Source organism: Arthrobacter sp. 01T414 (assembly GCF_056398965.1).
This window is the reverse complement of the sequence record NZ_JBFTQK010000001.1, coordinates 509,789-566,708: the sequence shown is the minus strand read 5'-3', so window position 1 is coordinate 566,708 and position 56,920 is coordinate 509,789. Positions and strand designations below refer to the sequence as shown.

The 56,920-nt window shown below is 68.3% G+C and carries 50 protein-coding genes (2 of these 50 cut by a window edge); 13 read left to right on the top strand and 37 right to left on the bottom strand.

All coding sequences use genetic code 11. The annotated features are described in order from the left end of the window. Nucleotides 1-862 carry the 5' portion of a GAF domain-containing protein gene (locus AC1DK9_RS02620; protein ID WP_476914926.1) on the bottom strand. The gene continues 554 nt to the left of window position 1, outside the view, so 862 of the gene's 1,416 nt are visible here — the first part of the coding sequence; the start codon lies at nt 860-862; the stop codon falls past the left edge of the window. Nucleotides 863-976: 114 nt separating this feature from the next. Further along, nucleotides 977-2,437 (bottom strand): FAD-dependent oxidoreductase, encoded by a 1,461-nt coding sequence (locus tag AC1DK9_RS02615; protein WP_476914925.1) that lies wholly within the window; start codon nt 2,435-2,437, stop codon nt 977-979. Between the two features lie 164 nt (nt 2,438-2,601). On the opposite strand from AC1DK9_RS02615, the gene rarD reads away from it, so the two are divergent. After that, complete coding sequence (gene rarD, locus AC1DK9_RS02610; protein ID WP_476915234.1) at nt 2,602-3,672, top strand: EamA family transporter RarD; 1,071 nt, start codon at nt 2,602-2,604, stop codon at nt 3,670-3,672. A 40-nt stretch (nt 3,673-3,712) separates the two neighbouring features. Here the strand turns inward: rarD and AC1DK9_RS02605 are convergent, their stop codons facing one another. After that, entirely contained in the window at nt 3,713-4,585 is an 873-nt protein-coding gene (locus AC1DK9_RS02605) for a universal stress protein (protein ID WP_476914924.1), read from the bottom strand. 192 nt (nt 4,586-4,777) lie between these two features. Here AC1DK9_RS02605 and AC1DK9_RS02600 point away from each other — a divergent pair, with 192 nt between their 5' ends. Continuing rightward, nucleotides 4,778-5,608: an AMIN-like domain-containing (lipo)protein gene (locus tag AC1DK9_RS02600; protein WP_476914923.1), complete on the top strand. Its 831-nt coding sequence runs from the start codon at nt 4,778-4,780 to the stop codon at nt 5,606-5,608. Nucleotides 5,609-5,731: 123 nt separating this feature from the next. Here the strand turns inward: AC1DK9_RS02600 and gabT are convergent, their stop codons facing one another. Next, nucleotides 5,732-7,087 carry a 4-aminobutyrate--2-oxoglutarate transaminase gene (gene gabT, locus AC1DK9_RS02595; protein ID WP_476862459.1) on the bottom strand — a complete coding sequence of 452 codons (1,356 nt, stop codon included), beginning with the start codon at nt 7,085-7,087 and terminating at the stop codon, nt 5,732-5,734. Between the two features lie 59 nt (nt 7,088-7,146). Next, nucleotides 7,147-8,577 carry an aminobutyraldehyde dehydrogenase gene (locus AC1DK9_RS02590; RefSeq protein WP_476914922.1) on the bottom strand — a complete coding sequence of 477 codons (1,431 nt, stop codon included), beginning with the start codon at nt 8,575-8,577 and terminating at the stop codon, nt 7,147-7,149. A 160-nt stretch (nt 8,578-8,737) separates the two neighbouring features. On the opposite strand from AC1DK9_RS02590, the gene AC1DK9_RS02585 reads away from it, so the two are divergent. Further along, on the top strand, nt 8,738-10,180 hold the full coding sequence (locus AC1DK9_RS02585; protein ID WP_476914921.1) for a PucR family transcriptional regulator: 1,443 nt from the start codon (nt 8,738-8,740) through the stop codon (nt 10,178-10,180). Between the two features lie 119 nt (nt 10,181-10,299). Here the strand turns inward: AC1DK9_RS02585 and AC1DK9_RS02580 are convergent, their stop codons facing one another. Beyond that, on the bottom strand, nt 10,300-10,836 hold the full coding sequence (locus AC1DK9_RS02580; protein WP_476914920.1) for a hypothetical protein: 537 nt from the start codon (nt 10,834-10,836) through the stop codon (nt 10,300-10,302). A 199-nt stretch (nt 10,837-11,035) separates the two neighbouring features. Between AC1DK9_RS02580 and AC1DK9_RS02575 the strand changes: the two genes are divergently transcribed. Continuing rightward, on the top strand, nt 11,036-11,902 hold the full coding sequence (locus tag AC1DK9_RS02575) for a DUF1206 domain-containing protein (protein ID WP_476914919.1): 867 nt from the start codon (nt 11,036-11,038) through the stop codon (nt 11,900-11,902). Nucleotides 11,903-12,029: 127 nt separating this feature from the next. Further along, entirely contained in the window at nt 12,030-12,611 is a 582-nt protein-coding gene (locus AC1DK9_RS02570; RefSeq protein WP_476914918.1) for a hypothetical protein, read from the top strand. Nucleotides 12,612-12,633: 22 nt separating this feature from the next. On the opposite strand, the gene AC1DK9_RS02565 is transcribed toward AC1DK9_RS02570, so the two are convergent. The 14 genes from AC1DK9_RS02565 to AC1DK9_RS02500 form a co-directional block, all read right to left on the bottom strand. Beyond that, entirely contained in the window at nt 12,634-13,623 is a 990-nt protein-coding gene (locus tag AC1DK9_RS02565) for a DNA topoisomerase IB (protein WP_476862465.1), read from the bottom strand. A 92-nt stretch (nt 13,624-13,715) separates the two neighbouring features. After that, entirely contained in the window at nt 13,716-15,170 is a 1,455-nt protein-coding gene (locus AC1DK9_RS02560) for an FAD-dependent oxidoreductase (RefSeq protein ID WP_476914917.1), read from the bottom strand. Between the two features lie 106 nt (nt 15,171-15,276). Continuing rightward, nucleotides 15,277-16,554, bottom strand: coding sequence for a uroporphyrinogen-III C-methyltransferase (cobA, locus tag AC1DK9_RS02555; RefSeq protein WP_476914916.1), 1,278 nt, complete (start codon nt 16,552-16,554; stop codon nt 15,277-15,279). A gap of 249 nt (nt 16,555-16,803) precedes the next feature. Continuing rightward, on the bottom strand, nt 16,804-17,100 hold the full coding sequence (locus tag AC1DK9_RS02550) for a putative quinol monooxygenase (protein WP_476862468.1): 297 nt from the start codon (nt 17,098-17,100) through the stop codon (nt 16,804-16,806). A gap of 195 nt (nt 17,101-17,295) precedes the next feature. Then, a complete protein-coding gene (locus tag AC1DK9_RS02545; protein WP_476862469.1) occupies nt 17,296-18,234 on the bottom strand; it encodes an ABC transporter permease in 939 nt (312 codons plus the stop codon). Continuing rightward, nucleotides 18,224-18,949: an ABC transporter ATP-binding protein gene (locus AC1DK9_RS02540; RefSeq protein WP_476862470.1), complete on the bottom strand. Its 726-nt coding sequence runs from the start codon at nt 18,947-18,949 to the stop codon at nt 18,224-18,226. Before AC1DK9_RS02540 ends, AC1DK9_RS02545 begins: the two co-directional genes overlap by 11 nt. Before the next feature lie 38 nt (nt 18,950-18,987). Further along, nucleotides 18,988-20,157 (bottom strand): ABC transporter substrate-binding protein, encoded by a 1,170-nt coding sequence (locus AC1DK9_RS02535; RefSeq protein ID WP_476914915.1) that lies wholly within the window; start codon nt 20,155-20,157, stop codon nt 18,988-18,990. A gap of 223 nt (nt 20,158-20,380) precedes the next feature. Further along, on the bottom strand, nt 20,381-21,547 hold the full coding sequence (locus AC1DK9_RS02530; protein ID WP_476862472.1) for an RtcB family protein: 1,167 nt from the start codon (nt 21,545-21,547) through the stop codon (nt 20,381-20,383). A 4-nt stretch (nt 21,548-21,551) separates the two neighbouring features. Next, a complete protein-coding gene (locus AC1DK9_RS02525) occupies nt 21,552-22,505 on the bottom strand; it encodes a GTP pyrophosphokinase (RefSeq protein WP_476914914.1) in 954 nt (317 codons plus the stop codon). A 168-nt stretch (nt 22,506-22,673) separates the two neighbouring features. Next, nucleotides 22,674-24,113 carry a sulfate adenylyltransferase subunit 1 gene (locus AC1DK9_RS02520; RefSeq protein WP_476914913.1) on the bottom strand — a complete coding sequence of 480 codons (1,440 nt, stop codon included), beginning with the start codon at nt 24,111-24,113 and terminating at the stop codon, nt 22,674-22,676. Then, on the bottom strand, nt 24,113-25,042 hold the full coding sequence (gene cysD, locus AC1DK9_RS02515) for a sulfate adenylyltransferase subunit CysD (protein ID WP_476914912.1): 930 nt from the start codon (nt 25,040-25,042) through the stop codon (nt 24,113-24,115). Before cysD ends, AC1DK9_RS02520 begins: the two co-directional genes overlap by 1 nt. A 194-nt stretch (nt 25,043-25,236) precedes the next feature. Beyond that, nucleotides 25,237-25,971 (bottom strand): phosphoadenylyl-sulfate reductase, encoded by a 735-nt coding sequence (locus AC1DK9_RS02510; RefSeq protein WP_476914911.1) that lies wholly within the window; start codon nt 25,969-25,971, stop codon nt 25,237-25,239. Continuing rightward, on the bottom strand, nt 25,968-27,713 hold the full coding sequence (locus AC1DK9_RS02505; protein ID WP_476914910.1) for a nitrite/sulfite reductase: 1,746 nt from the start codon (nt 27,711-27,713) through the stop codon (nt 25,968-25,970). Before AC1DK9_RS02505 ends, AC1DK9_RS02510 begins: the two co-directional genes overlap by 4 nt. Nucleotides 27,714-27,787: 74 nt before the next feature. Beyond that, on the bottom strand, nt 27,788-28,525 hold the full coding sequence (locus AC1DK9_RS02500; RefSeq protein ID WP_476914909.1) for a sirohydrochlorin chelatase: 738 nt from the start codon (nt 28,523-28,525) through the stop codon (nt 27,788-27,790). A 60-nt stretch (nt 28,526-28,585) separates the two neighbouring features. Between AC1DK9_RS02500 and AC1DK9_RS02495 the strand changes: the two genes are divergently transcribed. Together AC1DK9_RS02495 and AC1DK9_RS02490 are read left to right on the top strand one after the other, a co-directional pair. Next, nucleotides 28,586-29,257, top strand: coding sequence for a trimeric intracellular cation channel family protein (locus tag AC1DK9_RS02495; protein WP_476914908.1), 672 nt, complete (start codon nt 28,586-28,588; stop codon nt 29,255-29,257). A gap of 13 nt (nt 29,258-29,270) precedes the next feature. Continuing rightward, nucleotides 29,271-29,699 carry a hypothetical protein gene (locus AC1DK9_RS02490; RefSeq protein ID WP_476914907.1) on the top strand — a complete coding sequence of 143 codons (429 nt, stop codon included), beginning with the start codon at nt 29,271-29,273 and terminating at the stop codon, nt 29,697-29,699. A gap of 122 nt (nt 29,700-29,821) precedes the next feature. Here the strand turns inward: AC1DK9_RS02490 and AC1DK9_RS02485 are convergent, their stop codons facing one another. From AC1DK9_RS02485 to AC1DK9_RS02470, 4 genes are all read right to left on the bottom strand, one after another. Next, the gene (locus AC1DK9_RS02485) at nt 29,822-30,643 is read right to left on the bottom strand and encodes an endonuclease domain-containing protein (RefSeq protein WP_476914906.1); all 822 of its coding nucleotides are present in this window, start codon (nt 30,641-30,643) and stop codon (nt 29,822-29,824) included. Nucleotides 30,644-31,037: 394 nt separating this feature from the next. Next, the gene (locus AC1DK9_RS02480; protein ID WP_476914905.1) at nt 31,038-32,138 is read right to left on the bottom strand and encodes a polyprenyl synthetase family protein; all 1,101 of its coding nucleotides are present in this window, start codon (nt 32,136-32,138) and stop codon (nt 31,038-31,040) included. Continuing rightward, nucleotides 32,135-33,475 (bottom strand): geranylgeranyl reductase family protein, encoded by a 1,341-nt coding sequence (locus tag AC1DK9_RS02475; RefSeq protein ID WP_476914904.1) that lies wholly within the window; start codon nt 33,473-33,475, stop codon nt 32,135-32,137. The genes AC1DK9_RS02480 and AC1DK9_RS02475 overlap by 4 nt, the downstream gene beginning before the upstream one ends. 12 nt (nt 33,476-33,487) lie before the next feature. Next, nucleotides 33,488-34,279 carry a demethylmenaquinone methyltransferase gene (locus AC1DK9_RS02470; protein ID WP_476862484.1) on the bottom strand — a complete coding sequence of 264 codons (792 nt, stop codon included), beginning with the start codon at nt 34,277-34,279 and terminating at the stop codon, nt 33,488-33,490. 87 nt (nt 34,280-34,366) lie between these two features. On the opposite strand from AC1DK9_RS02470, the gene AC1DK9_RS02465 reads away from it, so the two are divergent. The 4 genes from AC1DK9_RS02465 (at nt 34,367) to AC1DK9_RS02450 (ending at nt 38,648) form a co-directional block, all read left to right on the top strand. Continuing rightward, nucleotides 34,367-35,686 (top strand): isochorismate synthase, encoded by a 1,320-nt coding sequence (locus tag AC1DK9_RS02465; RefSeq protein ID WP_476862485.1) that lies wholly within the window; start codon nt 34,367-34,369, stop codon nt 35,684-35,686. Nucleotides 35,687-35,926: 240 nt separating this feature from the next. After that, complete coding sequence (locus tag AC1DK9_RS02460; protein ID WP_476862486.1) at nt 35,927-36,880, top strand: ABC transporter substrate-binding protein; 954 nt, start codon at nt 35,927-35,929, stop codon at nt 36,878-36,880. 35 nt (nt 36,881-36,915) lie between these two features. Then, nucleotides 36,916-37,875 carry an amino acid ABC transporter permease gene (locus AC1DK9_RS02455; protein WP_476914903.1) on the top strand — a complete coding sequence of 320 codons (960 nt, stop codon included), beginning with the start codon at nt 36,916-36,918 and terminating at the stop codon, nt 37,873-37,875. Continuing rightward, on the top strand, nt 37,872-38,648 hold the full coding sequence (locus AC1DK9_RS02450; RefSeq protein ID WP_476862488.1) for an amino acid ABC transporter ATP-binding protein: 777 nt from the start codon (nt 37,872-37,874) through the stop codon (nt 38,646-38,648). Before AC1DK9_RS02455 ends, AC1DK9_RS02450 begins: the two co-directional genes overlap by 4 nt. Nucleotides 38,649-38,727: 79 nt before the next feature. On the opposite strand, the gene menD is transcribed toward AC1DK9_RS02450, so the two are convergent. The 5 genes from menD to AC1DK9_RS02425 form a co-directional block, all read right to left on the bottom strand. Beyond that, nucleotides 38,728-40,389 (bottom strand): 2-succinyl-5-enolpyruvyl-6-hydroxy-3-cyclohexene-1-carboxylic-acid synthase, encoded by a 1,662-nt coding sequence (menD, locus tag AC1DK9_RS02445; protein WP_476915233.1) that lies wholly within the window; start codon nt 40,387-40,389, stop codon nt 38,728-38,730. Between the two features lie 62 nt (nt 40,390-40,451). Further along, a complete protein-coding gene (gene argS, locus AC1DK9_RS02440; RefSeq protein ID WP_476914902.1) occupies nt 40,452-42,239 on the bottom strand; it encodes an arginine--tRNA ligase in 1,788 nt (595 codons plus the stop codon). A 284-nt stretch (nt 42,240-42,523) separates the two neighbouring features. After that, nucleotides 42,524-44,617 carry a PhoX family protein gene (locus AC1DK9_RS02435; protein WP_476914901.1) on the bottom strand — a complete coding sequence of 698 codons (2,094 nt, stop codon included), beginning with the start codon at nt 44,615-44,617 and terminating at the stop codon, nt 42,524-42,526. Nucleotides 44,618-44,808: 191 nt separating this feature from the next. Further along, nucleotides 44,809-45,843: an o-succinylbenzoate synthase gene (locus tag AC1DK9_RS02430; RefSeq protein ID WP_476862492.1), complete on the bottom strand. Its 1,035-nt coding sequence runs from the start codon at nt 45,841-45,843 to the stop codon at nt 44,809-44,811. A 48-nt stretch (nt 45,844-45,891) separates the two neighbouring features. Further along, nucleotides 45,892-47,268: a glycoside hydrolase family 32 protein gene (locus AC1DK9_RS02425; protein ID WP_476914900.1), complete on the bottom strand. Its 1,377-nt coding sequence runs from the start codon at nt 47,266-47,268 to the stop codon at nt 45,892-45,894. 155 nt (nt 47,269-47,423) lie between these two features. On the opposite strand from AC1DK9_RS02425, the gene AC1DK9_RS02420 reads away from it, so the two are divergent. Next, nucleotides 47,424-48,416, top strand: coding sequence for a phosphatase PAP2 family protein (locus AC1DK9_RS02420; RefSeq protein WP_476914899.1), 993 nt, complete (start codon nt 47,424-47,426; stop codon nt 48,414-48,416). Here AC1DK9_RS02420 and AC1DK9_RS02415 read toward each other — a convergent pair. The 8 genes from AC1DK9_RS02415 to hisD form a co-directional block, all read right to left on the bottom strand. Next, nucleotides 48,410-49,624, bottom strand: a complete 1,215-nt coding sequence (locus tag AC1DK9_RS02415; RefSeq protein WP_476862495.1) for an MFS transporter — start codon at nt 49,622-49,624, stop codon at nt 48,410-48,412. The two genes, AC1DK9_RS02420 and AC1DK9_RS02415, sit on opposite strands and share 7 nt — an antisense overlap. 58 nt (nt 49,625-49,682) lie before the next feature. Beyond that, nucleotides 49,683-50,417, bottom strand: a complete 735-nt coding sequence (locus AC1DK9_RS02410; protein WP_476862496.1) for a GAF and ANTAR domain-containing protein — start codon at nt 50,415-50,417, stop codon at nt 49,683-49,685. A 16-nt stretch (nt 50,418-50,433) separates the two neighbouring features. Beyond that, the gene (locus AC1DK9_RS02405; protein WP_476914898.1) at nt 50,434-51,846 is read right to left on the bottom strand and encodes a MinD/ParA family ATP-binding protein; all 1,413 of its coding nucleotides are present in this window, start codon (nt 51,844-51,846) and stop codon (nt 50,434-50,436) included. A gap of 192 nt (nt 51,847-52,038) precedes the next feature. Then, nucleotides 52,039-52,854, bottom strand: a complete 816-nt coding sequence (locus tag AC1DK9_RS02400) for an MBL fold metallo-hydrolase (protein ID WP_476914897.1) — start codon at nt 52,852-52,854, stop codon at nt 52,039-52,041. A gap of 135 nt (nt 52,855-52,989) precedes the next feature. After that, nucleotides 52,990-53,826 (bottom strand): amino acid ABC transporter ATP-binding protein, encoded by an 837-nt coding sequence (locus AC1DK9_RS02395; RefSeq protein ID WP_476862499.1) that lies wholly within the window; start codon nt 53,824-53,826, stop codon nt 52,990-52,992. After that, nucleotides 53,819-54,472, bottom strand: coding sequence for an amino acid ABC transporter permease (locus tag AC1DK9_RS02390; protein WP_476862500.1), 654 nt, complete (start codon nt 54,470-54,472; stop codon nt 53,819-53,821). Before AC1DK9_RS02390 ends, AC1DK9_RS02395 begins: the two co-directional genes overlap by 8 nt. Nucleotides 54,473-54,560: 88 nt before the next feature. Next, nucleotides 54,561-55,376 carry an ABC transporter substrate-binding protein gene (locus AC1DK9_RS02385; RefSeq protein WP_476862501.1) on the bottom strand — a complete coding sequence of 272 codons (816 nt, stop codon included), beginning with the start codon at nt 55,374-55,376 and terminating at the stop codon, nt 54,561-54,563. Nucleotides 55,377-55,405: 29 nt separating this feature from the next. Beyond that, nucleotides 55,406-56,725: a histidinol dehydrogenase gene (gene hisD / locus AC1DK9_RS02380; protein WP_476914896.1), complete on the bottom strand. Its 1,320-nt coding sequence runs from the start codon at nt 56,723-56,725 to the stop codon at nt 55,406-55,408. Between the two features lie 170 nt (nt 56,726-56,895). Between hisD and AC1DK9_RS02375 the strand changes: the two genes are divergently transcribed. Next, nucleotides 56,896-56,920: the 5' end (the start) of a LysR family transcriptional regulator gene (locus AC1DK9_RS02375; protein ID WP_476862503.1), read on the top strand. Its footprint extends 899 nt past the window's final position; only the first 25 of its 924 coding nucleotides appear in the window; the start codon lies at nt 56,896-56,898; the stop codon falls past the right edge of the window.

Sequence of the window (56,920 nt, the reverse complement as noted above, 5' to 3'; positions counted from 1 at the left end):
GCACCGCCTGGTCCCGGCCGAGCAGCTGCAGGCTGTTGCGGTAGAGGCTGCCCGAGGCCCAGGCGCGCGTTCCCGCGGCACTGGGTCCGGCCTTCGGAGCGCTGCTGCCGCCGTTGGTGGACACGGCAGCCTGCCGGCGTCGAGCAGGCGCGGCCTGCCGGGCGGCGGCAAGCTGGAGCCGTTCCACCCGCAGGTGCGCCTGGGCGGCGGCGACCGTCGCCTCGACGAGGGACAGGGTGTGCGGCGCGACGGCGGATTCGGTGCCGGTGATGTCGACTACGCCCAGCAGCGCACCGGAATCCGGATCGTGGAACGGCACGGCCGTGCAGCTCCAGGGGTGGACCGAGCGCTTGTAGTGTTCTGCGCCGGCGATCTGGATGCCGCGGCCCAGGGCCAGCGCCGTGCCGGGGGCGCTGGTGCCCACGGTGGCCTCTGACCAGTCCGCGCCCGGGACGAACATCATTCCCTCGGCGCGGCGCTGCATGGCGGGGTCCCCTTCGACCCAGAGCAGCCGGCCCACTTCGTCTCCGACGGCCACCAGCATGCCGCTGTCGTGGCTGGGCAGGACGAGGAGTTTGTGGATCACGGGCATGATCGCGGCCAGCGGGTGCTGCCGGCGGTATTCCTCGAGTTCCTCCCGGTCCATGGCCAGCGGGGCTTCGGGGTTGTCCGGGTTGGCGTGCAGTTGCGCGGACCGCTGCCAGGACTCGCGGATCAGGCTGCGGAGCCCGGGCAGCTGCTCGCCCTTCAGCCCGAGGGAGTCCAGCTGTTCATGGCCTGCGAAGGCGTACTGCTGGCGCAACTCCGGGCTCAGGCCCCGGCCGGAGCCGTGCGGGCCCGTCTGCTCGACCGGATTCCTCATTGAACTCCCACCTGGCGGACACCTTCTTCGGCGCGCGACGGCATGCCTTAGGCAGCGTCGTTTCATCGAGTGTACGGGGCGTACGGGAGCCCCGCCAGAGGGGTAGCGCGCGGCTTAGCCGCGGGAAATCTCGATCATCTCTTCCCGCGGGACCACCTTGATCCGTTCGCGCACCACACCGCCGTCGGCGTGGTCAGCGGACCACGCCGCGCCCAGGGCGAGTTCGTGGGCGTCCAGCTTGTTCCAGCCTTCCCAGGTGGTGTACTCGATGCCGCGTTCCTCGAGCAGGTCGATGATGGCCTGAGGATCCGGGTTCTTGGCCGGCGGGAGGCTCAGCCGGTCCTCGAGCAGGAAGCCGATGGTCTCCAGCGCATCGCCCTTGGTGTGTCCGATCAGGCCGACGGGGCCGCGCTTGATCCAGCCGGTGGCGTAGATGCCGGGCACGGGTTTGCCGTCGGCATCCAGCACCCTGCCGCCCTCGTTGGGGATGACGCCGCGCCGTGCGTCGTACTCAAGCTCGTCGAGCTGGGAGCCGTGGTAGCCGATGGCGCGGTAGACGGCCTGGACCGGGTATTCGACGAACTCGCCGGTGCCCTTGACGTTGCCGGTGCCGTCCAGCTGCATGCGTTCGAACTTGATGCCCGCCACCTTGCCCGGGTGCGCGGCGTCGCCTGTTTCTTCACCGAGAATCTCGACGGGGTTGTGCAGGAAGTGCAGGTGCAGGCGTCGGGAGGACGGCTCCTCGGCTTCGGCGTGCTCTTCGACGAGCCAGTTGCCGAGGGTGTTCACCATGGTCTTGATCTGGTTGTTCGTGCGGATGGCCTCGTCGGAGGCTTCATCGAATTCGAAGTCCTCCGGGTAGAGGACGATGTCCACATCGTTGGCGTGGCTGAGTTCGCGCAGTTCCAGCGGGGTGAACTTCACCTGGGCCGGGCCGCGGCGGCCGAAGACGTGCACATCGGTCACCGGCGAGTTCTTCAGCGCCTGGTACACGTTGTCCGGAATCTCGGTGACCAGCAGGTCATCGGCGTGCTTCACCAGCATCCGGGCCACGTCCAGGGCCACGTTGCCGTTGCCGATCACGGCAATCTCCTTGGCCTCCAGCGGCCAGTCGCGCGGCACGTCCGGGTGGCCGTCGTACCAGGAGACGAAGTCCGCCCCGCCGAACGAACCCTCGAGATCGATGCCGGGGATGTCCAGGTCCGCGTCCTTGATGGCGCCCGTCGCGAAGATGACGGCGTCATAGAAAGCGCGGAAGTCGTGCAGGGTCAGGTCCCTGCCGTAGCTGACGTTGCCGAGGAACCGGATGTCGCCGCGGTCCAGCACCTTGTGCAGGGCGTTGACAATCCCCTTGATGCGCGGATGGTCGGGCGCTACGCCGTAGCGGATCAGGCCATAAGGCGCCGGGTAGGCCTCGAACAGGTCGATGCTGACCTCGAAGTCGCCGTCCTTGACCTCGTTGGACTTGGTCAGGATGTCCGCGGCGTAGACGCCGGCCGGTCCGGCGCCGACAATCGCAACGCGGAGGGGACGTTTGGACGGACTTTTAGGCGAGGTTTCGGCCGAGTTGGACACCGGGAGCCCTTCTGAGTCTTGGCGAATGCGCCGGCAGATACGGCGCACAGTTCCCCAATTCTAAATGTCCGCGCCACGGCGTGGGTCCAAGTGAGGAAGATCGCAGGTTCCGGGGCCGTCCTGCAGCGCCAGGCGGCAGGAATAGGGCCACCGGGGGTGGTGTTATTGATCTTGTGCCTATCTCCGACGGATCCCGTCCCCCCGCAACCCTGACGTCCCCGGGCGGCGCTGCCCCCGCTGCCGGAGCCGCCGGCGACGGGCCCGGCGGTGTCGCCGCCAGCGGTCCCGCCGCCAACGCCCCCGCACTCAAGGCAGTGGACAAGGACACGACGGCGGGGATCCTGTTCGGCATCGGCGCCTACGGTTTGTGGGGGCTGCTTCCGCTGTACTTCTTCGTGCTGCACCCGGCCAGCGCCGTCGAAATCGTGGCCAACCGGGTGGTGTGGTCGCTGCTGTTCTGCGTCCTGCTGATCACCGTCACCCGCTCCTGGCGGGTGATCGGCGCCGCGTTCCGGAACCGCACCGTCATGGGCCCGCTGGCCCTCGCGGCCGGCCTGATCGCAATCAACTGGCTGACCTACACCTACGGCGTGACCACCGGCCAGGCCGTGGAAACATCGCTGGGCTACTTCATCAACCCGCTCGTCTCGGTGCTGCTGGGCGTTTTCGTCCTGAAGGAGAAGCTGCGGCCGCTGCAGTGGACCGCCGTCGGCGTCGGGTTCGTTGCGGTGGGCGTGCTGACGTATTCCTACGGCAAACTGCCCTGGATCGCCCTGACCCTGGCCTTCAGTTTTGGCCTCTACGGTTTCGTCAAGAAGCGGGTGGGTCCGCGGGCCGACGCCCTCACCAGCCTCTCCGTCGAGACGATCGTGCTGGCACCCATCGCCGGGGCGGCCATGGTCGTACTGGCCGTGACCGGGGCCGCCACGCTGACCAACAACGGCGCCGGGCACTTCTGGCTGCTCGCCGCGTCCGGCGTCATTACGGCCGTCCCGCTGCTTTTCTTCGGCGCTTCCGCCCGGCGGCTGCCGATGACCACGATCGGGCTGCTCCAGTACTTCGCCCCGGTGCTGCAGTTCATCGTCGCGCTGGTGGTCTTCAGGGAGGCCATGACCCCGGAGCGCTGGGTGGGCTTCGGCGTCGTCTGGCTCGCGCTGGCGCTGCTGACCGTGGACATGCTGCGCACGGCCCGGAGGAACTCCGTGACCCGCAGGCTGGCCCGCGCCGCCGCCTGACCGGCCCCGGAGAACTCCCCTCTTTCGGCTGCGGGTGGGCCTAGTCCTCCGGGCTGGTGTCGATGCGGACGTAGTCGCGCGGCACCACGACCATGGGGACCGGCAGGGCGCGGAGCACCTTGTTGGCCGTGCTGCCGATGAAGAGCTTGTTCTTCTCGGCCAGGCGGGAGGAGCCCACGATCATGATCTCGGCGTCGTCCCATTCGAGGTCATCGATAGCCTCCTCAATGGTCCGTCCGTGCGCGACCTCCACGCTCACGTGGTGGCCTTCGGGCAGGCGAGCGGCGGCGGCTTTGAGGACCGTGTTCGCGTGGACATGCGCGGCGTTGACGTTTTCGCCGCCGTCGCCCTCGGCGTCCAGTTCGACCAGGGAGACAAGCCGCAGCGGAACTCCGCGGYGGGCGGCCGACTCGATCGCGACGTCGATTGCTGCCTCGGCGCCGGTGCGCTCGCCGACCGCGAGGGTCAGCCGGGTGATCGGATCCGTGTGCCGGTAGCCGCGGGGGGCCAGGGCAACCGGGACCGGGGAAGCATGCAGGAGTGCGTTGGCCACGCTGCCGACGCTGTACCGCTTGAACAGGCCGCTGTTGGCGGCCCCCACCACGATCAGGCCGGCGCGGTACTCCTTGGCAGCGTYGATCAGCCCGGCGGCGAACGAGTCCGCCTGCCGCACGTGGAACCTGGCCTCCAGGCCCTCCGGAACGAGGGCAAGGCCCTGCCGCTCCGCCGTGAGCACGGACTGCTCTGCGGCGCTGACACGGTTGCCCTGCGGGTTCAGCGCGACATAGGGGGTGTTCCGGTCCACTACATGGACCAGGTCCAGGTGGGCACCCTGGGCACGGGCCATGGCGGAGGCGAGGGCGACGGCGTCGGCGCCGCGGTCGTTGGGTGTGTAGCCAACTACGTATCGCATGTAAGAACCCCTTATGGGTCTGGGGCAGAATCCAGCTTGGCTCCGGGGGTTCCGGGCGACGTCGGCCGGTCTGCGTTCCTGCAGTGGTAGGAAAGACTCTAGCCCAGCGCCGCGCCGAAATGTGGGTGACTTTTGGCCCTGCGCCGCCTAAGTTTCCGAGGTCTACGCTGAACGCGTGGAGGGGAGCTCACCATGAGTCTGATCAGGAACCACGGGTTCGCGGCACGAAATAGCGGACTGGGACTGTTGATTTTCCTGCTCGCACTGACCGGTTGTACCCCGTCCCCACCCCAGCCGTCCGGGACCAGCACTGCGCCGGCGACCTCGACGGCATCCGGGACGCCGACCTCCACCGCTTCCGCCACCTCGGTTGCCCCGTCCAGCAGTTCGACGCCGTCAACTTCGGCCACCGCCACGCTGCCGCCGGATTCCGATGAGACCAAGGCACCGCAGGACGGCGACCGCGTGCTCTCCTCGACCATCACCCACGACTGGGCATGGCCAGGAGCGAAGACGCCGTTCAAGACCACGCACAGCAACCCCGTACCGTTGGCTCCGCCGCCGGCGGCACCGCTGCCCACGCTGTACGCGATCGGCGCCGGCCAGCACCCCTCCGACACCCCGCCCTATGACCAGCTGAGCTTCCGCTTCAACGGCGCCTTCCCCAGCTACGACATCTCGTTCGTCCCCGAACTGCTCGCCGACGGCAGCGGCCTGCCCGTGCCGATGCCCGGCTCGGGCGCCATCCTGAAAGTAGTGTTCCACGGCGCCCAGGCACATACCGTGGACGGGAAGGCCAGCACCATTAAGAGCAGCCCGAAACCCTCGATCGGCTACCGTGCGCTTACCCGCTACGCCCCGGCCGGCGATTTTGAGGGGGTCCTCAGTTACGGGATCGGCGTCGGCCGGCCAGGCACCGCGGTGCCGCAGACCAAGGTGCGGGTCTACGAGGTCGAGAAGATCGAGCAGGGCCGGCATCTGTACGTCGTCGCGATCCAGCTCGACGCCAGCTCCTGGCGGTAGGCGCCGGAGCAACAGCACCCGAACGTGGACGAGCCGCGGACTTCCCAGTCCGCGGCTCGTCCACGTTGCTTCTGTGCGTTGCTTCTGTGCGTTCCTTCGGGGTCTCCCCCTGCTGGGCCGTGCCTAGGCGTTGGCGCGGACCGCCGCGGCCAGGACCTCGAGTCCGTCGAGCAGCAGCTCGTCGCTGATCACCAGCGGGGGGAGCAGACGGATCACGTTGCCGTAGGTGCCGCAGGTGAGGATGATGACGCCTTCCTTGAGGCAGGCGGCGGCAACGGCCTTGGTCAGCTCCGGGTTCGGCTCCTTGGAACCGGCCTGGACCAGTTCGATCGCCAGCATCGCGCCGCGGCCGCGGACGTCGCCGACCACCGTGAGCTCGGACGCGAGCTCGCGCAGCTTGCCCAGGGCGAGTTCCTCGATGTGGCGGGCCCGGGCGTTGAGGTCGTACTGCTCCATGGAGCCGATGGAGGCCAACGCCGCGGCGCAGGCCACCGGGTTGCCGCCGTAGGTGCCGCCGAGGCCGCCCGGGTGGACGGCGTCGAGCAGCTCGGCGCGGCCGGTGATGGCGGAGAGCGGCATGCCGCCGGCAATGCCCTTGGCCATGGTGATGATGTCCGGAACAACACCTTCGTGGTTCACGGCGAACCATTCGCCGGTCCGGCAGAAGCCGGACTGGACCTCGTCGGCGATGAAGACGATGCCCTTGTCCTTCGCCCAGGCCGCGAGTGCCGGCAGGAAGCCCTCGGCCGGGACAATGAAGCCGCCCTCGCCCTGGATGGGCTCGATGATGATCGCGGCAACCTGCTCGCCGCCGATCTGCTTCTCGATCATGGTGATGGCGCGCTTGGCGGCCTCGGCACCGGTGATCTCCGGGTTTTCCTCGCGGTACGGGTAGCTCATCGGCATGCGGTAGACCTCGGGCGCGAACGGGCCGAAGTTGGTCTTGTACGGCATGGCCTTGGCGGTCAGCGCCATGGTCAGGTTGGTGCGGCCGTGGTAGGCGTGGTCGAAGGCGACGACGGCGTCCCGGCCGGTGGCGAGGCGGGCCACCTTGACGGCGTTTTCCACGGCTTCGGCACCGGAGTTGAACAGCACGGTGCGCTTCTCGTGGTCGCCCGGGGTCAGGCGGTTCAGCTGTTCCGCGACGGCGACATAGCCCTCATAGGGGGTGACCATGAAGCAGGTGTGGGTGAAGTGCTCCACGGCTTCCTTCACTGCGCCCACGACGGCGGGGTCCGAGGCGCCGACGCTGGTCACGGCGATGCCGGAACCGAGGTCGATGAAGGAGTTGCCGTCGACGTCCTGGATGATGCCGCCGTCGGCGTCGGCGACGTAGACCGGGACGCTGGACGCGACGCCGGAAGCCACGACGGACTTGCGGCGCTCGGTCAGGGCCACGGACTTGGGTCCCGGGAAGTCGGCCTGGACGCGGCGCTTCTGCTCAAGACGGTAGGTGATGTCGTTTGCTGTGGTGGTCATGGGGGAAGCCTTTCTAAACGTGGGAGGGGCGGCGAAGCCGGATCAGTTACGCGACAGCGTTATGCATCCAATGCGCTCATGACGTGCTTGATGCGGGTGTAGTCCTCGACGCCGTACATCGAGAGGTCCTTGCCGTAGCCGGACTGCTTGAACCCGCCGTGCGGCATTTCGGCGGTGAGCAGGATGTGGGTGTTGATCCAGACGGCGCCGAAGTCCAGGTCCCGGCTGAGCCGCATGGCCGTGCCGTGGTCCGTGGTCCAGACGCTGGAGGCCAGCGCGTAGTCGACGTCGTTGGCCAGCTCAACGGCCTCGGCCTCGGTGCTGAACTTCTGCACCGTGATGACGGGGCCGAAGGTTTCCTTCTGCACGATGTCATCGCTCTGCTTGGCGCCGGTGATGATGGTGGGCTCGAAGAAGAAGCCCTTCTCCCCCGCGCGGTGGCCGCCGGTCTCGATCTTGCAGTTCTCCGGCAGGTGCTCGACGACGGAGGTGACCGCGTTGAAGTGGTTGACGTTGTTCAGCGGGCCGAAGTAGTTGTCTTCGTCGTTCTGTGAGCCCGTGTGCAGCGTCTTGGTGTGTTCCACCATGGCGGCCACGACGTCGTCGTGCACGGAGTCCTCAACCAGGACCCGGGTGATCGCCGTGCAGTCCTGGCCGGCGTTGAAGAAGGCGAACTCGGCGATGGCCGCGGCGCTCTTCTTGATGTCCGCATCCTTGAACACGATCGCGGGTGCCTTGCCGCCCAGTTCCAGGTGTGCACGCTTCAGGCCCTTGGCGGCGCCGGAGGCGACAGCGATGCCGGCCCGGACGGAGCCGGTGATGGACACGAGGCCGGGGACCTTGTGCTCCACCATCAGCGCGCCGGTTTCACCGGTACCGAGGACCACGTTGAGCACGCCTGCCGGGAAAATCTCGCCGGCCAGGCGGGCCAGGACCAGGGTCGATTCCGGTGTGGTGTCCGAAGGCTTGAGCACCACGGTGTTGCCGGCCGCGAGGGCGGGGCCGATCTTCCAGATGGCCATCAGGAAGGGGTAGTTCCACGGGGCGACCTGGGCGACGACGCCGATCGGTTCGCGGCGCACGTAGGAGGTGTGGCCCTCGAAGTACTCGCCGGCGGACTTGCCTTCCAGGATCCGGGCGGCTCCGGCGAAGAAGCGCAGCTGGTCGGCTCCGGCGGCAATTTCCTCGGAGGCGATCAGGGAGCGGACCTGGCCGGTGTTGCGGTGCTGGGCCTCGACGAGTTCGTCGCTGTTGGCCTCGACGGCGTCGGCGAGCTTGAGGAGCATCAGCTGGCGCTGGCCGGGGGTGACGTGCTTCCAGCTGGCGAAGGCGTCCTTCGCGGCGGCCATGGCGGCGTCGACGTCGGCCTGCACCGAAACCGGCGACTTGGCCACGACTTCCCCGTTGGTGGGGTTGACGACGTCCAGCAGGGCGGTGCCGGCGGGGGTGACGAACTCGCCGTTGATGAAGTTCTGCAAGGTTTGAACCACGGTGTACAACCTCTTTCGTGCTGGCCTCAAAAAGGCAGGGATGAGGGGATCTGCGACTGCTCCGAGCCTATGCCAGGCGCGCAAGGCAGGGAATAGGCAGCTGCACACCGAAGTCGAAGCCCTTTAGTGCGGTTGACCAGCCCCCGGCTATCCTGATTCCATGGCAATTTCACTGGCGGCCCTGCTGGGGGTTCCGTCCCTCAAGCTGACGAAATCGGGCCTCGCCGAGACCACCTGGCACCAGGATATCCACTGGGTGGCGGTGACGGAGCAGGAGGACCCGCAGCGCTTCCTGAACGGCGGGGAACTGGTCCTGACCACGGGGATGCGGCTGCGGACCGCCCCCGATCAGCGCCGCTTTGTCCGCCAGGTCCAGCGCGCCGGGGCGGTGGGCATTGGTTTCGGGGTGGGATTGACGCACGAGTCGGTGCCGCCGGCCCTGATCGCCGAGGCCAACCGCTGGGGCCTGCCGGTGGTGGAGGTGCCCTACGAGACACCCTTCATCGCGATCGGCAAGCTTGTGGCCGACGCCCAGTCCGCGGACCACTACGCCAAACTGGAGCGCCTGATCGCCGGGCACCAGGTCCTGGCCCGCGCCCTGCTGACCGGCGGTGGCCTCGCCGAGCTGCTCAAGCACCTCGGCTCGATGCTGCGCACCGAGATTGTCCTGACGCAGTTCACCGCGCAGCTCTACAACAGCGCCGCGGGCAGCCCCTCCCCCACGGCGGACGGCTGGGCCTCCTACCCGATCCCCACCGGCCGGCGGGACGCGTGCACGCTCTGGGTGCGTCACCCATTCGAGGATTCGGGCATCGTCGGCTATGCGCAGAACCTGATCAGCGTGGAGCTCAACAACATGGTCAAGCAGCGCCAGGCCCAGCGCGCCCTGGCCGGGCAGGTGCTTGAGGACGTGATCCACGGGACGCTCGAAACCACCGAGGCCACCCGGCGTCTCGCCGGCATCGGCGTCAACAGCACCCGCAAGAACGTCGTCCTGCTGGCGGAATCGGCGGCCCACGCGAAGCAGTTGGGCAGTTCCTCGCTGCCGCAGCCGCTGGCGACGGCGGTGACCGCCGTCGTCGGCAAGGACCTGGTGGTGCTGGTCCACGACGACGGCAGCGGCGCCAGCGCCCTGGCGCGCAGCCTCAGCGACCACCTCGCCGAGGCGGGGATCCACGCGACGATCGGCATCGGCGGGGCGTATACCAAACCGAACGGCCTGCGCTGGAGCTACTTCGAGGCCCGCGACGCGGCGAGCCACGGGCTGCCCGTCAACGAGCCGGAGCGGCTGAGCCTGACGTCGCTGCTGCTGGCCAGCGAGGACGTTCCGCTGGCGGATATGGCGAACGAGTCGCTGAACCCGCTTCGCAACTTCGACGCCGCCCACGGCGCCGAACTGATGACCACGCTCGAGAGCTACCTGAGCAACAACGGCTCGGTCGCCGCCGTGGCCGAAGAGCTCACCCTGCACCGCAACACGGTGCGCTACAGGTTGGCCCAAATCACCGAGCTGACCGGCTACGACCCGGCCCAGACCGCGGACCGGGTACAGCTCTGGCTGGCGCTGGCCGTGCAGCGGCTCAGCGCCCGGCACCCGCGCTGACGCAGCCCCGCCGGCCCTGGCAACGCGTTGGCGCACCCCGACAATAGGCGCCCGGACAACAGGAAGGCCACATCGCGCCCATCCGGGGACGGTCGCGATGTGGCCAGTAGTGCCCCGGACTAGCGGGAGAGGCCCTTGAAGACGTTCTTGGGCCGCTGCATCTCGCCGTGCTTGGCGCCGAGGACGATAACCCAGCCGGCGAAGACCGGGATGGCCCACTGCAGGACCTTCAGCTGCTGCTGCGCCGAGCGGAGTTCCTCCGAGGCGCCGGGCTTGGGCTCGGTGGCACCCTTGGCTCCTTCAGCGGCGAGCTTGTCCACCTTTGCGCCCTGCAGGCCGGCGTACAGTGTCACGGCGGCACCGGCCAGGGTGACGACGGACTTGTAGATGCTCAGCCGGGTAACTCCGTCCTGCTTGGCCATCCGGCCCTTGTTCTCCCACATGATGGCGAGGCCGGAAAGGAAGTGCGCGCCGAAGGCGGCCGTCTGGTAGGGGGCCCACTTCTTCCAGCCAAGGCTGGACAAGCGGGTGCGCTCGGCGGGATCCTTGGCCTCCGCCGTCGCGCCGTTCAGCCCGATGGCGCCCATCAGCGAACCGCCGAACCAGGCGCCGGCGGTCAGGTCGTGGATGGATCGGGCAACAAGATTACCTGCCATGGTGAGCTTCCTATCGTGTGAATTCGAATCCGAAAATGATGCGGCCACATGCGACGCCGCACCCCCGATATAGTAAGCACACTTACCAACAACTTGGTAGCCCCCGGTTTCGGGCCGGCGCACGCCGGACCGAACTTCCGGACCGAACTTCCGGACCGAACTTCCGGACCAGCGGCCCGTTACGCGTAAGCTCGAAGCAATGGAAGAAGTCAGCGGGGAGCTCCCCCACAGGCAGCTTGGGCCGCCGCCGGAGGCCGTCATCGGCGATGCGGCGGATGCCGCCGAGGCCGCCTCCAACAGCAGGCTGCTCGACGTCGTCGCGCGCTGGGGATTCGCCGTGATGGCCGTGCTCCACATCCTGATCGGCGCAATCGCCGTCGCACTGGTTCTGGGCGCGCCGGGCCAGGCCGAGCCCACCGGCGCGATCGAGCAGCTCGCGGCCAACCCCTGGGGTCCGGCCGTGCTCTGGGCCTGCTGCGTTGGCTGCGCCGGGTTGGCCCTCTGGCAGCTGAGTGAAGCGACCCTGCGGGCGCGGCACCTGCCGCGCGGCGAACGGCTGGGCAAGCTGGTCTCCTCGGGCTTCCTGGCCATCGCCTACGGCAGTATCGGCTTCACCTTCGCCAGCTTCGCGCTGGGCTTCCGGAGTGACTCCGGCGATTCCACCGCCGCGTTCAGCGAGGCCCTGATGAACCGCCCGCTCGGCGGGCCGCTGCTGATCGGGCTGGGCCTCACCGTGGGCGGAATCGGCGTGTACTTTGTGGTCAAAGGCCTCGGAAAGAAGTTCAAGGAAGAACTGGCGCACTTCGAAGGCACGCACCGGGGCCACCTGGTCAGCGTCCTGGGGGTTGCCGGCCATGTGGCCAAGGGCCTGGCGCTGGTGCTGACCGGCCTGCTGTTCGTCATCGCCGCAGCCACCGACGACCCGCGTTCGTCCACCGGGCTGGACGGCAGCCTCAAGGCGCTTCAGCACCACCCCTTCGGGCCGTACCTGCTGTTGGCCATCGGAGCCGGCTTCATCGCGTACGGCGTCTTTGCGTTGCTCCGTGCGCGGTTCGGGCGCATGTAGGGTCCCTTTCCGTCCTTGTTGCCGGGAGGGACCGGGGATATCGTTTTAGCTAGGCCCGGAACCGCGTTTCCTGCCCTTCCGGGCGGCGCCGTCCGCGAGCGGCGGATCGGCTTGTCGAGGTCAGGCCATGAGCTACGTCCCAGTCAGCAGGCGCACCATCCGGCGCCATCGTGAATCCGAGCGGTCCACCCGCCGCCTGGTGGTCGTGTTGTCAACGGTGGCGGCTGCCGCGTGGCTGCTGTCGGTCACGATGTCCACTGCGGTCCGGGTCGGCGGCTACGAACACGACATCGCCGTCGTCCTGCACGTCGTGTCCCTTGTGGTGTCCTTCGGCGCCATCCTCCTGGTCGACTGGCACGGGTTCCTGTGGCTCCTTGGCCGCCGCAAGCTGGCCGAAACCATCCGGCTCGACGGCGCAGCCACCCCGCTGATCTGGGCGGGCCTCGCCGGCCTGCTGGCGACCGGGGTGTTCCTGAACCCGCATCTGAACAACCCGATGACGGACGTCAAACTCGCCGCCGTGCTGGTGCTCAGCCTGAACGGCATCATGCTCATTCCGCTGATGCGACGGCTGGTCCATCTGCCGCCGGACACCCCCTTCCAGGGACTGACCGTAGGCCAGCGCGTCCACCTGCTGGTGTGCCTGGTCATCTCGCAGGCGTGCTGGTGGACGGCGATCATCATCGGATTCATCAACGCCGAGTTCTGACCGGCGGGCGGCGGGCAGACCCTCAGCGCAGCGGGACGACAGCGCCCTCCTGGTAGAGCAGTGCGCGGATTTCCGATTCGGCGGAATCCAGCCGCTTCGGGTCGATCGTTTCCCCGGCCGCGAAGTGATCCAGCAGGCGCGGATCCACGTAGCTCTTCCGGGCGATCGACGGCGTGTTGCCGAGCACCGCGGCGGCGTCGACCATGGCTCGACTGACGGCGCGTTTCCGGGCGGAGACCTTGGTCTGGGGTCCGCTGCGGGCCAGGCTCACGGCCGCTGCGACGGTGCCGCGCAGGGTCCGGAAGTCCTTCGCGGTGAAGTCCCCGCCGGTGCGTTCCTTGACGTAGTCATTGATCTCGGAACTGGTGACCGGGTGCCAGCTGCGGCCGTTCTTGTAGGCCAGCAGGCGGGCGTTCCCGCCGCGGCGCTTGAGCGAACGGACGACGTCGGCCAGGTCGGCGTCGTCGATCCTGGACTCCCAGTTCTTGCCGCTCTTGGCCGGGAAGCTGAGGCGGAGTTCGTCCTTGCGCACCTTCACATGGGCGCAGAGCAGGGTGGCGAGGCCGTGGCTGCCGTTTTCGTTGGTGTACCGTTCGGAGCCCACGCGCAGGGAGCCGCTGTCGAGCATCCGGAAGGCGGCGGCGAGGACCCGCTCCCGGGTGAGCCCCTCGGAGCGCAGGTCCAGGGTCACGAGCCGGCGCGCGCTCGGCAGGGTTTCCGCGAGCTGGAGGGAACGGTCGAACTTCAGCCGGTCCTTCCGCTCCCGCCAGCTGGGGTGGTAGATGTACTGGCGGCGGCCAACGGCATCGACCCCGGTGGCCTGGATGTGGCCGTTCTCGTAGGGCGCGATCCAGACGTCGGTCCAGGCCGGCGGGATGCCGATACTTTCCAGCCGCTCCCGCACCGGCCCGGCCGGCAGGGTGGAGCCGTCAAGGTCCTTGTAGCTGAACCCCGTCCCGGCGGGAACCCGGCGGTACCCGCGGCCGGACGCGTTGCTGTGACGGAGCCTCATCGGCGGGATCCTGGGTGGCTGGCGGTGTCCATAACGGTAAGCCTACTGACTACCCGTCGGGAATGCCGCCTATCGGGAACAACGCGGGGCGCTCAGACCTCCGCTGCGACGCCGCCGCGGGAGATTTCCACCATGTCCTCGCGCGGGACCACCTTGATGCGTTCACGCTGGACACTGCCAGGAGCCGCGCTCGCCTGGGCGCCGAGGGACCGTTCGTGTGCGTCCAGGGCGAGCCAGCCTTCCCAGCTGGTGTACTGCACGCCGCGGTCTTCCAGCAGTCCGACGATCGCCTCCGGGGCGGGCGCCGCGGCCAACGGAAGGGATTCGCGGTCCTCCAGCAGGTAGGTCACGGTTTCCAGCGCGTCGCCCTTGGTGTGGCCGATCAGGCCGACCGGGCCGCGCTTGATCCAGCCGGTGGCGTAGATGCCGGGCACGTGGGCGCCGGACGCGTCCAGGACACGGCCGCCGTCGTTCGGGACTACGCCCTTGCTGTGGTCGAACTCGACCTCGGGGAGGGCGGAACCGAAGTAGCCGATGGCGCGGTAGACGGCCTGGACCGGGTAGTCGATGAACTCGCCGGTGCCGCGGGCGTTGCCCGTGCCGTCCAGTTCGGTGCGCTCGAACTTGATGCCGGCCACCTTGCCCGGCGTCGCGGCGCCGTCGTACACCTCCACCGGGCTGTGCAGGAAGTGCAGGTGCAGGCGGCGGGACGCGGTGAGCTCGGAAGGGTCCTCGGGCTGCTCGGCGATCCAGTTGGTGAGCGTGCCCACCATGGTCTTGGTCTGGTTGTTGCTCTGGATCTGGCGGTCCGATTCGGCGTCGAACTCGAAGTCCTCGGGGTAGAGGATGATGTCGACGTCCTTGGAGTGGGACAGTTCGCGCAGCTCCAGCGGGGTGAACTTCACCTGGGCGGGGCCGCGGCGGCCGAAGACGTGGACGTCGGTGACCGGCGAGTTCTTCAGCGCCTGGTACACGTTGTCCGGGATTTCGGAGACCAGCAGGTCGTCGGCATGCTTGGAGAGCATCCGGGCCACGTCCAGGGCCACGTTGCCGTTGCCGATCACGGCGATCTCCTTGGCCTCCAGCGGCCATTCACGGGACACGTCGGGGTGGCCGTCGTACCAGGAGACGAAGTCGGCCCCGCCGTAGGAGCCCTCGAGTTCAATGCCGGGGATGTTCAGGTCGGCGTCCTTGATGGCGCCGGTGGCGAAGATGACGGCGTCGTAGTGGGTGCGGAGGTCCTCCAGCGTGAGGTCCGTGCCGTAGTCCACGTTGCCGAAGAAGCGGATGTCGCCGCGGTCCAGGACCTTGTGCAGGGCGTTGACGATGCCTTTGATGCGCGGGTGGTCGGGGGCCACACCGTAGCGGATCAGGCCGTAGGGTGCCGGGTAGCGGTCGAAGAGGTCGATGCTGACGGTGAGCTCGCCGGTCTTGACGGCCTCGCTCTTGGTCAGGATGTCCGCGGCGTAGACGCCGGCAGGTCCGGAACCGACGACGGCGACGCGCAGCGGGCGGGCGGCGGTTCCTACGGTGGTGTTCGTTGACACGGCTGTGTTCCTTTGGGTCGTTCCGGCCCAACTGACTCGCAGTAGTTGTCGTTTTGAGGGCTCATAACGACAACTATTGCGAGCTAGTTGGGTGGTGCGGATGGTGCTAACGGGCGGGGACGCGCGGAGCGTTCGGGGACGTGGTGCTGTAGTCCGCGGTCTTGAAGTGCGACGGCGCGAACGGGCTGACCCGGACCACGTCGCCGATCACGATCACGGCAGGGTTCGCCACGCCTGCGGCCTCCGCTTGGTCCGCGATGGTTTCGAGCGTTCCGATGGTCACCCGCTGGTTAGGCAGGTATCCATTCTCTACGATGCCAACAGGTGTCCCGGCTGGCAAACCGGCGCGTCCCAGCGAGGCCGCGGATTCGCGCAGCTGCCCCACGCCCATGAGCAGGATCACAGTGTGGTCGGCTCGGGCGGGCACTTCGCTGAGCTCCTCGTGGCCGGTGACCACGCTGAAACCCTTGGCGAGGCCGCGGTGCGTGACCGGGATGCCGGCGGCGGCGGGGACGGAGATTGCCGAGGTCACGCCGGGAACGACTTCCACCTCGACGCCGTGCTGGCGGCAGAACTCGGCCTCTTCACCGCCGCGGCCAAGAACATACGGGTCGCCACCCTTGAGCCGGACCACGCGGTGGCCGGCGAGGGCCTCGTCCACGAGGATCCGGTTGATGTCGGATTGCGGGACCGGATGGTGGCCGGGGGTCTTGCCGACCTCGATCACACGGACATCCGGGGCAAGTTCGCCGAGCAGATCACGCGGGCCGAGCCGGTCAGCAACGACGACGTCGGCCTGGCCCAGGAGCCGCCGGCCGCGGACGGTGATCAGCCCGGCATCGCCCGGGCCGCCGCCCACGAGGGCCACCATGCCGGCGCCGGCGGCTGAATGTCTTGCCGGAACCCGGTGCCGGCGCAGCGGCAGGTCCCCGGCAGCGAGGGCGGTGGCGACGGCGTCGCGCAGCGCCATGGCGCGGCGCGGGTCTCCCCCGGCGTTGACGGCGATCTGGACGTCGTCGACGACCGCGACGGCGGGCGTCCAGGCGGCGGACGCCTCGTGGTCGGAGGCGTTGACGCACCAGATCCGCTGTGCCTCGGCGTCGGCGGCGACCTGCGCGTCCACGGCGGCGTCGCCGGTGGCGGTCTGGACGAACCAAGCCCCCTCGACGTCGGAGCTGCGGTAGGGCCGGGGCTGCCAACTCAGCAGCCCTGCCTCGGCCAGGTCGTTCAGGGCGGGGCAGGCTAGCGGCGCCACTACGGTGACTCGGGCGCCGGCGTCGAGCAGTCCCCGGGCGCGGCGTGCTGCGACGGGGCCGCCGCCGACCACCAGCACGGGCCGGCCGAGCAAGCGCAGGGCCGCGGGGTAGATGTCCTGGATTGCCATGCATCGACAGTAGGGTGGCGTCCGAGAGAGGGACAACGGTGCGGAAACACCAGTTCACGCAGGGTCACGGGGCGTAACCTGTGGCGTCGCGTGCGCTGTCCCGTTCCGCGGGCCGGGGTTCCGCCGTCCGGGGGCACTTTGGTCAGCGGAGCGGCCGTATCCGGCAGTAAGGTCGGCGTGTCCGTGTCAACATGCCCCCGTTCGGCCGGCGAACCTGGCAGAGGCTGGCTCGTTGGGGCTTGGCGCCCGCTATTTCACGGCGATAACTTCGACCAGTTTGATGTCGGGGTCCTTTGACAGCAGGGTGGGGCCGTGTTCGCCGAGGGCCGCGGGGATGGCACCGTTTAGATGCGCCTGGCGGGCTTCCTCCGTGTCAAAGGTGTCGAAGATGCCGAAGGTGTACTCGTTGACCCGGAAGGCATACCAGGTCCGTGTGCCGGGTTCCTTGAGCACAGCGTCGCGGGCTCCATTGAGGAAGTCCCAGACCTCTTGTTCTTTCCCCAGCTTTGCCTCGACCAGTGCCAGCACTCCAAATTTTGGCGCCACGGCTGCCTCCTTGGATTCGGGATGGATCGGCCGCAAACCGGCCTATAGCCGTGAGTGTAGGGACGGCGCCCCGGCGGAGCAAGGGGCTTGTGGCGCCAAGGCGATATGGCGGTTTTGGGCCGGCTGCGAAGTGACACCCGAAAGCCCGACGGCGATTTTCGCCGTCGGGCTTTCCCGTTCTGTAGGGCCGGGGATCTACCGGGTGCTGCCGGTGAGGAGTCCCCGGCGGCGGAGCAGACGCTTTTCGACCGGGCCGAAGACCAGCAGTTCCACCAGGATGCCGACGGCAAGGATCAGCAGGATCGCGGCCAGCACAATGGTCATGTCCGCTAGGTCGCGGCCCTGGTTCAGCATCGACCCGAGGCCGAAGCCCATGCTGCCGCCCACTGTGATGATTTCCGCGGCCATGAGCGAGCGCCAGGAGAAGGCCCAGCCCTGCTTGAGGCCGCCGAGGTAGCCCGGCAGTGCGGCCGGGAGGACGATCTGCAGCGCAAGCTGGAGGCGGGAGGCACCCAGGACCGCTCCGACCCGGCGGTACTGCGGCGGAATCTGGTCGACGCCGGAGATCAGGCCATTGATGATCGACGGGATGGCACCCATCAGCACGACGAAGTACACGGTGGCATCACTCAGGCCGAACCAGATGATGGCGGCCGGCACCCACGCCACCGACGGCAGCACCTGCAGCCCCGAAATCAGCGGCCCGAAAGCACGCCGGAGCGGGGCGACCTGGGCCAGCAGCAGCCCCACCGGCGTCGCGATGACCACACTGATCAGGAAGCCCGCGACGCCGCGCTGCAGCGAAGTCCAGACCGCTTCCTGCAGCTTGCCTTCTCCCCCGAGGGTCCCGAGCTGGCCGATCACGTCCAGTGGTCCGGGCACCAGGTCGCGGCGTTTGATGCCCAGGGAGACGTACACCTGCCACGCCACGATGAGCACGGCGAGCGCTGCGACCGGCAACAGGATCCGGCTCCAGTCGATGCGGGTCCTGCGGACGGCGTCGGACTGGAGCGAGTCAAGCCCGGCTTCGAGTTCGCGCAGATCGGCCGGGCTCGTCGAGGTCCGGGTCAGGGCGGCATGCACCTTGTGCGTCTCGGCCGGGGCTTCCGCGACGGGGGCTTGGCTATTTGGCATGACGGCGGATCTCCTCGCGTAGCCGGGCGGTGATGATGCCGGTCAGCTGGCCTGCCAGGCCGGCGTCGGTGCGGTGTTCCTCGGAGACCTGCCATTCCTGGACCACGCGGCCGGGCCGCGAGGAGAGCAGCAGCACGCGCTGGCCGAGCCGGACGGCCTCCCGGACGTTGTGCGTGACAAAGACGATCGTGCGGCCGGTTTCCTTCCAGATCCGTTCCAGCTCGTCGTGCAGCAGGTCGCGGGTGATCGCGTCCAGCGCGGCGAACGGTTCGTCCATGAGGAGCAGCTGCCGGTCCTGGGCCAGGGAACGGGCCAGGGACACGCGCTGGCGCATGCCGCCGGAAAGTTCGTGCGGGCGCTTCTCCCCCGCCCCGCCCAGGTGCACCAGGTCCAGCAGCCCCTCGGCCTGCACCCGGCGTTCGGCTTTGCCGACCCCACGCAGTTTGAGGGCGAGCTCCACGTTTTCCCGGGCGGTGAGCCAGGGGAAGAGGGCCGCGTCCTGGAACATGTTGGCCGCGCCGTCGCTGGGCACTTCCAGGGCGCCCGACGTCGGGGCTTCCAGCCCGGCGATGATGTTCAGCAGGGTGGACTTGCCGCAGCCGGACGCACCGAGCAGGGCGACAAACTCGCCCTGCCCGATGCTGGCGTTGACGCCGTCCAGCACCGGGGCGCCGGCGCCGAAGCGTTTCCCCAGGTTTTCCAGTACGACTGGCATGGTCACGTCCTAACTAGTGGTGGCAGAGCGGGCGGGAGTCAATCCTTGCCGAGCCCCCGCGCGGAGGTCTTCGTTCCGGACACCGAGTTGAGCGTGCTCAGGTCGAAGATGCCGTTGATATCCGCTTGTTTGGTGGTGCCGGCATCGACGCCGTCCTGGAGCAGTTTCTTGTATGTCCCGGCGAGCGGGTCGACGGTGAAGACGATGTTTTTCAGCGAGCGGGCGACGACGTCGTCCGGGAGCGCCGCACCGCCGGACTCCTTTAGCGCGGCGTTGAGGACCCCGGCCTTCTCGGTTGCGGAGGCGGCGGTCAGCCATTGCACGGACTCCGCATGACCCTTCAGCAGGGCCTTCACCGTGGCCGGATGTTGGGCGGCGAACTTCTTGTTGACGATCAGCACGGTGGTGGGGAACTCGCCGGGCTTGCCTGTGAGCGAACCATCCCAGAGGTCCTTCTCGTCCACCAGTACCTTCGCGCCGGCCTGGAGCACCAGCCGCGAGGCCCACGGCTCCGGAAGCCAGGCGCCGTCGAGCTTGCCGTCCTGAAACAGCTTCAGCGTCTGGGCGTTCTCGGTGGGGTTGATGGTCACGTCCCCACCGCCGCCAGGGGATGTGTTGAAGCCCTGCTTTCCGAGCCACGCGCGCAGTGCCACGTCTTGGGTACCGCCGAGCTGCGGGCTGGCGAGCGTCTTGCCCCTGAGTTCCGCCGGCAAGGTGATGTCCGGCCTAACCACCAGCTGAGCACCGCCCGCGGCTGCCCCGGCGATGATGTTGATCGATTCGCCTTTGCTCTTCACGAAGGAATTGATCGCCGGGTTCGGGCCGATGTAGCTCGCATCGATGGCGCCGGCGTTCAGCGCCTCGATCGCGGCGGGGCCGGCGTTGAAGACCTCGGTGGTGAGCTTGGTCTGGCCCAGCTCCTTGGCGATGAACCCTTTGCTTACCCCCACCAAGGCCGGGGCGTGGGTGATGTTGCCGAAGTAGCCGAGTTTGAGCTGCGCAGCGGCTGCGGTGGTGCCGGCGGCCGGTGCTGCCTCGGCGTCGTTGTCGCGGGGCACCGTCGAGGCGACGGCGGCGCCGGCTCCGATCAGCAGGGCCAGGGCGGCGGCGACGCTGATCTCGAGCGTGCGCTTGCGTTTCGGCTTGGCCGTTTCGCCGGCGACGATCCGGGTGGTGCCGGGGGTGGGCTTGTCGGGGGTGGATGACATGGAAGGATCCTGTTCGTGGAGGGTGCGGGTGGGCCGGGCGGTGGTCAGCGCCGGCGACATCGCCCCTGAAGCGCCCCGCGGGAGGGGCCGGTGAACCGTTCCGAAGTGGTCATGGACTCACCCTAGGGACGGCTGGGAACCGGGTTCAATGGTGCGGAAACCCGGGGTCACGCGGGTTCATGCAGCGTCACATGCGGGCCCTGGATTCGCTCCCCGCGGCGGGTCAGTCGCCTTTGACGTTGACGAGCTGCCGGAGCTTGTGCCGCACCCTGACGAGGTCCGCGGAGTCGCGCATCACCAGGTCGATCGGCTTGTACGCGGCGGGGATCTCGTCGATGAAGGCCTCCCTGGGCCGGAATTCGATGCCCTGCATGGCGGTCTTCAGCTGGGCGAGCGAAAACGCCTTCCGGGCCGCGGTGCGGGAGAACTCCCGGCCGGCGCCGTGCGGTGCGGAATTCAGCGACGCCGGGTTCCCCCGCCCGACGACGATGTAGGACGCCGTGCCCATGGACCCGGGAATCAGACCGGGATCGCCGGCCTGTGCCCTGATGGCGCCCTTGCGCGAGACCCAGACGGACTTGCCGTAGTGCGTTTCCTGCGCGGTGAAGTTGTGGTGGCAGTTGATCCGTTCGAGTTCCCGGACCGGCCCGCCGATCCAGGACTCGAACTGCTGCACCACCCGGTCCATCATTTCCTCGCGGTTCAACAAGGCGAACTGCTGCGCCCAGCGCAGTTCCCTGATGTAGCGCAGGAATTCGGGGGTGCCTTCCTCGAGGTAGGCGAGGTCCCGGTCCGGCAGGGCGATGTGCCGGCGCAGGGCGACGCTCCGGGCCTCCGCGATGTGGTGCTGGGCGATCTTGTTGCCCACCCCACGGGAGCCCGAATGCAGGAACAGCCAGACCGCGGCGTTCTCATCCACGCACACCTCGATGAAGTGGTTGCCCGAGCCCAGCGAGCCCAGCTGCAGCTCCCAGTTCGCCGCGTACCGTGCGGGGTCGAAGCCCGCCTTCGCCGCCAGCCGCCGCAGCTCTGCGAGCCGGGGGCCGGCCGTGGCGGAGATCCTGCGGTTGAAGTGGCCGGCGGACAAGGGTATGGCCCGCTCGATTGCCTGGCGCAGCCGCTGGAGGCCTTTGGGCAGGTCCTTGAACACGTACTGGGTGCGGACGGCGATCATGCCGCAGCCGATGTCCACTCCCACCGCGGCCGGGATGATGGCTCCCACCGTGGGGATTACGGAGCCCACTGTGGCGCCCTTGCCCAAGTGGGCGTCCGGCATCAGGGCAAGGTGAGGGTAGATGATGGGCAATTGGGACGTGGCGACGGCCTGCCTGCGGGTCTCTTCGTCCAGGATGGAGGCCCAGCTGAGGAGACGCCGGTTGATGGCTTCCAACGGTTCAGTCCTGCATCCGCTCCAGCCGGAAGGTCAGCTTCGCCTCCCGTTTGGGATCGCCGCCCAGGGACTTGGTCCGTGCGATGTAGTCCATGCCCCAGGTTTTCAGCAGGAAGTCGTCGGCAATCCGCACATGGCCAGCGGGGAATTTGTAGTCCATTCGCTTCGCCACACCGGACCAGTCGGCGGCACCGAACAACTGCTCGGCGTCGGCCACTGTCCGCACGCCGTTGCTTGCCAGTACGTCGCCCAGCCAGCCGTACTGCCGGGCCTGGCTCCGGGGGTGCTCGGGCAGCAGGCGGGCCAGCATGTCGTGCAGGATCTCCCCGGTCAACTCGGTCGCAGGGTTCGCGGCGAACTCGGCCGTGCTTTCGGCCTGGCGGCGTTTGACGATGTCGTTGATCGCCGAAAACTGGGCGTCGGCGAGTTCGATCAAGGTCGACGCCATGGTGAACGCCCGGTCCACTTCCGCGTTGGCCTCGGCGAGCCCCTTGTACCGGATGTCATGCTCAAAGGCGGCCCATGCGTGCTGCAGCACCGTCCGGATCTGGACTTCGAAGCGGTCCCCGACGAACGGGTGGCAGCCCACGGGAACGTTCCCGGCAGGGACTTCGAGGATGAGGTGCCGGCCGGCATAGCCGATCTGGCCGTTCCGCCGCTGCGAGCTGGTCTTGTCGTCGTCCTCGCGGCAGTTGAACTGCCCCTTCAGGGCCGTAGCGACGTCCGCAATGTCCGGTTCCAGGAACATGATGATCCGGACGCCAATGAGGTCGTCCAGCTGTTCAAGGCCGCGTTCGTACTTGAATCTGCCGTCGGTGGTCAGACGGCCCAGTTTCTCCTTGACCGAGTCGGAGTCCTTGACCCGGGCCTGCACGGTGTGGTGGTTGAGGCCGTCGTCGCGGAGCCGGGCGCGGATGGCGTTCCCGATCGCCTCGGAGGCCGCATTCAGCCGGGGCAACAGGGCACCGTATTGCTCCAGGGACCCGGCTACAACGGAATCATGATCTTCCAACGGGTCCCCCTCGGATCCTCGCGCAGCGCCTCTCAACAGCAGGGTATCCAAGGCCGCCGGTTTCAGCTATCGCGAGGCGGAAAGCCGTAACGCGGCGGCCCGGATCAGCCAGCCTCAGATCGAGTAGCGCTCGTCCTCGTGGTCGCCGGGGTGGTCCCTGACGAGCCCGGCGGCGAGGGTGTTGCCGTCCTGCGGATCGATCAGCAGGACCGCACCGGTCCTCCGGTGGTGCAGGTAGTTCTCCAGCGGCAGCGGGGCCGCGAGCCGCAGCTGGGCATGGCCGATGTCGTTGAGCCCAAGCGTGGACGCGCCTTCGAGCTGGAAGGTGGCCAGGTCCAGTTTGCCGCTGACGTTGCGGACCAGCGCCTGGACGGTGCTGGTGCCATGCTTCACCAGGACCTTCGCGCCCTCGCGGAGGGGTTTGGGCGAGAGCCAGCACAGCGCCGCATAGAGGTCGGCGGTGGACTCCGGTATTTTGCCACCGGCGGGCCCCGCCGCTGCGATCGTGTCGCCGCGGGCCACGTCGACCTCGTCCGCAAGCCGCAGCGCAACCGACTGCGGCGCCACGGCTTCGGCCAGTTCACGGCCGGCAAAGTCGATCCCGATGACGGTGGTGGTGCGGGGTGCCTGTCCCGGAGTCAGGATGCTGACCTTGTCCCCCAGCCGCACCGTGCCCTCGGTGATCTGCCCGGCGTAGGCGCGGTAGTCACGGTAATTCTCGACGTCGAGTCCGCCTGCGACGGCGTCGGGCGCCAGCGCACCCTGCGGGCGGATGACCAGCTGGACCGGGAAGCGGAAACTCTCCAGGTGGCTCTCGAGTTCGTCGGCGGCCGGCAGCGTCTCCAGGACCTCCAACAGCGCCGGGCCCTGGTACCAGGGCGTGCGGCTGGAGCGGTCCACGACGTTGTCGCCGTCGAGCGCCGAGACCGGGATTACCAGCAGGTCACTGATGCCATCCGAACCCAGCCCGAGCTCGCGCCCCACCTGCTGGACGTCGGCCTCGATGGCGCGGAACACGTCCTCGCTGAAGTCCACGAGGTCGATCTTGTTCACCGCGACGATCACGTGCGCCACCCGCAGCAACTGCAGCACGGACAGGTGCCGGCGGGTCTGCTCCAGGACACCCTTGCGGGCGTCGATCAGCACGACGACGGCGTCCGCGGTGGACGCGCCGGTGACGGTGTTCTTGGTGTACTGCACGTGGCCGGGGCAGTCCGCGAGGATAAAGCTGCGCCGGTCCGTGGCGAAGTAGCGGTAGGCGACGTCAATGGTGATGCCCTGCTCCCGCTCGGCACGCAGCCCGTCGGTCAGCAGGGCGAGGTCGATCCGCTGTTTCCCGTTGGGGTCCGTGGCTCCGGATCCGCCGAAGCCACGGTCCGCGGAGGTGCGGGCGACGGCGTCGAGCTGGTCGGCGAGGATCGCCTTCGAATCGTGCAGGAGCCGGCCCACCAGGGTGGACTTGCCGTCGTCGACGGAGCCTGCGGTGGCGAAGCGGAACAGCGTGGCGGGCAGCGCGTCCAGCCCGGCGTCGGGGAGGAAAGTGTCCGTGCTCATTAGAAATAGCCGTCCTTCTTGCGGTCTTCCATGGCGGCCTCGGAGATGCGGTCATCGGCCCGGGTGGCGCCACGTTCGGTGATGGTGGAGGCGGCGACCTCGACCACGACGTCGCGCACGGTGGCGGCCGCCGATTCGACGGCGCCGGTGCAGGACATGTCGCCGACGGTCCGGTAACGGACGGTCTTGGTGATGACCTGCTCGTCCTCGCGGGGCTGCGAGACCTCGCCAACCGCGCGCCACATGCCGTCGCGGGCGAAGACCTCCCGCTCGTGGGCGTAGTACAGGCCGGGCAGCTCAATGTTCTCGCGCTCGATGTAGCGCCACACGTCCAGCTCGGTCCAGTTGCTGATGGGGAAGGCCCGGACGTGCTGGCCCACGGTGTGCCGGCCGTTGTAGAGGTTCCACAGTTCGGGGCGCTGGTTCCGCGGGTCCCACTGGCCGAATTCATCGCGCAGGCTCAGGATGCGCTCCTTGGCCCGCGCCTTGTCCTCGTCCCGGCGGCCGCCGCCGAAGACGGCGTCGAACTTGTTGCGCTGGATCGCGTCCAGCAGCGGGACGGTCTGCAGCGGGTTCCGGGTTCCGTCCGCGCGCTCGGCCAGCTCACCGGAATCGATGARCTCCTGCACGCTGCCGACGACGAGCCGGAGCCCCAGCCGTTCCACGGTCCGGTCCCGGAACTCGATCACCTCGGGAAAGTTGTGCCCGGTATCCACATGCAGCACCGGGAACGGCACCTTCCCGGGCCAGAACGCCTTGGTGGCCAAGTGCAGCATCACCACAGAATCCTTGCCGCCGGAGAACAGCAGCGCCGGCTTCTCAAACTCGGCAACAACTTCGCGGATGATATGGATCGCTTCCGATTCCAGAGTGTCCAGGGCTGAGAGGCGGGCCGCGCGAGTAGCCCCAGAACTAAGGTGACTCGACAAGAGAGCCGCAGCGGCAGATGCCGCCCCGCTCAGGCGACCCGACCGCGGAGCCGCAGCGGCAGATGCCGCCCCGGGAGTGGCATCGGGCCTGTCGGAGCGGGACGCGATGCTGCTTGCAGCATCGCCGTCCCGCGCAGGGGCGGGGGCGGCATCTGCCGCGGAGGCGGAAGTAACCGTCGTCGTGCTCAAAGTGCTCATACGTGTAGTCCGCATTCTGTCTTGTCGGTTCCTGCCCAGCGTCCGGCGCGGGGGTCGTCGCCGGGCGCCACCTTGCGAGTGCAGGGCTGGCAGCCAATGGACGGGTAGCCCTGTGAAAGCAGCGGGTTGACGGGGAGGAGGTGGTCCCCGGAGTACTGGACCAGCTGGTCGAAGGTCCAGGCAGCGACCGGGTTCACCTTCACCAAGCCGTTGGCTTCGTCCCAGCTGACCAGCGGGGTGTTGGTGCGGGTGGGGGCCTCGTCGCGGCGGACACCGGTGAACCACAGCTCGTAGCCGGCGAGGGTGCGGCGCAGCGGGGCCACCTTGCGCAGCGCGCAGCACTGGGCGGCGTCGCGGGCGAAGAGGTCCTTGCCCAGCAGCCGGTCCTGCTGCTCCACGGTGTTCTCCGGCAGCACGTTGACGACGTTGACGCGCAGCTTCGCGGCCACCTCGTCGCGCGTCGCGTAGGTTTCCGGGAAGTGGTAACCGGTCTCAAGGAACAGCACATCGACGCCGGGAAGCTGGTCCGCGACGAGCGCAGGCAGCACGGCATCGGCCATGGAGCAGGCGACGGCGACGGCGGGGAGTTCGAAGTTGCGCGCCGCCCAGCCGATCACCTCGCGGGCCGGGGCGTCCCAGCCGAGCTCGGCGGCGCCGGCGTCGGCGAGAGCCCGGAGTTCGTCGTGGGAGCGGAGTGCCACGGGCTGCATTCCCAGTGCGTGCTTGCTCACTGAAGGTCACCCTCTTCCGCGGCGAAGGCCCACTCGGCGAAGGTCTGGTCTTCGGCGCGGTTGGCGACGAATTTCCGGACCACCCGCTCCACATAGTCCGGCAGCTCCCCGGCCGTGACCTTGAGGCCGCGGACGGTGCGTCCCAGCCCAGCTTCCTCGCGGCTGTCGGACGCCAGTCCGCCGCCCAGGTGGACCTGGAAACCCGGGGTGGGGTCGCCGTCGGGCGTGGGAAGCATCATGCCCTTGAGGCCGATGTCCGCGGTCTGGATCCGGGCGCAGGAGTTGGGGCAGCCGTTGATGTGCAGCGACAGCGCCTGCGGGAGCTGCCGGGTCTCGACGAGGTCGGCGAGGCGGCGTTCGAGCTCGGCAACGGCGGTGGCGGCCGTGACCTTGGTTTCCACGATCGCGAGCTTGCAGAACTCGATCCCGGTGCAGGCGATGGTGCCGCGGCGGAACACGGACGGCCGCGCGGAGAGGCCCAGGGCGTCGAGCTCGGCCACGATGGGTTCCACCTCGTCCGCAGGCACGTCCAGGACCACGAGCTTCTGGTGCGGCGTGGTGCGCAGTCGCTGCGAGCCGCGGGCCTCGAGGGTGTCCGCGAGCTGGACAAGCTGGCTGCCGGAGAGCCGGCCGGCCAGCGGGGTGGCGCCGATGAAGAACCTGCCGTCCTTTTGTTCGTGCACGCCGATGTGGTCACCGGGCGTGGCCGGTTTCGGGGCGGCCGGGCCGTCGCTGAGCTTGTAGCCGAGGTATTCGTCCTCGAGGACCTGGCGGAACTTCTCCGGCCCCCAGTCGGCCAGCAGGAACTTCAGCCGGGCCTTGGTGCGCATCCGCCGGTAGCCGTAGTCGCGGAAGATGCTGGTGACGCCGAGCCAGACGTCGGCGGCCTGCTCCGGCCGGACGAAGGCGCCGAGCCGTTTGCCGAGCATCGGGTTGGTGGAGAGGGCGCCGCCCACCCAGAGGTCGTAGCCGGGGCCGAGTTCGGGGTGGACCAGGCCCACCAGGGCGACGTCGTTGATCTCATGGACCACGTCTTGGCTGGGGTGGCCGGTGATGGCGGTCTTGAATTTGCGCGGCAGGTTGGCCAGTTCCGGATCGCCGATGAACCGCTCGGCGAGTTCCTGGATCAGCGGCGTGGGGTCGATGATCTCGTCCTTGGCGATGCCGGCCACCGGGGAGCCGAGGATCACGCGGGGCACGTCGCCGCAGGCCTCGGTGGTGGACAGTCCCACGGCTTCGAGGCGGCGCCAGATTTCAGGGACGTCCTCGACGCGGATCCAGTGCAGCTGGATGTTCTGCCGGTCGGTGAGGTCGGCGGAGCCGCGGGCGAAGTCCACGGAGATCCGGCCGATGACGCGCAGCTGTTCGGTGGTGAGGGCTCCGCCGTCGATCCTGACGCGGAGCATGAAGTATTTGTCTTCGAGTTCGTGCGGCTCCAGGGTGGCGGTCTTGCCGCCGTCGATCCCTGGCTTGCGCTGGGTGTAGAGGCCCCACCAGCGGAAGCGGCCGTGCAGGTCCGTGCCGTCGATCGAGTCGAAGCCGTGCTTGGCGTAGACCGACTCGATACGCTCGCGGACGTTCAGGCCGTTGTCTTCCTGTTTCCAGGTTTCGTTGGCGTTCAGCGGCTCGGTACCGTCTACCTTCCACTGCCCGTGCGGCTTGGCGGCGGGGCGGGAGGGTCGTTTGGCGCGGCCTTTGGCAGCCTGGTCCGGGGACGCTCCGGCTAGAGCTGTATCAGTCATGGATCGACTGTAGGGGTGGCCGGAATGGCGCCACAAAGGGTCAGAAACGCGGGGTCACCTTGGGCAATATTTCGTCATGAAGCGCCGCGGGCAACTGCCTCGTCGTACCGCGCGAGTGCGATCTCGGCGAGGACCGGGGAGGGCAGCAGCGGCGCGGTGACCAGGTCCGCGCCGGCCTTGGCGAGCTGGTCGTGGAAGAAGCCCGGGGCCAGCAGATAGGAGGCGATGACCACGCGGCCGCCCAGGTCCACCGCCCCGGCCGAGAGCCCTGCGCCGGCGCCTCCCGCGGCTTCCTCGCGGAGCATGGCCACGGCCTCGGGCACCGACGGGGTCGCCGAGGCGCCGTAGGCTGCCACGATCCGGTTGGAACGGAGCGCGCGCAGCTGGCCCGCGAGCTCCTCCACGTTTTCCGCGGCGGTGGCGTCGGAGGACCCTGCGGCGGCGAGGATTACGGCGTCGTTGTCGGTCACGCCGGCCTCTCGGAGCCGCTGGTCCAGCAGGGCAGCGAGGCGCGGGTCCGGTCCCAGCGGCGCCGCGGCGAGGGTGCCGGGCCGGCTGGCCACGGCCCGGGCGATGTCCACCTTCACGTGGTACCCGACGCTGAGCAGCAGCGGCACGACGACGGCGGCCTCCCCCGCCGGGAGCCCCGCCACCACAGCCGGCAGATCCGGGTCCTGAACATCGACGTAGGCTTCGCGGACGTCGAGCCCGGGACGCAGCGCGGCGATCCCGGCCCGCAGGGCATTGACTTCCGCGGCCCCCTGTGGGCTGGAGGTGCCGTGGGCGCAGGCGATCAGGATGGGGCTATTCATAGGCGTTAGCGTAACCTTGGAGCCGCCCTATCCGCCCCCTGCAACCGACCGGGACGCCCCATGACTTTCTCCTTCAGCCTCGTTATGGTCTGGCTGGACCTCGCCGGCGTCTTCTTCTTCGCGGTCTCCGGCTCGCTGCTCGCGGCGCGGAAGCAGTTCGACATTGTGGGGTCCCTGCTGCTGGCCTCGGTGGTGAGCCTGGGCGGCGGCGTCATCCGCGACATCATCATCCACTCGGGACCACCGGCGGCCTTCACCAACCCGGCGTACCTCGTTCCACCGCTGCTCGCCACGGTGCTGGTGTATTTCCTCTTCTCGAGTGTCCAGCGCTTCACCTCGCTGCTAGTCCTCTTCGACGCCGGCGGCCTCGCCCTGTTCTGCATCACGGGCAGCCTGAAGGCCCTCGCCGCCGGGATGCATCCGGTGGCGGCGGTTCTTCTGGGCGTCACGACGGCGGTGGGCGGCGGCCTGCTGCGGGACATCACCGCCAATGAGGTGCCGCAGCTCTTCAACCCCAAGGACATCTACGCCCTGCCCGCGTTCGCGGGGGCAACGTTGACGGTGGTGCTGTCCGTCACCGGGGTGTTCACGGCATTGACGGCCAGCGCCGTGGCGGCCATAGTTTTCGCGTTCCGCGTCACCGCCTGGCGGCGCCATTGGTACGCGCCGCTGGCGGTCCGCGGCTGGCACCGGCGGGGCGCGGACGCGGCCGAAACCGGCCCCTCGGATTAGCTAGGATAAGAGCATGACTGACATGTTCCTCGAGAAGTTCCGTGCGCTTGTTCCGAAGTATCTCGAAGACGAATGGCAGGAAGAGGACGGGTTGCCGGCGGAGGAGCTGGATGCAGCCCTGGCCGAGCATCAATTCCAGGTCCCGCTGGTCCTGCGGGAGTTCTATCTGGCCCTTGGCGGCTGCGAGGACCTCATGGAGGCCTACCACTACTTCTGGGACCCCGAGGAGCTTGAGGTCGACGACGAAGGCTTCCTGATGTTCCTCGAGGACGAGGAAGAGCAGTTCACGTGGGGCTTCCGCGTGGGCGACCTCGGCATCCCGGACCCGATCGTGTACCGCCGCAACAACGCCCGCGGCCAGTGGAAGAGCGAGGAAGGCACGTTCTCCGAATTCGTCTTCGACATGTTCGAGTGGGCCTTCAACGACGAGGACGAAGACTAGGCACCCGTTGCCGGGGTGGGCCTTCGTGGCTGCGGGGTTTCCCCAGGTTTGAGCCGGACTGCCGGCGTGTTGTGCAGAACCGCCGGTCCATCCCGGGCCAGGCTGCCCAAACATGGGGAGATTCAGCGGACGACCCTGCCCCGCAGCACCTGCCAGACCTCCGCGACGATCTTCTCCGGGTTGAAAACGACGTCCTGGTAGCCATAGCGCAGCACCGCGTACCCGGTCAGGGTGCTGGCGTTGTTCCGTCGGCGGTCTTTCTTTACCTGCGCGGGCTCCAAGTGTGTGCCGCCGTCGATCTCCACGATGAGGAACCCCTCCAGCAGGAAATCCACGATCCCGATGCCGGGTAGGTCCACCTGGGTCTGCGTGAAGATCCCCTCACTTCGGAACAAGATCCTGGCTACCACCTCGATCGCGGATCCTGCCGAACCGTCCACCAGGTCCAGCACCGCCCGGGCTGAGCCGTTGCGGTTGCCCGGAAGACGCCGCCGAAGGTAGTCGAGCGTGGTGCGTCCCTGCAGCAGCGCGCTTTCCACCATGACGGCGGATTCCACGGGCGGCCGGCATCGGAGGGCGTGCAGCAGCGTATCCGTCAGCCCCGCCACGGGCCTCGGGAATTCGGGCGGGACCAGGCTCCCGCGGTGGATGATCACACCCGACGCCGAACCGTGGCGGCACAGGAGGTGCAGCCGCTCCGGTTCGTGGAGTCTCCAAAGCCTGTGGTGGCCAGCCGCCGAGACACAGGTGAGCACCCCGTTGTTCAAAACCGCGGCCACCAGGTCCGGCGCCGCGCCCGGCAACGCAACGACACCGTGCCGCAGCCGCATGAGCTCCCCCGAGGCAAGCGAGTTGAGGATGCCCCGTTCCCGGAATCCTGCCTGAAGCAACGTTCCGGTCCGCGCAACGGAGCCGGCAAATTTCATGTACGTCGTGACATCCACGCCTCAAGTGGACCCGCCCGCGCCCATTGCACGGCGGCCTTCCGGGTCCTATGTGGACAAGTCCGGGGCGGATTCTCCCCGGGTTCGGAGGTGCCCGACGGCGGGTCGGCACGACTCGCCGGTCGTCCGACGCCCCCGGCGACGATAAGCGGGGAAAGTCCGCCGCCCACCAACCGCAAAACCCGTGACAATCAATTTACAGATCCACTAGACAATGTGACACACCTGTCATATTGTTGTTCATGGGTTCACCAAATGCCTCCGGTGGATCTGATGCGAACGGAGAAATGGCCCCGGTTCCGCACAACGGACGACTCGTAACGTTGTGAGGAACCGGGGCCATTCCGTTTAAGTCCAGGCACCGGGACGAGGCGGCAGGTTCCGCCGGCGGACCCTAGCTGCTGCGGTCCACCACGGCGTGCGCGAAGCTGGTCAGCGAATCCTTGACCACGCCTTCGGGCAGCGGCGCCAGGGCGGCAATGGCCTCGTCGGCCCAGGCGCGGGCCACGGTCCACGATTCGGCGGTGACGGGGTGTTCGCGCAGGCCGGCGACGGCGGCGGCGAGGGCTTCATCGGAGCTCAGGTCGCCGTCGATGAGCTGCAACAGCTCGACGGCGGAGTGGTCGCCGTCGTCCGCTGCCTTGCGCAACAGCAGCACCGGCAGCGTGGGCACGCCTTCGCGCAGGTCGGTGCCGGGCGACTTGCCGGACTTGACCTTGACGCCCGTGACGTCGATGACGTCGTCGGCGAGCTGGAAGGCGACGCCCACCTTCTCGCCGTATTCGACCAGCAGCGACTCATAAGCCGGGTCGGCGTTGGCGAAGATGGCGCCGAGCTGGCCGGAAGCTGCCACCAGGGAGCCGGTTTTGTCCGCGATGACGGAGAGGTAGTGCGCCACCGGGTCCTCGTCCGGCCGCGGGCCGACGGTCTCGTGCAGCTGGCCCAGGCAGAGCCGTTCGAAGGTGCGGGCCTGGATGCCGAGCGCGCGGGAACCGAGCTCGGAGACCAGGATCGAGGCGCGGGCGAAGATGAGGTCACCGGTCAGAACTGCTACGGAGTTGCCCCAGACCTCGTGTGCGGTGGGGGCGCCGCGTCGGAACGGGGCCGAGTCCATCACGTCGTCGTGGTACAGCGTGGCCAGGTGCGTCAGTTCAACGACGACGGCGGCCTGCACGACGGCCGGAAGTGAGGCGTCGCCGAGGTGTGCGCAGAGCAGGGTCAGCAGCGGCCGGATGCGCTTGCCGCCGGCCTCCACGAGGTGGCGGGAGGTCGCGTCCGCCAGCGGATCCGAGTTGGCGATGGCCTCGCGCAGCTTCTTTTCCACGCGCGCGAGGTTGGTGGTGATGGCCGGGCCGAGTTCCGGGTCGCCGGCAATCGCGGCGAAGCCCGCCGGCAGTTGCAGGCCGGTGGCGATGGCGGTGGTGTTGAGACTGGGTTCGGCGCTCGGCAGGCCGTGTCCGGCGTGCGTCCAGCTTTGGTCTGCAGAGTTGGTCACGGGTTAACCCTAACTTTTTGTTGCGGAATCCGCGGATTTGAGTCTGTAACGGGCCGGTTGTTGGATGTCGCCGGGACTAGGGCCTCGAGGACGCGGATCATCCGGTCCTCGGTCCCCTTGGCTGAAGGGTCGGTCAGGTTCGCCAGCAGCCGGACGACGAACTTCATCAGCACGGGGATGGGCATGCCCGTCCGCAGGGCCAGTTTCATCACGGCCGGCTTGCCGATCAGCGCCGCGAAGGCCCGGCCCAGCGTGAAGTGCGAACCCCACTGGTCCCGCACATAGTCCGCATAGCCGGCCAGGTGGGCATCGGCGTCGGCCCCGCTCCAGGCGGCCGAGGCCGAACGCGCCGCGGTGTCGATGATGAACTCGGCGGCGAAGCGCGCGGATTCCATGGCGTAGGAGATGCCCTCGCCGTTGAACGGGGAAACCATCCCCCCGGCGTCGCCGAGCAGGAGCACGCCCGGTGAGTAGTGCGGGGTGCGGTTGAAGCCCATCGGCAGCGCTGCGCCACGGATCTCGCCAACCTGGTTTTCCGGCGCGAAGCCCCACTCGGCGGGCATCCCGGCGGTCCATTCGCGCAGGACCTGTTTGTAGTCGAGCTTGCCGAACTCCTTGGAGGAGTTCAGGATGCCCAGGCCCACATTCGAGGTGCCGTCGCCGACGCCGAACACCCAGCCATAGCCGGGCAGCAGCCTGCCGTCCTTACCGGGGAGCTCCAGCCAGCCTTCCATCCAGTCGTCGTCGTGCCGCGGGCTGGTGAAGTAGGTGCGCACGGCCACACCCAGCGGCCGGTCGTCGCGCTTCTGGATGCCGAGCGACACGGCGGTGCGGGTGGAGTTCCCGTCGGCGGCGAGGACGACGTCGGCGTCGAAGTCCCGCGTTTCGCCGGTCTTGCGGCCGGTGTCGTCCAGCAGCGCGGCCCGGACGCCGGTGACGCGGCCGTCCTCGGAGCGGAGCGCCTCGGTGACGCTGTGGCGTTCCAGGACGACGGCGCCCGCGGACTGGGCATGCCGGGCCAGTTCCTCGTCGAAGCCGAGGCGGGTGCGGATCAGGCCGTACTGCGGGAAGTCGGAGACCTCGGGCCAGGGCAGTTCAATGGTGCGGCCCCCGGCGATGAGCCGCAGGCCCTTGTTCCGCCGCCACCCCTCGGATTCCGGGTGCGGCAGGCCGAGCTTCTGGATCTCGCGGACCGCGCGCGGGGTGAGTCCGTCGCCGCAGACCTTTTCACGCGGAAAGCTCGTCTTCTCCAGGACCGTGACATCGAGGCCGGCCTGGGCAAGGTAGAACGCGGCGGTGGATCCTGCCGGACCAGCCCCGACGATCAGTACTTTCACGGCAGCTGTCAGCTAACGTTCGGGCCGGGTGATGTTGCGGCGCAGCTTGGCCACGGGTCCGGTGTGGTTTGCCAGCGCCTTCGCACCCGCGGCCGGGTCGGTTCCGGGGCCGGCAGGCTTCTGGGCGCGGTGGACGGCAACAATTCCGCCGCTGAGGTTGCGGTACGTCACGGACTCCCAGCCGGCTTCCTGCAGCCAGGCGGCAAGGTGGTCCTGGTCCGGCCAGGCGCGGATGGACTCGGCGAGGTAGACGTAGGCGTCCGGGTTGGAGGAGACCTTGACGGCGATCGCGGGCAGCGCGCGCATCAGGTACTCGGTGTACATGGTGCGCCAGAGCGGCACCACGGGCTGGGAGAACTCGGCGATGACCAGCCGGCCGCCGGGCTTGGTGACCCGGAGCATCTCGGCGAGGGCCTTCTTCGGCTCGTTGACGTTGCGCAGGCCGAAGGAGATCGTGCTGGCGTCGAAGCTGTTGTCCGCGAAGGGCAGGCGGGTGGCATCCCCGGCGATGAAATCGATGTCCGGGCGGCGGCGCTTGCCGACCTTGAGCATGCCGAGGGAGAAGTCGCAGGCGATGACGTCGATGCCGGCGTCGGCATAGGGCTCGCTGGACGTGCCGGTCCCGGCGGCCAGGTCCAGCACGCGCTGGCCGGCCTTCACATCCATGGCCTCGACCACGATCCGGCGCCAGCGGCGCGTCTGTCCCATCGACAGGACGTCATTGACGACGTCGTATTTGGGGGCGACGTCGTCAAACATCGTGGCCACTTCGTCCGGACGCTTATCCAAGGATGCTCGGTTCACCCCGTTATTGTCTCAAATCTTCGACGCACCCCCTAACCACCGGCCCGGCCGGGGCGCGGCGCGCGGCGGGAGTAGTGTTGTCTCATCATGACGAGCGCGCCCCTTAGCAGAATTATCAGGACTCTGACAGTCCCCCTCGATGCAGATTCATTCCCCGGGGGGCTGCCATCGTTTCTGGTCCGTGACGACGTGCTCTGCTGGACGCGGCGGGAGGCCGGGCTGGTCGGTTTCGGCGAGGTGGCAAGGTTCACCGCCACCGGCCCCGAACGGTTCCTCGAGGCGGACATCTGGTGGCGGCACCTGGTGCTGGAAGCGGAGATCGACGACGCCGTCGGCGGCCCGGGCACGGGACCGGTGGCCTTTGGCTCCTTCGCCTTCTCCAAGGTTTCAGAGCACTCCTCCCGGCTGATCGTCCCCGAAATCGTGGTGGGCCTGCGCGACGGCAACGCCTGGCTCACCCAGCTCACGTTCGACGACGGCGAGCTCACCGAGGCGGGCGCCCGCGCCGCCCTGCGCCGCTGGCTGGACGCGCCCGGTGCACCGGCACGGCCGTCCGCGCGGGAAGCCAAACTGAGCACCGGCTCGCTCAGCGAGGCGGAGTGGATGGCGGCAGTCGCTGAGGGCGTCGCCGAGATCCGCACCGGGGCGCTGGAAAAGCTCGTATTGGCCCGCGACATTGTCGCCACCCTCCCCGACGGCGTGAACGCCGCCGAAATCCTCCGCCAGCTCGCCGTCCGGTACCGCGAGTGCTGGACCTACGGCGTCGACGGGCTGGTGGGCTCCACCCCGGAAATGCTGATCCAGGTGGAGGGCCGCACGGCGCAGGCCCGCGTCCTGGCCGGCACCCTGGACCGCCGCGACGCCGAGGGAATGGCCGGCTCGCCGCTGGAGTTCGCCGAGCGCGTACTGGCCGGCTCCGAGAAGCAGCGGCATGAGCATGACATCGCCATCGCATCCCTCACCACCCAGCTGGCGCCCTTCTCCGAGGCCATGAACGCCCACAGCGAGCCGTTCATCCTGGAACTGCCGAACGTCTGGCACCTGGCCTCCGACGTCAAAGCCGAACTGACCGAGGTGGAGGGGCACGTCCCCACCTGCCTGGCGCTGATCAACGCCCTGCACCCCACGGCGGCGGTCTGCGGCACCCCCACCACCGTGGCCGGCGCCCTCATCCGCAAGCTCGAGCACCTGGACCGCGGCCCGTACGCGGGGCCGGTCGGCTGGCTCGACGCCGCCGGCAACGGTGAGTGGGGCATCGCCCTGCGCGGGGCGGTCATCGAGGGCCCGGACAACGTCCGGCTCTACGCCGGCTGCGGCGTCGTCGAGGGTTCCGTGCCCGAGGCCGAACTGGCGGAAACCTGGGCCAAGTTCCGCCCCATGCTGGAATCCCTCGGGATCAGCAGCTAACTCCCGGTCACGACCGGCTGACTCCCCGGCTAACGACAGGCTTTGCAGGCGTCTGTGGCGTCTGTGGCGCGTCCGCCAAATCCGGGATTACAGACAAGCACCCCGCCGGTAACCTTGCATTTCGACGCCCTTTAGTTATCCAATAGTGAAACTAAGTTTTCTGTGACGTACATCTCTTGTTCGGCGATACACTATAAACCGACTTAGTTTTCGCATCCCCTGCAACAAAAGGTAAGAAAAATGCAGATCTCCCGTTCGCTCCTGAGCGGCCCTAAGCTCACGGCCGCTACCGTCCTTGCCATCGGCGCCCTCGCCCTCTCGGGCTGCACCAACGCCTCCGAGACGGGTACCGGCGGCGCGCCCGCGCCTTCCGGCGCCGCGTCCGCGAGCTTCGACCCCGCGACGGTGCAGAAGGACGACTCCCTGGCGGCCATGGTCCCGGCGGCCATCAAGTCCAAGGGAACCCTGACTGTCGGCTCGGACACCAGCTACGCCCCGGCTGAGTCCCTCGGCACCGACGGCCAGACCCCGGTGGGCTACGACGTCGACATCGCCAAGGCGATCGGTGCGACCCTCGGGCTGAAGGTCCAGGTCCAGACAGCGGAATTCACCGGCATCCTCCCGGCGCTTGGCCCGAAGTACGACCTCGGCATCTCCTCCTTCACCATCAACAAAGAGCGCCTGGGTGCAGTCAACCTGGTCAGCTACTACCAGGCCGGCACCGCGTGGGCAGTCCAGAAGGGCAACCCGAAGAAGGTCTCCCTCGATGACCTGTGCGGTAAGTCCGTCGGCGTGCAGACCGGCACCATCCAGGAGGATCCGGACGTCTCGGGCCGCAACAAGAAGTGCACGGCCGCCGGCAAAAAGCCGATCGACGTCGTAACGCTCAAGAACCAGACCGACATCACCACCCGCCTGGTCAACGGAAGCATCGACGCCATGGCGGCGGATTCCCCGATCACCGGTTACGCCATCACCCAGACCAACGGTCAGTTGGAAAAGCTGGGCGACGTCTACGATGCCGCACCCCAGGGCATCGCCGTGGCCAAGTCCGACACCGCGCTGGCCGAGCTGATCCAGAAGACCATGACCAAGCTGATGGCTGACGGCTCCTACAAGAAGATTCTTGAGAGCTGGGGCGCCGCTGACGGTGCCATCAGCAAGTCCGAGGTCAACCCGGCGGCCGGCTCTTGAGTCTGCCCGACACCGACCACTCGTCAAGCGCAGCGATGAAATCCCAGCAGGACAGCACCGCACCGGTCCTGAATAAGGCCGTCCCGGTGCGGCACCCCGGCCGCTGGATCAGCGCCGTGATCATCGGCGGCGCCCTGCTGCTTCTGGTGCAGAGCGCCTTCACGAACCCCAACTTCCGCTGGGACGTCGTCGCAACCTACATCCTGGACGTGAAAGTGGTCCAAGGCGTTGGCTGGACCCTGCTCCTGACGGTCACGTCCATGGTCCTGGCCATTGTCCTGGCCATCCTGCTGGCTGTCATGCGGCAGTCGGACAACCCGGTCCTGCGCTACACCGCCTGGCTCTGGGTCTGGTTCTTCCGCGGCACCCCGGTGTACACCCAGCTGCTGTTCTGGGGGCTCGTAACAGTGCTCTACCCGGCCATCACGCTGGGCATCCCGTTCGGGCCGGAGCTGTTCAGGTATGCGTTGTCGGATCCCAGCAAGGGGCTGATCCCGGCAATCCTCGGCCTCGGCCTGAACGAGTCAGCCTACCTGGCAGAGATCTTCCGGGCCGGCCTGAAGTCCGTGGACAAGGGCCAGACGGAGGCGGCCGAGGCACTCGGAATGTCCAAGGGCAAAATCATGTGGCGGATCATCCTGCCACAGGCCATGCGGATTATCGTGCCTCCCACAGGCAACGAAACCATCGGCATGCTCAAGACCACCTCACTGGTCCTGGCTGTGCCGTTCACCCTGGACCTGACCTTCGCCACCAACGCCCTAGCAAACCGGATCTACCTCCCCATCCCGCTCTTGATCGTGGCCGCTTTCTGGTACCTGCTGGTCACTAGCATCCTGATGGTCGGCCAGCACTACGTCGAGGCGTACTACGGCAAGGGCGTGGACAACCTGGCTCCGGCAACGGTAAACCCCGGCGCTGTCAAGGCCGCTGGCGGCGGCGCCGATGTCAAGCGCTCGATTGAGACGGACTTCCCCGAGGAGAGTGCACGATGACGATCACCGCAGAAAAGCCGCTGGTCAAGATCGAAGGCCTGCACAAGTTCTACGGCCAGCACCACGTGCTGCGCGGCATCGACCTGACGGTCAACCAGGGCGAAGTCTCCGTCGTGATCGGACCGTCCGGGTCCGGCAAATCAACCATGCTGCGCTGCGTCAACTTGCTGGAAACCATTAGCGCCGGCCGGATCTCCGTGGGCGGCGACCTGATCGGCTACCGAGAGGTCAATGGCCGGTTGCACGACTTGAAGACCAAGGAAATCGCTGCCCAGCGCCGCGAAATCGGCATGGTCTTCCAGCGCTTCAACCTGTTCCCGCACAAGACCGCGCTGCAGAACATCATGGAAGCACCGGTCCAGGTCAAGGGCCAGTCGAAGGAAGCTGCCCGGAAGCGGGCATACGAGCTGCTGGAGCGGGTGGGTCTCGCGGACCGGGCCGGCCACTACCCCTCGCAGTTGTCCGGCGGACAGCAGCAGCGGGTGGCGATCGCGCGCGCCCTGGCCATGGAGCCCGAACTGATGCTCTTCGACGAGCCCACCTCTGCCTTGGATCCGGAGCTGGTGGGCGACGTCCTGAACGTCATGAAGGACCTTGCGAAATCCGGCATGACCATGATCGTGGTGACCCACGAAATTGGTTTCGCCCGCGAGGTCGGCGACCGGCTGACGTTCATGGACGGCGGCGTCGTCGTCGAATCAGGCGACCCGCGCGAGGTGCTGTCCAACCCGCAGCACGCCCGCACCAAGGAGTTCCTGAGCCGGGTGCTGTAGCCGGGTTCAATTCCTGCGCCGATTTTGGACAGCCGCTACGTGGTCCCACGTAGCGGCTGTCCTTCTTCGTGGCGGCAAACTACGCGCCCAGGACCCCGGTTACCGCGGCGTTCACGGCCGTACGGATGCGCCCATGCAGCTCGCGGAGGCCGCGGCGATCGGTGCGCACTTCAATGATGCTGCGGCCCGCCACGGGCTCGGCCAGCACCGCGGCGAGGTCAGCCGTCGTGGTCACCGCGCGATGTGCGACGCCGTACGCGGCGGCGAGGGCGGCAATGTCCACCGTGTGCGGGGTGCCGAAGAGGCGCTCGACGGCGGTGCCGTAGCGGCCCGACTGCTCGACGGCGCCGTGCTCAAGGAGCCCGAAGATGGCCCCGCCGGCGTCGTTCAGGACCACGATCCGCAGGTCCGGCACGGTCTCCCCCGCGCCCAGCAGCAGGCCGCCGGCGTCGTGCAGGAAGGTCACATCGCCCAGCAGCACGGTGGTTTCCTGCCGGCCGCCGGCCGCGATGCCGGTGGCTGTCGCGAGGGTGCCGTCGATCCCGGCGAGGCCTCGGTTGGCGAAGACGGTGGCCTGTGGCTCCTGCTGTGGAGCTCCGGCAAGGTCGACGTCGCGGATCCCGTTGGAGGAACCCAGGACGAGCTGACCGCGGACGTGTTCCCAGACCAGTGCGCCGACGGCGGGACCGGTTGCGGCGGATCCGGCAAGCACCAGGTCCAGGGCGTGCTGCGCGGCGGCGCCGGCCAGCAGCCACGCGTCGAGCCAGGCGGCCGGGCCCCGGCCGGCGAAGTCGGCCAAGTCCGCGAGGGTCTCCAGCGGCAGTTCCGTGCGGCGGCCGGGCTCGTACCAGGCCACCGGAACCGGCTGGTAGAGCGCGGACGGGACATCGGCGCGGGCCAGCAGGGCGGACACCGGCCGGGACAGCGTCGGGCGGCCGAACAGCACCACGCGTTCGATCGGCTGGCTGGATTCCGGGCCGAAGTGCTCCAGCAGCAGCCGGTAAGGCCCCACCGCGTTCGGGCCGAACCTGGCGTTGGAGGAGGGCTCGGCGAGCAGCGGCAGGCCGTGCGCGCGGGCGAATGCCTCGGCGACCGGGCCGGCGTCGTGCCCGGCCAGGACCACGGTGCGCCGCTCCGGCAGCGCCGCGGACGCTGCCGGGAAGTCCAGGGCGAGGGGATGCCGCGCGGCCTGGTAAACCCGGCGGCCGGAGGCTTCGCCCAGTCCGTCGCCGGGCGCCGGGATGAGAGGGTCGCGGAACGCGAGGTTGAGCTGCACCGGCCCGGGAGGGATGTCCGCGAAGGCGCCGGTGGCAGCGCTCAGGGCGGTCTCGACGGCGCGGAGCGGGTTGTCGCCCGCAGGCACGTCGGCGGCGAAGCGGACATGCTCGCCGAAGAGGTCCGGCTGCACGGTGGTCTGGTTGGCCCCGGTGCCGCGGAGCTCCTCGGGCCGGTCGGCCGAGAGGACCACGAGCGGCACGGCCGCATGATTGGCCTCCATCACGGCCGGCATCAGGTTCCCGACGGCGGTGCCCGAGGTGGTCAGCACGGCCGCGGGAGCGCCGGTGGCCAGGGCCAGACCCAGCGCGGTGAACCCGGCGTCGCGTTCGTCGATCCGGACCAGCAACTCCACCCGGCCGGCGGCGTCGGCCTCGGCAAGGGCGTAGGCCATCGGCGCCGAACGGGACCCCGGCGCCACCACGACGTAGCGCACGCCGGAGCCGATCAAGGCCGCGACGGCCATCCGTGCGGCCTCAACGGCGCCAAGGCCGCCGTGGGCAGGAACGTCCGGGTCCCCGGCCGGGCTCACATGTTCTCCGGCGTCTCGATGCCCAGCAGGTCCAGGCCGCTGGAGAGGCGCCGCAGGACCAGCCCGCACAGGGCCAGCCGCGATTCCCGGACCGTCTCATCGGCCTTGAGCACGGGGCACTGGTCGTAGAAGGAAGTGAACAGCTGCGCGAGCTCGAACAGGTAGGCGCACAGCCGGTGCGGTTCGAGCAGCTCGCCGACTTTCTGCAGCGTGGCGTCGTATTCGAGCAGGTGCAGGGCCAGCGCGCGTTCGGCGGGCTCGACGACGGCGACGGTCGCCGCGGGGGCTGGCGCGGGCGCGCTGGTGGTGGCGCCGGTTCCGGTGGTGGCGCTTGCGCCGCTGCCCGCCAGATGCTGCTCCAGCACCCCCGCCTTTCGCAGGATTGAGCGGATCCGGGCGGCGGCGTACTGGACATACGGGCCGGTGTTGCCGGTCAGCGCGAGCATCCGGTCGAAGTCGAAGACGTACTCGGTGTCATGGCCGGTGGAGAGGTCCGCGTACTTGACGGCGCCGATGCCCACCTGCCGGGCCGTGACCGCCCGCTCGGCCTCGCTGAGTTCGGGACGGCTGGCGTCAATGACGGCGCGGGCCCGGTCCACGGCCTCCTGCAGCAGCGCCATCAGCTTGACCGGGTTGCCGGCGCGGGACTTGAGGATCTTGCCGTCCTCGCCGAGCACATTGCCGATCTGGACGTGGGTGGCCTCGACCGTGTCAGGCAGCCAGCCGGCGTCGCGGGCCGTCGCCATCACCATGCGCAGGTGCACATTCTGCGGGGCGCCCACGACGTACAGCACCCGGTCCGCCTCGAGTTCGCGGACCCGGTAGCGGATGGTCGCGAGGTCGGTGGTGCCGTAGCCGTAGCCGCCGTCGGACTTCCGGATGATCAGCGGCAAGGGGTCGCCGTCGCGTCCGGTGAAGCCGGCGGGGAAGGTGCAGAGCGCGCCCTCGCTGATCCGGGCGATGCCGCGCTCTTCGAGTTCCTGGCACAGCTGTGCCAGATGCGCGTCGTAGGAGCTCTCGCCGGCGATGTGGTCGTCGGTGAGGCTGATGCCGAGCATCGCGTAGATCGCGTTGAAGTAGCGCTTCGACTGCGCCACGAGCCGCTGCCAGACGGCGAATGTTTCCGGGTCCCCGCCCTGCAGGGCCACCACGCGGAGCCGGGCGCGGGTGGCGAAGCCGTCCGGGTCCGCGGCCGAGGCGTCGAACTTCGCCCGCGCGGCCTGGTAGAACGCGCTCGGGTCATCGACCAGCAGGGCGGCCTCGGGTGAGTCCTCCCCCACCTCGAGCCAGTGTTCGATCAGCATGCCGAACGGGGTGCCCCAGTCGCCGATGTGGTTCTGCCGGATCACGGTGTGGCCGAGCGCCTCGAGCACGCGCACGATGCTGTCCCCCACCACGGTGGTACGCAGGTGCCCGACGTGCATTTCCTTGGCCACGTTCGGGGAGGAATAGTCGACGACGACGCGGTGCAGCGGCGTCGGCCGCTCGCTTCCGCCGGCGGGCACCGGAGCGTTGAGCAGTTCCTCAATCCAGGTGCCGTCGAAGGTGAGGTTGATGAAGCCGGGGCCGGAGATCTCCACGAGGCTGCAGACCCCGTCGAGGTCCAGGGCCTCCACGATCCGGGCGGCGGCGTCGCGCGGCGGCAGGCCGACCTTCCTGGCGAGGGCCATCGCGGCGTTGATCTGGATGTCCGCGAATTGGGAGGGCCGGATCACCGGATCCGTCTCGCGGAACTCCTCGCCGAACGCGTGGGCAATAGCTGCCTGGACTCTGGGGACAACCAATTCGGCCGGATTATTCACACTGTTCAAATTATCAGTTCCGCACACCCCCGGACGCTCCCTCACATCCGGCAGAACAAACGCAAACGCTCCCTCACATCCGGCCACCCCACCCCCAACGCTCCCTCACATCCGGCCACCGAAGAGCCAGACGTGAGGGAGCGTCACCCAAAAACCCGCCAGACGTGAGGGAGCGTCACCCAAAAACCCGCCAAACGTGAGGGAGCGTCACCCCGGAACCCGCCGGATCTGAGGGGGCGTCGGGAGAGAGGGAGGGAGGGGGTGCGTCAGGCGTCGGTGCGGAAGACCTGGACCACGGACGGCCGCGGAACGCGGGCCTGGCCGGCCTTCGGCGCAGCGCCGGCGGCGACGTAGTCCGGGAAGGCCGAGTGCTGGGCCTCGAACGAGCCCTCCTCACCGGGGTGCTGCACGGCGACGAAGACGTGCCGTTCCTCGTCGTGGACGATAGGGCCGCAGGTCTCGGCGTCGCGCGGCACGGCAAGGAACTGCTCCACGCGGCCTCGCTCCGGTCCGGCCAGCGTGACCTTGAAGAGCCCGTCGGCGTACCCGGTGGTCGAGGGCGCGCCGTCGGTGGAGATCCACAGGTTGCCCACCGAGTCGAAGGCCAGGTTGTCCGGGCAGGAGATCGGCGAGACCTGGCTGGCCGGGAAGCCGGCGAAGTACGCGGAGGTGTTCTTGGCCGGATCGCCGCAGACCATCAGCAGGTTCCAGTTGAACTTCGTGGAGGTCTGGTCCCCGGTCTCGGTGATTTCCACGATGTGCCCGTCACGGTTCAGCGTGCGCGGGTTGACCTCGATGGCGCCCTCCTTGCCGGTCTTGCCGCGGTCCGTGTTGTTGGTGCAGGCCACGTAGACCTTGCCGGTGTGCAGGCTCGGCTGGACGTCCTCGCAGCGGTCCATCTTGGTGGGGCCGACCTTGTCCGCGGCGAGGCGGGTGTAGACCAGGACTTCCTCGACCGACATGCCGGGCACCATGGACTTGCCGCTCACCACCAGCGGGAGCCATTCGCCGGCCCCGTCGAAGGCGCCGTCGGACGGCAGCTTTCCGGAGCCGTCGATCTCGGCCGCCGGGGAGTCGCCGCTGAACTTGGCCACGAAGAGGTCTCCCGCGGAGAGCAGCGACATGTTGTGCCGGCGGTCGGCCGCCGTCGTCCCGGGCCGGTACTTGTCCTTGGAAACGAACTTGTAGAGGTAGTCGAAGCGCTCGTCGTCCCCCATGTAGGCGACGACGTGCCCGGAGGCGGCCACGATGACGTTGGCGCCCTCGTGCTTGAAACGGCCCATCGCGGAGTGCTTCTTCGGCGTCGACGTCGGATCCTGCGGGTCCACTTCTACGATCCAGCCGAACCGGTTGCTCTCGTTGGCATAACCCGGGTTGCGGGTATCGAAGCGGGGGTCGTCGAGCTCCCACTGGCGGGCCGTGGGTTTACTGGTGAGGCCGTAGCGCTTGTCCTCGGCGGACGTTCCGGCGGACACGAAGTAGCCGTTGAAGTTCTCCTCGCCGGAGAGGATGGTGCCCCAGGGGGTGGTGCCGCCGGAGCAGTTGCCCAGGGTGCCCTTGATGGTCCGTCCGGCCGGGTCGGCAATGGTGCTGACCAGGGCGGAGCCGGCGGCTGGGCCGGTGAGTTCGTAGCTGGTGTCGCTCAGGAAGCGGCGGTTCAGCGGCGCGCCCTTGACGTAGCGCCAGGGCTGGTTCTTGTTCTTGCGCTCCAGCTCGACGACGGTGAGACCGTGGGCGGCGCGGCCGATGGCCCGGGTCTCCGCGGCGTCGAAGCCGGCCGGGAGCATGATGTTCTCGTTGGTGTACTCGTGGTTGGTGAAGAGCACGGCACGGCGGCCCTTGGCGTCGAGCGGCAGGATGTCCGTGTAGTCATTGTTGTAGCCGAACTGCCGGGCCTGTGCCGCGGCGCTCTGGCGGTCCACGTCGAAGGCGGGCGAGTCGTTGAAAAGCGGGTCGCCCCAGCGGATGATCGGCTGCCAGCTGAAGCCGGCCGGGACGGTGAACGCGTCGACGGCGGCGTCGACCGGGGCAATGGCGGTGAACTGCAGCTTTGACTTTCCGAAGCCCTTCTTCGCTGCGGCGGCCAGGCCGGGGCCGGCGGCGGCGGTTGCCGGTTCCGCGGAGGTGACCGCGTTGCCGAAGACGACGGCGAGCGCGCCGGCGGCGCCGAACCCGAGGGCGGAGCGGCGGGACATCGTTGCGGAGGCGATGTCGCGGAAGTAGTCGTTGGAGCTGCTGTTGCAGACCTCGCCCGAGCAGGCGTTGTCGCACTTGAGCGCGCACGTTACGGGACTGCGCTTGCCTTTGGTGTGGCCCAACATGGGCAGCAGGGCGAACTTGCGTCCGGAGGAGACAGACATGGGTGGGACCTTCCAGGGCAGAGGGATGCGTCCCCGTCACCCTGCCAGCGGCGGACAACGCGGAGCGGTCCCCCAGATGAAAATCGGGTGAACGCTCTCAATTCCCGCCGAACCACTTGCCGCTCAACCATTCCCGCTGAAACCCGGATCCGTTGCTCCGCAAACGCCGTTTTCAGCGTTCAAAAGGGCCGTTACGGAGCAGTCGACGCTGCCAGGACGGCGTACACACGCCGGAGCCGGTCCAGCCACCAGTCCCTGCGCTCCGGGGGCGCGGCATATTCCGCTAGCAGGTCCGGATCCACCGCGACGTCGCGCAGCCGGATGGCGCCGTCGTCGGGAACGAGCGCGTCACGGGTGACATCGGCGGCGAGCAGCGACACCGTCCCGAGCCCGCATGCGTAGGGCAGCTCGGGCAGGGCGGCGGCGAGCGCCAGCCCGGCGCGGATCCCCACGGAGGTGTCCAGCGCGGAGCTGACGACGGCGGGCAGCCCGGCCCGGGCCACGATGTCGAGGGCGCGCCGCACTCCCCCGAGTGGCGCGACCTTCACCACAACCAGGTCCGCGGCGCCGGCACGCGCCACCTTGAGCGGGTCCTCTTCCTTGCGCACGCTCTCGTCCGCGGCGATCAGCACCGGAACGCCGGCGGCCCGGAGCCGGCGGCGTACCTCCGCCAGACCGGCGATATCCGGCACCGGCTGTTCGGCGTATTCCAGTCCGACGGCGGCCAGCCGCGTCAGGGCTTCGACGGCCGCCGGCACATCCCAGCCGCCGTTCGCGTCGACCCGGATCGCGGCGTCCGGCAGTGCGGCGCGGACCGCGGCCACCCGGGCGGCGTCGTCGTCGAGCGTCTGTCCGGGCTCGGCCACCTTGACCTTGACGGCGTCCACCCGGCCGAAGCGGGCCAGGATCTCCGGTACCCGGCCCGGGCCAACCGCGGGAACGGTGGCGTTGACCGGGATGCTTTCCCTCAGGGGGTCCGGGAAGCCGTGCCAGCCGGCTTCTAGGGCGGCATGGAGCCAGCGGGAGGCCTCGGCGTCGCCGTACTCGGGGAACGGGCAGAACTCCCCCCACCCGAGCGGGCCGCGCAGCAGCAGGGCCTCGCGCTGCGTGATGCCGCGGAATTTCACCCGCATGGGCAGGCTCACCAGCCGGGCAAGATCCAGGAGCTCTTCGACGCCGCCGGGATTCAGGCCGGAAGCGGCGGGGAGATCGGGAGAGGTGGGCATGGCTGTACTCTACCCGCGGCACTCTACCCGCGGCCCGACGGCAGCTTGCTACGTGGCCCGGGGCTGCTCCAGGTCCCAGACGTCCGCGGACGCTCCATGCGGCAGCTCGAGCCGCCATTCCTCGCCCAGCGCGGGATAGGCACGCACCGTGGCCGGAACGGAACCGTGGCGGTAGACCTCCACGATCGAACCGTCCACGAAGATCCGCAGCTCGTCCCCGCCGGCCACAGTGTCCGAGAATATCGTCCGGGTTCCGGCCTCCGAGGCCAGAAGAAGACGGATCCGGCCCTCCCCGCCCGTGACCACTGCCTCGGCCTGCGCGGACAGGTGCACGGTCCCCCCGGCGCCGCTGGCGCGTTGCCGCCCGCGGTAGCCGCGCAGCTCCGGTGCCGGTTCGACGGCGAGGATTCCGCCGTGCACGGCAAGTTGCCGCGGAAAGGTCAGCACCCCGGCCCAGCCCGCGGCGTCCGTGGCCGCCTCGTCGCGGCCGGCGCTGCCGTCCCGGTCCGGAACCTCGTTTGCCCAGCCCCAGAGCAAGGCTCGGTCCGGCAGGGACAGGATCTGAGGGGCGTAGAAGTCCGGGCCCAGGTCGGCTTTGCCGCCTGCCTCCGGGGTGAACACGGGCAGGCCGGTGGTGGCGTCCTCGGCAAGCGAGCCCAGTAGGTAGCCCACGCCGTTGGGGTGGTGGTGATAGTCGGACGAGAGCCAGAGGGAGGCCATCAGCAGCCACGTCTCTGCCCCGGAGGAGTCCGGCACCCGGACCAGTTGCGGGCACTCCCAGATTTCTGCCGGCAGGTGCCTGGCCGCCAGGGCATCCTCGCTCGTGAACCAAATGCCCTCGTAGCGCCAGTGGCTCAGCTGGTCCGCGCGGTAGAGCAGCACGGCCGCGTGCCCCGATGCCAGCCCCGCCCCCTGGAGGGCATACCGCTGTCCGCGGAAGGTGAAGAGGTACGGGTCGCGGACGGCGGTGACGCTGGGGTCCGCAGGCACCGGCGCCGCCACCAGCCCTTCCTGCTGCCACTCGGTCAGCCCGCGGGATCCCGTCGCCAACACCACTTGGGACTGTCCGTCCGGGGCGGAGACGCCGGAGTAGGCAGCGGTGGGGACACCGCCGTCGACCGTGACGACGCCGCTCCAGCAGCCCAGCGCATCCGGTCCCCCGGGCTGGGGCCGCAGCGCCACGGAATGCAGTTCCCAGTGGAGCAGGTCCGGGGAGCTCATATGCCCCCAGCAGATCCGGTGGTGCCGCGCCGACTCGGGGTTGTACTGGAAGAACACGTGGAAGTGCCCGTCGAAGTAGCACAGTCCGTTCGGGTCGTTGATCCAGCCACGCGCCGGCCTCGGATGGAAAAGGGGAAAGGCGGGATCAGGGTGCCCCGCCGCCGCGTCCGCTCCGGGCTCTGCGCGGGCCTCCTGGTTGTCCATGGGATGACTCTTGTACCGTTCGCGTTCCGGGTCAATCCTCCCCGTCCCGGCGCCGCGGGGGACCGCGGGAGGGCGGTCCGGCAGGGCGCGCGCACACCCCCTCAGGCGGCTCGCAGCGTTCTGGCTCGCAGCGTTCTATGGGAACCTGTTACACGATGAATTTTCGACCGACCAGCAGCAACGACTCCACGGCAGCGGACGGCCCCTGGCCGGACCGCGCCTCGGAGCGCGCCCTGGACCGCGCTTCGGGGCGCCCGGCGCGCTCCCCTGAACCCAGCGTTCCGGGCCACGCCACAGGGCTGCTCTTCCTGCTCGGCACCCTTGGCTGCGTGGCCGCCCTCGCTGCCACGTACTACTTCTTCGTCCGCACCACCACCGGCCAGTTCATCGACGAGTCCGCCTTGGTCGAGGCAGTGGAGATCCATGGCGCGGCCGGCCGGGCGAGCAACAAGCTCCTGGACTGGCTGCCTGCGCTCTGCGTGCTGATCGGGTCCGTGGTGGTCCTCTTCGTGACCGTCGCCCGGCGCCGCTGGGCGGCCGCGGGAATCTCCGTCGCAGCGGCCGCGGGCGCCAACGTCGCCACCCAGATCTTGAAGGACCTCGTCCCGGTGCGGCCGTTCCGCGGGATCGAAACCCTGGACTTCAATTCACTCCCCTCCGGACACACCACCCTGGCGGCCTCGGCCGCCGCCGCGGTCTTCCTGATGGTCTCGCCGCGTTGGCGGCCGCTGGCCGGGTTCCTGGGCGGCAGCTTCGCCGTCGCCACCGGCGTCTCCACGCTCATCAACCAGTGGCACCGGCCAGCGGACGTGGTGGCCGCGTTCCTGATGGTCGGGGCGTTCACCCTGCCGGCGGGCTGGCTGATCATGCGCAGGGGACCCAGGTGGAACGTATGGGACGGCTACAACGCCCACTGGGCCTCAGCCCGGTTCTGGGTCGCCATCCCGGTACTGGCAGGGCTCGCTTCCGCCGCCGTGGCCACGTACTCGCTGCTGAAGATCGCCCCCGGGCCGGGCCAGGAAGGCAGCACTACCAACTACTTCTGGGCCGGCACCTCGCTGATCGTCATCACCGGCTACCTCGCCACCGTCGCCGGCGTGTGGCTTTTCGGCCACGCCGCAGGACGGCGGGCCCCAGCCCCTCAGTAGTTGCGCCGGTGCTTGAGCCGCGGAATGGTGATGGCGAAGACGGCGGCAGCGGCAAACCCGAGCACGCCCGTGGCGCCCACCCCCGCACCCAGCGACGCCGCGGCAGTGACGCCGGAGAGCAGCACCGGGCCGCCGGTGGCGCCGGCGTCGGCCATGAACCGCCAAATGCCGAGGAACTGTCCGCGGCCGTTGTCCGGCGAGAAGTCGGCTCCAAGGGTCATGTTCAACCCGGAGCTGATGCCGTTGCCGAACCCGATCAGGAGCGCGGCGAGCAGCAGGCCCGCGAACCCTGTGCTGAGCGGGATCAGCAACATGGCCGTGCCCATGATCAGCGTGGACGGCACGGCAACCCATTGGCGGCCTTTGCGGTCCATGAGCTTTCCGGCGGGGTAGAAGACGAGCATGTCTATGGCACCGGAGATGCCGTAGATCAGTGAGGCCTGGGTGGCGTCCATGCCCAGGTGTTCGGCCCACAGCGGGATCACTACCTGGCGGGACGCGCGCAGCGCGCTGAGCAACAGCACCCCGATGCCCACGCTCAGGAACACCCCGGCGTGCGAGGCCGCGACGCTGCGCAGCGTCGGTTGCGGGGCCCGGGGGCCGTCCGTTGGGGCCGCCGCCACGACGAGGTCCGGGATGGTGACGGACAAGCCGGCCGCCGCGGCCATGGCCACCACTCCGGCCCAGTAGGCCGCGGTGATGCCGCCGAACTGCATCACGGCGGCGCCGATGAAGGGCCCAATGAAGATGCCGATCCGGTTAACGCCGCCCAGGGTGGAGAGTGCCCGGGCACGCAGGATGACGGGGACAGCCTCAGTCAGGTACTTCTGCCGTGCCAGGCTGAACACGCTGGCGGCCATGCCGACCACCACCATGGCCGCTGCCAGCAGCCAGATACCGTCCGGCAGCAGCGGGGAAAGGGCGGCGGCGGCGAGGGCGACGGCGCTCGCGGCTGCCGCCCCGACAATCGCCCAGCGCTCGCCGAACTTCAGGGTGATCAGGGAGGCCGGCAGGTTGAAGAACCAGGAGCCGAGCCCGATCAGGGTGACGATCAGGGCCGCGACGGCCACCGAGGCGCCGAGGTCGCGGGCGGACAGTGCCACCACGGGAAGTATCGCGCCTTCGCCGATGCTGAACAGCAGTGCCGGTCCGAAGGCGGGGACGGCGATGCTGCGGAGGCTGAAGTCGGCAGGGCGTGTCGTTGTCATCACCTTCATCCTAGGCCCGGTGGTGCCACCGCTCCTGAAGGTTCACGCCCTCCGGGGTTCAGCCGTCGAAGTGGGTGTGGATTTCGTCGCCCGTGACGTTTTTCAGCACGTCCGCTGCGACGTCGCGCAGTTTCTGGTTCCGGTTGCTGGAAACCCGCGTGAGGATGGCCATGGCCTCCTCCTGCGAGCAGCGGTTCTGCGCCATCACGACGCCGCAGGCCAGGTCGATCGAAGTGCGGTGCTCCATGGCTGCCTGCAGGTCCTCGGCCCGCGTCTGGGCCGTGCCGATCCGTACGGCCAGGCGCAGCGCGCGGCCGGCCAGGTCCGCGAATCCCGAGGCCTCGGCGACGATTGCCGCGGTGAAGACGCCGGTCGAGGAGGCGAAGAAGTTCAGCGCGGCCGAGGAGTCCTCACCGATTTCCAGGGGTACGCCGAGGGTGCTGCGGCAACCGTGCGCGGCGAGCTGCAGCTGGTATTCGGGCCAGCGCGGGTCCGTGTCGACATTGGCCAAGAGCACGATCCCCCGGGTCCGCAGCGCCTCGATGCAGGGCCCCTCCCCCAGGCTCTGCTCGATCCGGTCAAGGATGACGGCGTTGTTGCTGCTGCCGGCCACGGTCATGTTTTTCTTCCGGCGCCGGAGCGTCACGCCGCACTCGATGTCTGCGCCAACGGACTGGCTCAGGGTGGAGGCGGAAAATTCCGCGAGGCGGTCAAGGAAGTCTTCGACGCTGTCGGTACCCACAATGAGGTCCTGCAGCTGGATGGCGGCGTCGTTCCCGGCGTACTTGCTCATGGCCTAAATGTAGCGGCTAAACGTACCCGTCGACGATTGCGGCGGCAATCTCCCGGTACGCCCGGCGGGTCTCGGGCCGGAGCGAGTCGAGCGTGACGAGGTCGCCGTCGGCCACGCCGCGGTCATGCGGGACGGCGATCAGCTGCCGGCAGATGCCGGAGAGGTGGTCCTCGATGGCATCCTTGTCCACGCGGGAGGAGACTTCGTCCTTGTCCGTGATGACCACGACGGCGTTCCGTGCGAGGTCCTCGTAGCCGTGGCTGGCGAGCCAGTGCAGCGTGCTGCGGGCGCGCTTGGCGCCGCTGACGGCGTAGCCTGCCGCGATGATCAAGTTGTCCGTGGACTGCAGGATCCCGCTCATCGCGTTGTGCGTAACGCCGGTGCCGCAGTCGGTGAGGGCCACGGAATAGTAGCCGGAGATGAGCTTGCGGATCCGCAGGTATTCCTCCGCGGTGAGCGAATCGGACACCTCCGGGTCCTGTTCGCCGGCGATCAGGTGCAGGCGGCCGGCGTGGTGCATGTAGCGGGCCAGCGCGGTGAGCGAATCGATGGATTCGACGTTGCGGAGCAGGTCGCTGATGGTCCGCGGGGCCTGCTGCTGGTAGATCCCCTCACCGAGGGCGCGCTCGACGAGGTCACCCGAGTCCGGGTTGGCATCGATGGCGCACGGCGGGTCGCCGCGGTATTCGGCCAAGGTCAGCCCGACGCCGACCGTGGTGGACGTCTTGCCGATGCCGCCCTTGAGGCTCAGCACCGCCGTGTTGTAGCTGCCCTGGAGCTGGCGGGAAATCCGGCGTGCCAGTTCGTCCTCTTCACGTTGCCGGGCGCTCGGGCCCAAATTCAGGCTGCCGCCCGTCAGTTTGTAGAGGGCGCCGCGCACCCCGCCGACCGGGCGGGGCTTCTGTTCCCGGACAAAGAGGCCCGGGGAGCTGATGAAGTCCGGAACCGGCCCGTTGGCCAGTGCGGCCGCACGGCTGGCCGAGCGGGTGGCACGGGTGGGCTGTGGCGGCACGGAGCCGGCTGCCGCGGGGGCCTCGGGGGCTTCGGGCCCTGCCGGCTCCTCCGGGGTTACCGGTTCCTCCGGCGCTGCCGGCTCCTCGGGCACTGCCGACGTCGGCGGGGCGGCGGGCGGCCGCGGCGCGGCCGGTACCTGGCTGATCACCGGGGTGGCCCCGGTAAGCGGGTTTCCAAAACGCTCATCTGCGGCTTCGGCGGCCTGCGCCCAGGAACTGCTGCGCAGCGGAGCCGTGCGGGAAGGGGCCCCTGAGGGCTCCGCGGGGATACTGCGGGGGTTGACGACCGGCATGGTTCCTGTCCGGACAGCGGAGGCCTCACCGTCGGCGCGACGCAGGTCGCGGCGACGGCGGAGTTCAGGCTGTCCTGAGTTTTCAGCAGTGGCAGCTGAGTTGTCTTCCACCGATTCGGGCATCTTTTGGTTTCTCCCCCAGGACTCACAGCGGAGCACGCTGCGGCGCTTGTTGTGACTACTTTCAAACAGCAAGTCTAGGCGCAGTCGCCAGTACCCTTAGCTCCTGCCCAAATCGGGGCCGGATTCGGGGCCCATTCGGGGCCCAATTGGCGGCGCAATTCGGGGCCCGTTCGCGGCACGTTCCGGGCCGCATCAGTGGTGGGCGCGGGTCTCCTGCAGGCGCCGGATGAACCACCGGGACTGTTCCGGACCGTACGGCAGGATCGGCACGGCCTTGGTGGCGTCGTTCGGCGTCTCCCGGGTGGCCTGGGTGGCCTGCCGCACGGCCGTGCTCATGGTGTTGGCCATGGTTTTGACGAACTGGTCACTGCACGGTTCGCCGTGGCCCGGGATCAGGAACTCGTAGCGGTGCCGCAACGCGGACAGGTGCCGCAGGGCATCGGCCCATTCCTCCGGGAAGGAATCCTCGAACGACGGGTGGGCGCCCTGCTCCACCAGATCACCGGCGAACAGTGTGGTGCCGGTGCCGACCAGCAGGTCGCCGTCGGTGTGCCCGCGGCCCAGGTAGAACAGCGTTGCCGTCTGGCCGCCCAAATCCACCAGCACCGGCTGGTCCTTGACGATCGCGTTGGGCACCACCAGTTCCACCGACTGGCCCTCGCCGGCCGCCATTTCCGGTTCCGCCGCCGCCACGAAGTGCCGCTGGGCGTCCCCGTTCTCCTCGATGTCCGCCGCGCAGTTTTCGTGCCCCCAGAACTCGGTCACGCCGTCTTCGGCGAACACGGCGTTGCCAAAGAAGTGGTCGTAGTGCGCATGCGTGTTGACCACCACCAGCGGCAGCTGCGTCTTTTCCCGGACGGCATCCAGGATCTCGCGGCCCTGCCGCGGCCCGCCGCCGGTGTCGATCACCATGGCGCGTTCGGCGCCCACAACCAGTCCGGTGTTGAGCAGGGATCCTTGCGTGGTCAGTACGTAGTTGTCCTGACCGACCTCGAGCCATCGTGACATGAAATCTCCGTATTCCGACGCTGCGCCGGCATGGTTGGTGCGATGTTCTGGCCTCGATTCTACCCGCGGGGTACCCGGAATTCCCGGCAGCGGCACCGGCGCCGCCTCCCGCCGCTGCTCCCCAACGCCCGGCGCCTACGCCGGCAGGATGCCCGAGCGGCTCAGCAGCGCCCGGGTTTTCGGATGCTGCGGGGCCGTGAAGATCCGGCTGGGCGGCCCCTCTTCCACGATGATGCCCTGGTCCATGACGACGATCCGGTCGGCTATGTCCCGCGCGAACTGCATCTCATGGGTGACGATCACCATGGTGGTCCCCTGCTGGGCGATTTTCTTGATCACCGACAGCACCTCGCCCACCAGCTCCGGATCCAACGCGGACGTGGGCTCATCGAAGAGCATGACACTCGGTTGCATGGCCAGGGCACGGGCAATCGCCACCCGCTGCTTCTGGCCGCCGGAAAGCTTGCTGGGGTAGTTGTCCATCTTGTCCCCCAGGCCCACCATTTCGAGGTTGGGGACGGCAATCTCCCTGGCCTCCGCCGCAGGCAGTTTCTTGACGTCACGCAGCGGCGCCATGACATTGCCCAGCGCGGTCTTGTTCAGGAAGAGGTTGAAGTGCTGGAACACGAAGCCGATGTCGGTCCGCTTCCGGGCCGTGACGGACGCCTTCTCGGCGATCAGTTCGCCGTTGCGCTCCTCGTAGCCGATCAGGTGGCCGTTGACGTAGATGCGGCCGGCGTCGATGGTCTCCAGCTTGTTGATGCAGCGCAGCAGAGTACTCTTGCCGGACCCGCTGGAGCCCAGGATGGCGATCGTTTCGCCCCGGTGGACCACAAGGTCCACGCCCTTGAGCACTTCCACCCGCTTCTGCACATGGGCCTTGCCGGTGAGCCGTTTCCACCAGGCCTGCTTTGAGGTCGAGACAAAGGTCTTGTATACGTCCCGGACGTCGATAATGGTCTCTTCAGCCATTGGCCCGTGCCTTTCGTTCAAGCACCACCACGACGCGCGAGAGTGGAAGGCTGATTATCAGATAGAGAATGGCCGCTGCCGTGTAGATGGCCGTGGTCTGGAATGTCTGGCTGTTGAGGATGTTGGCGGTCTTCAGGATCTCCGTCACGGCGATCACCGACGTCAAGGCGGTGTCCTTGATCATGGCAATGAAGTAGTTGCCGATCGGCCCCATGGAAACCACGAAGGATTGCGGTATGACCACTTTCCATAGGGTCTTGTTGGGCGTGTACCCGAGGGACAGCGCGGCTTCGGTCTGGCCGTGCTCCACGGAAAGGATCGCCGAGCGGAAAACCTCCGACAGATAGGCCGCGTAGTTGAGGCCCAGGCCCAGGATGCCGGCCGGTACCGGGTCGATGCTCACGCCGATGCTGGGAAGCACGAAGAAGATGTAAACCAGCTGTACCAGCAGCGGGGTACCGCGGAGCACCTCAAGGTAGACGGTGGCTATGCCGCGGAGGATCTTGATCGTGGAGATGCGCGCCAAGGCGATCAGGAGTCCCAGCACGAGAGCCAGCGCCATGGCGCCCAGCGCCAGTTGTACGACGACGGGTACCGCCTGCAGGAGCGCCGGGAACACGGCCATGGTGTTGGTAACGAAGTCCACTGGGAATCCCTAGCTTAGGGTCGGGCAGTGGCCGGCGTGCGCCGCGATGATGATGCGGCCGCCCGCCGGCCCTGCATGAGTCTGGAACTTATTTGACGGCGTTGGCTTCGGTCAGCCCGTACTTCTTGAGGATCTCCTGGTACTTGGGGGTCTTCTTCAGGTCCGCCAGCCCGGAGTTCAGGTCCTGGAGCAGTTGCGAATCGTCCTTGCGGACGCCCGCGCCGATGATCCCGGGATAGAACGGCTTGTACGGCGAGACAAGCTTCAGCTTGGGGTTCGGTTTCTGCACCAGGCTGTAGCCGATCACCGCACTGTCCGTGAAGACCGCGTCAACTTGCTTGTTCTCCACCGCAGCAAGCAGGGCCGCCTGCGAGTCGAAGAGCTTGACCTGGCTGCCGCCGAGGCTGTCAACGAGGTCCTTGAACACTGTGCCGGTCTGGGCGCCAAGGATCTTGCCCTTCACGTCATCGCGCGAGGCCAGCGTCGAATCCGCCGGAACCACCATTGCTTCACCCTCGGTGTACCAGGGGTCGGTGAAGTTGATCTGCTTCTTCCGCTCGTCCGTGATGTACATGGCGTCGACGATGACGTCGGCTTTCTTGGCGTTGAGCGCCGCGATCAGGGTCGCGTACTCGGAGGTGAAGACCTTGATCTTCCAGCCTTTGGCCTGGGCGATGGCGTTGATCATCTCGCCGTCGATGCCTTTGAGCTCTCCGGAGGCCTGGTCGGTGAAGGAGAACGGGGCGTCGTTGGACGTTGCGATCGTGATGGTTTTCTCGCCGCCGCCGCTGGCCCCGGACCCTGACCCGCCGCCGGACGAGCCACAGGCTGTCATGGCCAGGGCCACTGCGACGCCCATGGGCACCAATGCAGCAAAGCGCTTGCGGAGGATTTTTCTATTCATCATGAGGTGCCTTTGCTAGAGATGGATTTCTACCGGTTGAAGCGGTCCAGCCGCAGTGTGGCGGTTGCCTTATGGGCTGCCATTCCTTCGGTGTCGGAGATCGTGGTGACGTAGTTGGCCAGTCGCGGGGTTGCACTCTTTTCGATGCGCTGGAACGTGAGGGGTTTGAGGAACCGGGACACGGAGAGCCCCGCGGATGATCGCGCGCCGCCTCCGGTCGGGAGCACATGGTTCGTGCCGGATGAGCCCTTGTCGGAGTAGGCCACCGTTGACCACTGGCCCAGGAAAATGGAGCCGTAGTTCTGCAGGTTTTCGTGGTAGTAGGCATCGTCCGAGGTCTGTATTTCCAGGTGTTCCGGTGCCAGCAGGTCCATGATCCGCACTGCCGTTTCCCGGTCCTCGGCCACGTAGACGGTGCCGTAGTCCCGCCAGGCCGGCCCAGCAATCTCCCGGGTGGCCAGGGTCCGCAGCTGCTTGTTGATCTGCCGGATGACCTCCTCTCCGAGCGAGCGGGAGGTCGTTACGAGGGATGCCGGGGACTGCGGGCCGTGTTCGGCCTGGCCAAGGAGGTCCGCGGCGACGAGTTCGGCGTCGGCAGATTCGTCTGCGATGACGGCGACCTCGGACGGACCGGCCAGCAGATCGATCCCGACGCGTCCGAACAGCTGCCGCTTGGCCTCGGTCACGTAGGCGTTTCCTGCGCCGACCAGGATGTCGGCCGGCTGCTCCCCCAGCAGTCCGAAGGCCATGGCAGCCATGGCCTGGACGCCGCCGAGGGCAAACGCCCTGTCCACCCCGGCCAAATAGGCGGAGTACAGCACCGCGGGGTTTCCGCGGCCTTCGGCTGTGGGCGGCGTGCAGGCCAGGACGTTCTGGACGCCGGCGGCTTTGGCCACTCCCACCGTCATAAAGGCGCTGGCGAGTATCGGAAACCGGCCCGACGGAAGGTAGGCACCCACGCGCGCCACCGGGACGTATTTTTGTCCGGTGAAGACTCCTGGGATGAGCTCGATTTCAAAATCGGAGAGGTGCTCTCGTTGCTCCACCGCGAACAACCTGGTTCGCTCGGCACTGGCCATCAGGGCCTCCCGCAGCTCCGCGGAGAGGGCCTCGCCGGTCTTCGCCAGCACCTTCTCGCCCATCTCCAGGCTCTCGCCCTGCCACCCGTCCAGCTCCCGGGCGTATTTGAGGGCCGCGTCCATGCCGTTGGCCTCAATGTCGCTCAGCATCGAGGAGACGGTCGCCACAACTTCGGGAAGCCGTTGCGCCGGCACGTCCTCGATGCCGGGGGCCTTGAGGGTGACAAAGTTTCCGGGAATGTGAGCCTTGTCACTGTCGGTGATGTGCATGGCTACAAGGTACTTACGCCCGGGCCATCGCACAACGGGACCCCGTCATGTGTCTTTCATAGGGTTGCCCTATGCTTTGACTAGCTGATTCCGCGCCAGCGGGCAGTGCATCCCATGCCTGAAGATCGTTCACAAACCCGCGGATTGCCTTCTGATAGTTAGGGTGAGCCATGACACTCGCGCAACTCCGGGCCT

Coding starts and splice junctions, on each gene's coding strand:
- AC1DK9_RS02465 (WP_476862485.1), top strand. CDS start 34,367: ATGACGAGCGCGCCCCTTAGCAGAATTATCAGGACTCTGACAGTCCCC.
- gabT (WP_476862459.1), bottom strand. CDS start 7,087: ATGACCACCACAGCAAACGACATCACCTACCGTCTTGAGCAGAAGCGC.
- AC1DK9_RS02405 (WP_476914898.1), bottom strand. CDS start 51,846: ATGCCCGAATCGGTGGAAGACAACTCAGCTGCCACTGCTGAAAACTCA.
- AC1DK9_RS02455 (WP_476914903.1), top strand. CDS start 36,916: ATGAAATCCCAGCAGGACAGCACCGCACCGGTCCTGAATAAGGCCGTC.
- AC1DK9_RS02490 (WP_476914907.1), top strand. CDS start 29,271: ATGACTGACATGTTCCTCGAGAAGTTCCGTGCGCTTGTTCCGAAGTAT.
- hisD (WP_476914896.1), bottom strand. CDS start 56,725: ATGCACATCACCGACAGTGACAAGGCTCACATTCCCGGAAACTTTGTC.
- AC1DK9_RS02585 (WP_476914921.1), top strand. CDS start 8,738: ATGGCAATTTCACTGGCGGCCCTGCTGGGGGTTCCGTCCCTCAAGCTG.
- AC1DK9_RS02535 (WP_476914915.1), bottom strand. CDS start 20,157: ATGTCATCCACCCCCGACAAGCCCACCCCCGGCACCACCCGGATCGTC.
- AC1DK9_RS02600 (WP_476914923.1), top strand. CDS start 4,778: ATGAGTCTGATCAGGAACCACGGGTTCGCGGCACGAAATAGCGGACTG.
- AC1DK9_RS02500 (WP_476914909.1), bottom strand. CDS start 28,525: ATGAATAGCCCCATCCTGATCGCCTGCGCCCACGGCACCTCCAGCCCA.
- AC1DK9_RS02395 (WP_476862499.1), bottom strand. CDS start 53,826: ATGGCTGAAGAGACCATTATCGACGTCCGGGACGTATACAAGACCTTT.
- AC1DK9_RS02575 (WP_476914919.1), top strand. CDS start 11,036: ATGGAAGAAGTCAGCGGGGAGCTCCCCCACAGGCAGCTTGGGCCGCCG.
- AC1DK9_RS02520 (WP_476914913.1), bottom strand. CDS start 24,113: ATGAGCACGGACACTTTCCTCCCCGACGCCGGGCTGGACGCGCTGCCC.
- AC1DK9_RS02400 (WP_476914897.1), bottom strand. CDS start 52,854: ATGTCACGATGGCTCGAGGTCGGTCAGGACAACTACGTACTGACCACG.
- AC1DK9_RS02580 (WP_476914920.1), bottom strand. CDS start 10,836: ATGGCAGGTAATCTTGTTGCCCGATCCATCCACGACCTGACCGCCGGC.
- AC1DK9_RS02430 (WP_476862492.1), bottom strand. CDS start 45,843: ATGCCCACCTCTCCCGATCTCCCCGCCGCTTCCGGCCTGAATCCCGGC.
- AC1DK9_RS02425 (WP_476914900.1), bottom strand. CDS start 47,268: ATGGACAACCAGGAGGCCCGCGCAGAGCCCGGAGCGGACGCGGCGGCG.
- AC1DK9_RS02460 (WP_476862486.1), top strand. CDS start 35,927: ATGCAGATCTCCCGTTCGCTCCTGAGCGGCCCTAAGCTCACGGCCGCT.
- AC1DK9_RS02495 (WP_476914908.1), top strand. CDS start 28,586: ATGACTTTCTCCTTCAGCCTCGTTATGGTCTGGCTGGACCTCGCCGGC.
- AC1DK9_RS02565 (WP_476862465.1), bottom strand. CDS start 13,623: ATGAGGCTCCGTCACAGCAACGCGTCCGGCCGCGGGTACCGCCGGGTT.
- AC1DK9_RS02570 (WP_476914918.1), top strand. CDS start 12,030: ATGAGCTACGTCCCAGTCAGCAGGCGCACCATCCGGCGCCATCGTGAA.
- AC1DK9_RS02450 (WP_476862488.1), top strand. CDS start 37,872: ATGACGATCACCGCAGAAAAGCCGCTGGTCAAGATCGAAGGCCTGCAC.
- AC1DK9_RS02545 (WP_476862469.1), bottom strand. CDS start 18,234: ATGCCAAATAGCCAAGCCCCCGTCGCGGAAGCCCCGGCCGAGACGCAC.
- AC1DK9_RS02410 (WP_476862496.1), bottom strand. CDS start 50,417: ATGAGCAAGTACGCCGGGAACGACGCCGCCATCCAGCTGCAGGACCTC.
- menD (WP_476915233.1), bottom strand. CDS start 40,389: ATGGCCGTCGCGGCCTTGATCGGCTCCGGCGTGCGCTACGTCGTGGTG.
- AC1DK9_RS02415 (WP_476862495.1), bottom strand. CDS start 49,624: ATGACAACGACACGCCCTGCCGACTTCAGCCTCCGCAGCATCGCCGTC.
- AC1DK9_RS02505 (WP_476914910.1), bottom strand. CDS start 27,713: ATGACTGATACAGCTCTAGCCGGAGCGTCCCCGGACCAGGCTGCCAAA.
- AC1DK9_RS02435 (WP_476914901.1), bottom strand. CDS start 44,617: ATGTCTGTCTCCTCCGGACGCAAGTTCGCCCTGCTGCCCATGTTGGGC.
- AC1DK9_RS02420 (WP_476914899.1), top strand. CDS start 47,424: ATGAATTTTCGACCGACCAGCAGCAACGACTCCACGGCAGCGGACGGC.
- AC1DK9_RS02540 (WP_476862470.1), bottom strand. CDS start 18,949: ATGCCAGTCGTACTGGAAAACCTGGGGAAACGCTTCGGCGCCGGCGCC.
- cobA (WP_476914916.1), bottom strand. CDS start 16,554: ATGGCAATCCAGGACATCTACCCCGCGGCCCTGCGCTTGCTCGGCCGG.
- AC1DK9_RS02385 (WP_476862501.1), bottom strand. CDS start 55,376: ATGAATAGAAAAATCCTCCGCAAGCGCTTTGCTGCATTGGTGCCCATG.